General features: G+C 65.2%; 48 protein-coding genes and 1 pseudogene (1 of these 49 running past the window's edge). 30 read left to right on the forward strand and 19 right to left on the reverse strand.

The genetic code is table 11. The features are described from left to right. The first annotated feature begins 374 nt into the window (after nt 1-374). Nucleotides 375-1,970 carry an alpha/beta hydrolase family protein gene (locus tag CF70_RS30640; RefSeq protein WP_035874650.1) on the forward strand — a complete coding sequence of 532 codons (1,596 nt, stop codon included), beginning with the start codon at nt 375-377 and terminating at the stop codon, nt 1,968-1,970. 67 nt (nt 1,971-2,037) lie between these two features. Here the strand turns inward: CF70_RS30640 and CF70_RS30645 are convergent, their stop codons facing one another. Then, on the reverse strand, nt 2,038-3,363 hold the full coding sequence (locus tag CF70_RS30645) for an MFS transporter (protein ID WP_035874747.1): 1,326 nt from the start codon (nt 3,361-3,363) through the stop codon (nt 2,038-2,040). 140 nt (nt 3,364-3,503) lie between these two features. On the opposite strand from CF70_RS30645, the gene cyoA reads away from it, so the two are divergent. The 5 genes from cyoA (at nt 3,504) to CF70_RS30670 (ending at nt 8,507) form a co-directional block, all read left to right on the forward strand. Next, nucleotides 3,504-4,577 (forward strand): ubiquinol oxidase subunit II, encoded by a 1,074-nt coding sequence (gene cyoA, locus CF70_RS30650; RefSeq protein ID WP_051649262.1) that lies wholly within the window; start codon nt 3,504-3,506, stop codon nt 4,575-4,577. 52 nt (nt 4,578-4,629) lie between these two features. Next, a complete protein-coding gene (gene cyoB, locus CF70_RS30655; protein WP_035874750.1) occupies nt 4,630-6,633 on the forward strand; it encodes a cytochrome o ubiquinol oxidase subunit I in 2,004 nt (667 codons plus the stop codon). After that, nucleotides 6,626-7,282 carry a cytochrome o ubiquinol oxidase subunit III gene (cyoC, locus tag CF70_RS30660; RefSeq protein WP_035874657.1) on the forward strand — a complete coding sequence of 219 codons (657 nt, stop codon included), beginning with the start codon at nt 6,626-6,628 and terminating at the stop codon, nt 7,280-7,282. Before cyoB ends, cyoC begins: the two co-directional genes overlap by 8 nt. Beyond that, nucleotides 7,279-7,683, forward strand: coding sequence for a cytochrome o ubiquinol oxidase subunit IV (cyoD, locus tag CF70_RS30665; protein WP_035874660.1), 405 nt, complete (start codon nt 7,279-7,281; stop codon nt 7,681-7,683). Before cyoC ends, cyoD begins: the two co-directional genes overlap by 4 nt. A gap of 65 nt (nt 7,684-7,748) precedes the next feature. Further along, complete coding sequence (locus CF70_RS30670; RefSeq protein WP_349675128.1) at nt 7,749-8,507, forward strand: SURF1 family protein; 759 nt, start codon at nt 7,749-7,751, stop codon at nt 8,505-8,507. A gap of 27 nt (nt 8,508-8,534) precedes the next feature. On the opposite strand, the gene CF70_RS35485 is transcribed toward CF70_RS30670, so the two are convergent. Further along, nucleotides 8,535-10,010 carry a dipeptidase gene (locus CF70_RS35485; RefSeq protein WP_200876840.1) on the reverse strand — a complete coding sequence of 492 codons (1,476 nt, stop codon included), beginning with the start codon at nt 10,008-10,010 and terminating at the stop codon, nt 8,535-8,537. Nucleotides 10,011-10,241: 231 nt separating this feature from the next. Between CF70_RS35485 and CF70_RS30680 the strand changes: the two genes are divergently transcribed. From CF70_RS30680 to CF70_RS30730, 11 genes are all read left to right on the forward strand, one after another. Beyond that, nucleotides 10,242-11,543, forward strand: a complete 1,302-nt coding sequence (locus tag CF70_RS30680; RefSeq protein WP_035874666.1) for a UDP-N-acetylglucosamine 1-carboxyvinyltransferase — start codon at nt 10,242-10,244, stop codon at nt 11,541-11,543. Nucleotides 11,544-12,216: 673 nt separating this feature from the next. Beyond that, nucleotides 12,217-12,522 (forward strand): DUF485 domain-containing protein, encoded by a 306-nt coding sequence (locus CF70_RS30685; protein ID WP_035874670.1) that lies wholly within the window; start codon nt 12,217-12,219, stop codon nt 12,520-12,522. Then, complete coding sequence (locus CF70_RS30690) at nt 12,522-14,186, forward strand: cation acetate symporter (RefSeq protein ID WP_152561967.1); 1,665 nt, start codon at nt 12,522-12,524, stop codon at nt 14,184-14,186. The genes CF70_RS30685 and CF70_RS30690 overlap by 1 nt, the downstream gene beginning before the upstream one ends. Nucleotides 14,187-14,196: 10 nt before the next feature. Continuing rightward, on the forward strand, nt 14,197-14,457 hold the full coding sequence (locus CF70_RS30695) for a hypothetical protein (protein ID WP_081862442.1): 261 nt from the start codon (nt 14,197-14,199) through the stop codon (nt 14,455-14,457). 1 nt (nt 14,458) lies between these two features. Next, a complete protein-coding gene (locus tag CF70_RS30700; protein WP_035874672.1) occupies nt 14,459-17,215 on the forward strand; it encodes a sensor histidine kinase in 2,757 nt (918 codons plus the stop codon). Next, complete coding sequence (locus CF70_RS30705; protein ID WP_035874675.1) at nt 17,212-17,580, forward strand: response regulator transcription factor; 369 nt, start codon at nt 17,212-17,214, stop codon at nt 17,578-17,580. Before CF70_RS30700 ends, CF70_RS30705 begins: the two co-directional genes overlap by 4 nt. Nucleotides 17,581-17,594: 14 nt before the next feature. Next, nucleotides 17,595-19,748: a 3'-5' exonuclease gene (locus CF70_RS30710; protein WP_035874679.1), complete on the forward strand. Its 2,154-nt coding sequence runs from the start codon at nt 17,595-17,597 to the stop codon at nt 19,746-19,748. A 20-nt stretch (nt 19,749-19,768) separates the two neighbouring features. After that, nucleotides 19,769-20,887 (forward strand): DUF294 nucleotidyltransferase-like domain-containing protein, encoded by a 1,119-nt coding sequence (locus tag CF70_RS30715; RefSeq protein ID WP_051649265.1) that lies wholly within the window; start codon nt 19,769-19,771, stop codon nt 20,885-20,887. A 127-nt stretch (nt 20,888-21,014) separates the two neighbouring features. Next, nucleotides 21,015-21,965 carry a DnaJ C-terminal domain-containing protein gene (locus tag CF70_RS30720; protein ID WP_035874684.1) on the forward strand — a complete coding sequence of 317 codons (951 nt, stop codon included), beginning with the start codon at nt 21,015-21,017 and terminating at the stop codon, nt 21,963-21,965. A 4-nt stretch (nt 21,966-21,969) separates the two neighbouring features. Beyond that, nucleotides 21,970-22,287 carry a chaperone modulator CbpM gene (locus CF70_RS30725; protein WP_035874686.1) on the forward strand — a complete coding sequence of 106 codons (318 nt, stop codon included), beginning with the start codon at nt 21,970-21,972 and terminating at the stop codon, nt 22,285-22,287. 75 nt (nt 22,288-22,362) lie between these two features. Beyond that, on the forward strand, nt 22,363-24,045 hold the full coding sequence (locus CF70_RS30730) for a PHA/PHB synthase family protein (RefSeq protein ID WP_035874689.1): 1,683 nt from the start codon (nt 22,363-22,365) through the stop codon (nt 24,043-24,045). Nucleotides 24,046-24,061: 16 nt separating this feature from the next. Here the strand turns inward: CF70_RS30730 and CF70_RS37130 are convergent, their stop codons facing one another. The 5 genes from CF70_RS37130 to CF70_RS30755 form a co-directional block, all read right to left on the reverse strand. Further along, entirely contained in the window at nt 24,062-24,214 is a 153-nt protein-coding gene (locus tag CF70_RS37130) for a hypothetical protein (protein ID WP_035874692.1), read from the reverse strand. 279 nt (nt 24,215-24,493) lie between these two features. After that, nucleotides 24,494-25,924, reverse strand: coding sequence for a C25 family cysteine peptidase (locus CF70_RS30740; RefSeq protein ID WP_035874695.1), 1,431 nt, complete (start codon nt 25,922-25,924; stop codon nt 24,494-24,496). A gap of 44 nt (nt 25,925-25,968) precedes the next feature. Beyond that, nucleotides 25,969-27,291: a hypothetical protein gene (locus CF70_RS30745; RefSeq protein ID WP_035874698.1), complete on the reverse strand. Its 1,323-nt coding sequence runs from the start codon at nt 27,289-27,291 to the stop codon at nt 25,969-25,971. Between the two features lie 94 nt (nt 27,292-27,385). After that, the gene (locus tag CF70_RS30750; RefSeq protein ID WP_035874701.1) at nt 27,386-31,165 is read right to left on the reverse strand and encodes a WD40 repeat domain-containing protein; all 3,780 of its coding nucleotides are present in this window, start codon (nt 31,163-31,165) and stop codon (nt 27,386-27,388) included. A 1-nt stretch (nt 31,166) separates the two neighbouring features. Further along, nucleotides 31,167-33,221 (reverse strand): CHAT domain-containing protein, encoded by a 2,055-nt coding sequence (locus CF70_RS30755; RefSeq protein WP_035874705.1) that lies wholly within the window; start codon nt 33,219-33,221, stop codon nt 31,167-31,169. Nucleotides 33,222-33,726: 505 nt separating this feature from the next. Between CF70_RS30755 and CF70_RS30760 the strand changes: the two genes are divergently transcribed. Beyond that, the gene (locus CF70_RS30760; protein ID WP_035874707.1) at nt 33,727-33,915 is read left to right on the forward strand and encodes a hypothetical protein; all 189 of its coding nucleotides are present in this window, start codon (nt 33,727-33,729) and stop codon (nt 33,913-33,915) included. Nucleotides 33,916-34,277: 362 nt separating this feature from the next. Here the strand turns inward: CF70_RS30760 and CF70_RS30765 are convergent, their stop codons facing one another. Further along, nucleotides 34,278-35,156: a LysR family transcriptional regulator gene (locus tag CF70_RS30765; protein ID WP_081862437.1), complete on the reverse strand. Its 879-nt coding sequence runs from the start codon at nt 35,154-35,156 to the stop codon at nt 34,278-34,280. A 338-nt stretch (nt 35,157-35,494) separates the two neighbouring features. On the opposite strand from CF70_RS30765, the gene CF70_RS34120 reads away from it, so the two are divergent. Continuing rightward, nucleotides 35,495-37,258, forward strand: a complete 1,764-nt coding sequence (locus tag CF70_RS34120; protein WP_051649267.1) for a sensor domain-containing protein — start codon at nt 35,495-35,497, stop codon at nt 37,256-37,258. Between the two features lie 70 nt (nt 37,259-37,328). Continuing rightward, complete coding sequence (locus CF70_RS30775; RefSeq protein WP_035874712.1) at nt 37,329-38,903, forward strand: methyl-accepting chemotaxis protein; 1,575 nt, start codon at nt 37,329-37,331, stop codon at nt 38,901-38,903. Between the two features lie 45 nt (nt 38,904-38,948). Here CF70_RS30775 and CF70_RS30780 read toward each other — a convergent pair whose 3' ends face one another. Then, nucleotides 38,949-39,653 (reverse strand): Crp/Fnr family transcriptional regulator, encoded by a 705-nt coding sequence (locus tag CF70_RS30780; RefSeq protein WP_051649268.1) that lies wholly within the window; start codon nt 39,651-39,653, stop codon nt 38,949-38,951. Nucleotides 39,654-39,843: 190 nt separating this feature from the next. Between CF70_RS30780 and CF70_RS30785 the strand changes: the two genes are divergently transcribed. Beyond that, entirely contained in the window at nt 39,844-40,563 is a 720-nt protein-coding gene (locus CF70_RS30785; RefSeq protein WP_035874714.1) for a Coq4 family protein, read from the forward strand. A gap of 49 nt (nt 40,564-40,612) precedes the next feature. On the opposite strand, the pseudogene CF70_RS30790 reads toward CF70_RS30785, so the two are convergent. Further along, nucleotides 40,613-41,417, reverse strand: a pseudogene (locus CF70_RS30790) (PLP-dependent aminotransferase family protein); the annotation flags it as partial. On the opposite strand from CF70_RS30790, the gene CF70_RS36815 reads away from it, so the two are divergent. From CF70_RS36815 to CF70_RS30820, 7 genes are all read left to right on the forward strand, one after another. Beyond that, a complete protein-coding gene (locus tag CF70_RS36815; protein WP_160172312.1) occupies nt 41,368-41,523 on the forward strand; it encodes a hypothetical protein in 156 nt (51 codons plus the stop codon). The pseudogene CF70_RS30790 and the gene CF70_RS36815 sit on opposite strands and share 50 nt — an antisense overlap. A 192-nt stretch (nt 41,524-41,715) precedes the next feature. Next, a complete protein-coding gene (locus tag CF70_RS30795) occupies nt 41,716-42,195 on the forward strand; it encodes a VOC family protein (protein ID WP_035874716.1) in 480 nt (159 codons plus the stop codon). Between the two features lie 45 nt (nt 42,196-42,240). Continuing rightward, nucleotides 42,241-42,909: a flavin reductase family protein gene (locus tag CF70_RS30800; protein WP_035874718.1), complete on the forward strand. Its 669-nt coding sequence runs from the start codon at nt 42,241-42,243 to the stop codon at nt 42,907-42,909. Between the two features lie 41 nt (nt 42,910-42,950). Next, nucleotides 42,951-43,211, forward strand: coding sequence for a hypothetical protein (locus CF70_RS30805; RefSeq protein ID WP_035874720.1), 261 nt, complete (start codon nt 42,951-42,953; stop codon nt 43,209-43,211). A gap of 128 nt (nt 43,212-43,339) precedes the next feature. Next, the gene (locus tag CF70_RS30810; protein WP_035874721.1) at nt 43,340-43,876 is read left to right on the forward strand and encodes a MarR family winged helix-turn-helix transcriptional regulator; all 537 of its coding nucleotides are present in this window, start codon (nt 43,340-43,342) and stop codon (nt 43,874-43,876) included. A gap of 202 nt (nt 43,877-44,078) precedes the next feature. Beyond that, entirely contained in the window at nt 44,079-44,474 is a 396-nt protein-coding gene (locus CF70_RS30815) for a nuclear transport factor 2 family protein (protein WP_035874723.1), read from the forward strand. 176 nt (nt 44,475-44,650) lie between these two features. Further along, the gene (locus CF70_RS30820; RefSeq protein ID WP_035874725.1) at nt 44,651-45,082 is read left to right on the forward strand and encodes a hypothetical protein; all 432 of its coding nucleotides are present in this window, start codon (nt 44,651-44,653) and stop codon (nt 45,080-45,082) included. 148 nt (nt 45,083-45,230) lie between these two features. Here the strand turns inward: CF70_RS30820 and CF70_RS30825 are convergent, their stop codons facing one another. From CF70_RS30825 to CF70_RS36370, 7 genes are all read right to left on the reverse strand, one after another. Beyond that, entirely contained in the window at nt 45,231-45,482 is a 252-nt protein-coding gene (locus CF70_RS30825; protein WP_035874726.1) for a hypothetical protein, read from the reverse strand. Between the two features lie 95 nt (nt 45,483-45,577). Then, nucleotides 45,578-47,140: a DHA2 family efflux MFS transporter permease subunit gene (locus CF70_RS30830; RefSeq protein ID WP_035874727.1), complete on the reverse strand. Its 1,563-nt coding sequence runs from the start codon at nt 47,138-47,140 to the stop codon at nt 45,578-45,580. A 119-nt stretch (nt 47,141-47,259) separates the two neighbouring features. Beyond that, entirely contained in the window at nt 47,260-48,543 is a 1,284-nt protein-coding gene (locus CF70_RS30835) for an efflux RND transporter periplasmic adaptor subunit (RefSeq protein ID WP_035874728.1), read from the reverse strand. 57 nt (nt 48,544-48,600) lie between these two features. Further along, a complete protein-coding gene (locus CF70_RS30840; protein ID WP_035874729.1) occupies nt 48,601-50,073 on the reverse strand; it encodes an efflux transporter outer membrane subunit in 1,473 nt (490 codons plus the stop codon). Nucleotides 50,074-50,111: 38 nt separating this feature from the next. Continuing rightward, nucleotides 50,112-50,549, reverse strand: a complete 438-nt coding sequence (locus tag CF70_RS30845) for a MarR family winged helix-turn-helix transcriptional regulator (RefSeq protein WP_035874730.1) — start codon at nt 50,547-50,549, stop codon at nt 50,112-50,114. Between the two features lie 359 nt (nt 50,550-50,908). After that, complete coding sequence (locus CF70_RS30850) at nt 50,909-51,139, reverse strand: hypothetical protein (RefSeq protein WP_035874731.1); 231 nt, start codon at nt 51,137-51,139, stop codon at nt 50,909-50,911. 98 nt (nt 51,140-51,237) lie between these two features. Continuing rightward, a complete protein-coding gene (locus CF70_RS36370; protein WP_152561968.1) occupies nt 51,238-51,492 on the reverse strand; it encodes a hypothetical protein in 255 nt (84 codons plus the stop codon). A 316-nt stretch (nt 51,493-51,808) separates the two neighbouring features. Here CF70_RS36370 and CF70_RS30855 point away from each other — a divergent pair, with 316 nt between their 5' ends. Further along, nucleotides 51,809-53,338, forward strand: a complete 1,530-nt coding sequence (locus CF70_RS30855) for a CYTH and CHAD domain-containing protein (RefSeq protein WP_035874732.1) — start codon at nt 51,809-51,811, stop codon at nt 53,336-53,338. 254 nt (nt 53,339-53,592) lie between these two features. On the opposite strand, the gene CF70_RS30860 is transcribed toward CF70_RS30855, so the two are convergent. Beyond that, nucleotides 53,593-56,358 carry a UPF0182 family protein gene (locus CF70_RS30860; RefSeq protein WP_035874734.1) on the reverse strand — a complete coding sequence of 922 codons (2,766 nt, stop codon included), beginning with the start codon at nt 56,356-56,358 and terminating at the stop codon, nt 53,593-53,595. 361 nt (nt 56,359-56,719) lie between these two features. On the opposite strand from CF70_RS30860, the gene CF70_RS36820 reads away from it, so the two are divergent. Next, entirely contained in the window at nt 56,720-56,893 is a 174-nt protein-coding gene (locus CF70_RS36820) for a hypothetical protein (protein WP_160172313.1), read from the forward strand. A 45-nt stretch (nt 56,894-56,938) separates the two neighbouring features. Here CF70_RS36820 and CF70_RS30865 read toward each other — a convergent pair whose 3' ends face one another. Next, nucleotides 56,939-57,671: the 3' end of an AAA domain-containing protein gene (locus CF70_RS30865; protein WP_035874736.1), read on the reverse strand. The gene runs 4,787 nt beyond the window's last position; the window shows 733 of its 5,520 coding nt (coding positions 4,788-5,520); its start codon lies off the right edge, out of view; its stop codon occupies nt 56,939-56,941.

Raw genomic sequence — 57,671 nt, forward strand, 5'->3', positions numbered from 1 at the left:
TCGTATTCCTTTGGGTGCAAAAACCAACACCACCAAAATAAAGCCACCATCCCCCAAAAAACCACACAAAAAAATAAACCGGATAAAATCACTTGGTTTTTCCGAAAGATCTAGATGAGGAAGGCACGATTCACAGCGTCTCCGGGATCTGGAGCGGAATGAATTAAACATTATCTAATTCTGGCATTCACGAAAACAAAAATGCATCCGTGGAACAGGATGCCATCCTGTTCTCGCCGCTCGTCTTTTCCTGTCTCACAATGCGAAATTTTTAGCCATGACGCTGGCGGCACATTAACCCGTTTACCTACACTCCGCTAACCGGTCAAATCCGGCGGCGGACGTACACCAACAACAGCGGGGAGACACCCAAGATGCGTTTGACCATGCGGAAGGCGGGCTTCGCAGCCCTGATGTGTTGTGCCGTTAGCGCAGGTGTAGTCGCCCAGTCGGCGTCATGGTGCGGCGGGGGCAGTTGCAATGGCAATAACAGTGGACGCGGCCAACTCCTGGACCAGAAAACCACGCTCCGCCTGAGCGCGAGCGCGCTCACAGGTTTCCTGAACGCAAGCGACTCAGGCCGCCAGCTACTACAGATCGCCGGCACCCCAACCTGCGACCTCGAGATCGTCTACTTCCGTTACCGCACCATCGGCGGCGCGCGCGAAGCCACCAACGCCAGCGGCGCCCTGATGATCCCGGGAGGCAGCGCATGCAGCGGACCCCGCCCGACCCTGATGTACGCGCACGGCACCACAACCTATCGCAATTACAATCTCGCCGACCTGACGCAAGAAGATGCAGGAAACGGCGACGGCGCCCTGGAAGGCATCAGCGTTGCCGCCATGTACGCCGCCCAGGGCTATATCGTGGTGGCAAGCAACTACGCGGGATACGCGGGCTCCGATCTGTCCTATCACCCCTACCTGAATGCCGATCAGCAGTCGGCCGACATGATCGACTCGCTCCGGGCCGCGCGGGTTGCCCTGAGCAATGCCGACGCGAGAAAGGCGGCCCGCGAAAACGGCAAACTCTTTATAACGGGATATTCGCAGGGCGGCCACGTTGCCATGGCCACGCACCGCGCGCTGCAGGCGGCGGGCATCAATGTAACGGCGGCCTCGACCGGTTCGGGGCCTTATGCCCTGGCCGCCACGGGTGACGCGCTGATTGCGGGCGAGGTAAACCTTGGCGCCACCGTGTTCACGACGTTGGTGGCAACGAGTTACCAGAATGCCTACGGCAACCTCTACCGCAGGCCCGGCGACTTCTATGAGCCCGCCTACGTGCGTGGCATCGAGGATCTCCTGCCCAGCGTAACGCCGATCGATAGCCTGATCGGCAACGGAGAACTCCCCGCCACGGCGCTCTTCAGCCCTCGCACTCCTGCCCCGCAGTTCGCCTCGCTGACGCCACCGGCTTCGCCCCCGCTGGCGCCACCCGAACTGACGGCATTCTTTACCCTTGGATTCGGCAGGCCCCATCTGGTGCGTAACACCTACCGTCTCAGCCTGCTGGAAGACCAGCTGGTGAATCCGGATGGCGCGTTCCCGGCTACCACGGTGGCAATGGCGCCCGCGACCAGCCCTGCGACCCCGCTGCGCCAGGCATTCAAGCGAAACGATCTGCGTAACTGGGCACCGCGTGTCCCGGTCCAGCTCTGCGGTGGGCGCTTGGACCCGATGGTGTATTTCTTCAACGCGACCGTTCAGCAGGCGTACTGGCAGAATGCGAAGGTGCCGGCGCAGCTGACCTCTGTGCTGGATGTCGACGCACCGATCTCCGGGCCTGGCGATCCTTATGCCGCGATCAAGCAGGGCTTCGCGCTCGCGAAGGCAACGCTCGCCGCGCAGGCGGTCGCGGAAGGCGCCATGGATGGGGGTGCGTCAGCGGTGCTGCAGGCCTACCACGACGAACTGGTGGCGCCGTTCTGCATGGTTGCCGCGCGGGGCTTCTTCCAGAATTTCTGAGATTGGCGGGGCGGGGCGACCGCGGCAGGTATGTGCCGCTGATTGGCCCGCCCGGCCATCGGCCGAGTCAGTCGCGCGCTTCCATCTTCCGGTTAAACCAGAGCGCCAGCAGCGTACACACCGCTCCGGAAAGCAGATAGCCGCTGACAGCAACAAGCCCGAACTCCACCGACAACCCCAGCGCGACCAGCGGCGCAAATGCCGCCCCGAACAGCCACGCGAAATCGGAAGTCAGCGCCGCGCCGGTATAGCGGAACCTGGCGTCGAAGTTGGCCGTGACGGCGCCCGCGGCCTGCCCATAGGACAAGCCCAGCAAGCCGAAGCCGATCAGGATGAACAGGTCTTGCCGGGCCGGGCCGCCGCCCATCAGGTAGGGCGCGAACAGGCTGAATATGGCGATCAGGACCGCCATCAGCGCCAGGGTCGTGCGTCGGCCGATGCGGTCCGCGATCAGGCCGGATGCGATGGTGGCCGCCATGGCGATCCCCGCGCCCGCGATCTGGACGATGAGCACGGAGCTGATGTCCTGCGTCTCGTGCAGCGCGACCCACGACAGCGGGAACACGGTAACCAGATGGAACAGCGCATAGCTCGCCAGCGCGGCGAACGCACCGATGAAGAGGTTATAGCCCTGCGCGCGAAGCAATGCGACCGGGTTGATCGGCTCCAGTTCTCCCTCGTCCAGCAACTGGGTGTACTCACGGGTCACCACCAGCCTCAGGCGCGCGAACAGGGCAACCACGTTGATCGCGAACGCTACATAGAACGGATAGCGCCAGCCCCAGTCCAGGAACTCATCGAACTCCAGGGTAACGCGCAGGAAGAGGAACAAAGAACCGGCGATCAGGAAGCCGATTGGCGCGCCCAGCTGTCCCAGCATCGAATACCAGCCCCGGCGGTGTGGCGGGGCATTCAACGCCAGCAGCGAAGGCAACCCGTCCCACGAGCCGCCCAGTGCGATGCCTTGCAGGATGCGAAGCAGGGCCAGCAATACGATGGACGTACGCCCGAGCGTGTCGAAGCCAGGCAGGAACGCCATGCCCGCAGTAGCCGTGCCCAGCACGAACAGCGCCGCCGTCAGCTTGATGCTGCGTCCCCAGCGGTGCTGGATGGCCATGAACAGCGCCGTCCCGAAGGGCCGGGCGATGAACGCGAAGGAGAAGATGGTGAAGGAGAGCAGCAGTCCGTCAAGTTGTCTGACGAAGGGGAAGAAGACGGAGGGAAAGACCAGCACCGAGGCGATGCCGTACACGAAGAAGTCGAAATACTCGGAAGCGCGCCCGATGACGACGCCGGCGGCGATCTCTCCCGGAGCGACCTCCCGGTGCATGGCTTCGCGCTCTGTCAGGGCCGGGGATGGTGACGGGTCGTGCTGGTGCGTAACGCTTGACATCATCAGGCCCTCTCGTGGTTCGGGGTGGCGTTTTGTGTCACTCCTTTAAGAATGGCACTTCTTTGACTACAGTGCCATAGGAAATGTTGAGTTTCCGCGGCCAGACCACCGGCGTAGTTTCAACGATCACTTCCACGGCTATGCAATTTCGCATTCGGAGAGTGCCATCCCGCTACGCAAGGCGAGAGTGGCTGTTGCTTCCTGCCATCCTGTTGTTGACGGGCTGCAACGCGGTATTGCTAGCCCCGGCCGGCGACCTTGCGGTCAGGCAGCGTGATCTAATCATCATTTCAACCGGCTTGATGCTGCTGATCATCCTGCCGGTGATCGCGCTGACGCTGCTGTTCGCGTGGCGCTACCGCGCCGCCAACCGGGAGGCGGTCTATGAGCCGGACTGGGACCATTCCACTTTGCTGGAGCTGGTGATCTGGGCCGCGCCGCTGCTCATCATCATCGCCCTGGGCGCGCTGACCTGGGTCAGCACCCACAAGCTGGACCCTTACCAGCCGCTGAGCCGCATCGACGCACAGCGCGACGTGCCCATGGGGGTGGCGCCCATGACGGTCGAAGTGGTTGCGCTGGACTGGAAGTGGCTTTTCTTCTACCCCGAACTGGGCATCGCCACGGTCAACGAACTGGCGGCGCCGGTGGACCAGCCGATCCGTTTCAAGATCACGGCCTCCACGGTGATGAATTCCTTCTTCATCCCCTCGCTGGCGGGACAGGTCTATGCCATGCCCGGCATGGAGACCCAGCTCCACGCCGTCATCAACCGGCCCGGGGTCTACGAAGGCTTCTCCGCCAACTACAGCGGCGCGGGCTTCTCCGGCATGTACTTCAAGTTCCATGGCATGAGCACCGAGGAGTTCGAGCGCTGGGTCCGGCAGGCCAAGGCCGGAGGCGGCGTATTGACGCGCGACGCCTACCTGCAGCTGGAAAAGCCCAGCGAGCTGGAGCCGGTACGCCGATACGCCAGCGTGGCGCCAGGCTTGTACGATGCGATCCTGAACCGCTGCGTGGAAGCCAATCGCCTTTGCATCAAGGACATGATGGCCATGAGCGCGAGCCGCGGGCAGGGCAAGCCGCGGTCCTTCGATGTGGCAGCGCTTGAGGGCGGGGCCGGAACACGAACCGGCCCCATCTGCACCGCGGGCGACCCCGCCGGCATCGGCAATGGTCCCGCCGCAGCATCCGCGAGGGTGTCGCAGCGATGACCCGCCGCTCCCCGATTCCCGCAACAACGCCCCTGCGGCCCTGGTGACCACCATGCCCGAGCACCTTGACCTTGCGAAGCTGATATTTGGCCGCCTGACCTGGGAAGCGATTCCCTTTCACGAGCCCATCCTGCTGGCGACCTTCCTGGTGGTCGCGGCCGGCGGCCTGGCGCTGGTCGGCGCGCTGACGTACTTCCGGGTGTGGGGGTACCTGTGGCACGAGTGGTTCACGAGCATCGACCACAAGAAGATCGGCGTCATGTATGTCGTGCTTGGCATCGTCATGCTGCTGCGGGGCTTTGCCGACGCAATCATGATGCGCCTGCAGCAGTCGATCTCCTTTGGCGATTCGCTGGGCTACCTGCCGCCGCACCACTATGACCAGATCTTCACCGCCCACGGCGTGATCATGATCTTCTTCGTGGCCATGCCGCTGGTCACCGGGCTCATGAACTTTGTGGTGCCGCTGCAGATCGGCGCGCGCGACGTGGCCTTCCCCTTCCTCAATAACTTCAGTTTCTGGATGACCGTCGGCGGTGCCGTGCTGGTGATGATGTCGCTGTTCGTGGGCGAGTTCGCCCGCACGGGCTGGCTGGCCTATCCGCCGCTGTCCGGCATCCTGCAGAGTCCGGATGTGGGCGTGGATTACTACATATGGGGCTTGCAGGTCGCGGGGCTGGGGACGCTGCTCTCGGGCATCAACCTGCTCGTGACCATCGTGAAGATGCGCGCGCCGGGCATGACCATGATGAAGATGCCGGTCTTTACGTGGACGGCGCTGTGCACCAACGTGCTGATCATCGCCGCCTTTCCGGTGCTGACCGCCGTGCTGGCCCTGCTGGCGCTGGACCGCTACGCGGGCTTCAACTTTTTCACCAGCGATCTCGGCGGCAACGCCATGATGTACATCAACCTGATCTGGATCTGGGGCCACCCGGAGGTGTACATCCTGATCCTGCCCGCTTTCGGCATCTTCTCGGAAGTGGTGTCGACCTTCTGCGGCAAGCGCCTCTTCGGCTATGCGTCGATGGTGTACGCCACGGTGGTGATCACGGTGCTGTCCTATCTCGTCTGGCTGCACCACTTCTTCACCATGGGATCGGGCGCCAGCGTCAATTCCTTTTTCGGCATCACCACCATGATCATCTCGATCCCGACCGGGGCGAAGATGTTCAACTGGCTGTTCACCATGTACCACGGGCGCATCCGCTTCGAGGTGCCGATGCTCTGGACCATCGGCTTCATGGTGACCTTTGTCATAGGGGGCATGACCGGCGTGCTGCTGGCCGTGCCGCCCGCCGATTTCTCGCTGCACAACAGCCTCTTCCTGATCGCGCACTTCCATAACGTGATCATCGGCGGCGTGCTGTTCGGGATGATGGCCGGCATTACCTACTGGTTCCCCAAGGCCTTCGGCTACCGGCTCGATCCCTTCTGGGGCAAGTGCTCGTTCTGGTTCTGGCTGGTTGGCTTCTACGTTGCCTTCATGCCGCTCTATGTGCTCGGCCTGATGGGCATCACGCGCCGCATGAGCCATTTCGAGGATGCGTCCCTGCAGATCTGGTTCCAGCTCGCGGCCTTCGGCGCCCTGCTGATCGCGCTCGGCATCGGCAGCTTCCTGATCCAGCTGGTGGTCAGCTTCCGCCGGCGCGAGTCGCTGCGCGACACCACCGGAGACCCGTGGGACGGCCGCACGCTGGAGTGGTCCACCTCTTCGCCGCCGCCCGCCTATAACTTCGCCTTTACGCCGGTCATCCACGACAACGACGCATGGTGGCAGATGAAGTCCCTGCAATACCAGCGCCCGCAGCAGGGTTTCATACCGATCCACATGCCGAAGAACACCGCCGCCGGCATCATAATCGCGGGCCTTAGCACGTTGTTCGGCTTTGCCATGATCTGGCATATGTGGCTGATCGCGGTGGTCTCGTTCGTTGCCACCCTGGTAGTGGCAATCGGCCATACCTTCAACTACAAGCGCGACTACTACATCCCGGCCGACGTCGTCGTCCGCACCGAGGCAGAGCGCTCGCGCCTGCTTGCCAGCCATGGTTGAAACCTCTCTCCCCTACGGCAGCGGCGACACCGGCCTTCCGGAGCGGACGCGCGCGGAAGCGCTCCGTTTTCATGAACTGAGCGAGGTGCATCCGCAGAACGGCACGTTGCTCGGCTTCTGGCTGTACCTGATGAGCGACTGCCTCATCTTTGCCTGCCTGTTCGCCGTGTATGGCGTGCTGGGCCGCCGCTATGCCGGAGGTCCCACGGGCGCCGAGCTGTTCGAGCTGCCGCTGGTCGCCCTCAACACCACCATGCTGCTGCTGTCGTCGATCACCTACGGCTTCGCCGTGCTGGAGATGCAGAAGGACAAGGTGCGCACGACGCTGGTCTGGCTCGGCATTACCGGCCTGCTGGGCGCCACCTTCATCGGCATCGAACTCCATGAGTTCGCGCAGCTGGTGCACGAGGGAGCGGGGCCGCAGCGCAGCGCCTTCCTGTCCTCGTTCTTCACGCTGGTGGGCACGCACGGCACACACGTGACCGTGGGCATCATCTGGCTGATCACGCTGATGGCGCAGGTCGGGCAGCATGGGCTGATTCCGGAAAACAAGCGCCGGCTGATGTGCCTGTCCATGTTCTGGCACTTCCTGGACGTGGTCTGGATCGGCGTATTCACCTTCGTCTACCTGATGGGAGTGCTGCCATGAGCGCGCATGACAATGCCCTCGATGCCCATGGACATGACCACCATGGCCACGACGGCCACGACGGCCACGACGGCCACGCCCCCAGCACCTTCAGGGGCTACATGACGGGCTTCGTGCTCGCGGTGATCCTGACGGCCATTCCCTTCTGGCTGGTGATGGCAAAGGTGTTCGACAAGTCCAGCACCACGGCGCTGCTCGTGCTGGCCTGCGCCTCGGTGCAGATCGTCGTGCACATGATATATTTCCTGCATATGAATGCCAGGTCGGAGGGCGGTTGGACCATGCTGGCGCTGATTTTCACCATCGTGCTGGTGGTCATCGCGCTGACTGGCTCGCTATGGGTGATGTTCCACCTCGACCAGAACATGATGCCGATGCACGATATGAAGAACCTGCCTTGACTCTCCCGCAACAAGATTTAGCCCGCCAGACCCCCACTCGCAGACGAACCGCCGGTGCACTGATAGTGCTGGCCCTGATTGCCGCTATCGCGGTTGCCGGGCTGGCTGCGCTTGGCACCTGGCAAGTCCAGCGGCGCGCCTGGAAGCTCGACCTCATCGAACGCGTGAACCAGCGGGTGCATGCCCCCGCCACGGCGGCGCCGGGCCCCGGTCAGTGGCCGCGCCTGAACAAGACGGACGACGAATACCGGCGCGTGCAAGTGACCGGCACGTTCCTGCATGACCGCGAGACCCTGGTCCAGGCCGTGACGGAACTGGGTGGCGGCTTCTGGGTGCTGACGCCGCTGCGCGCGGCGGACGGCAGCGTGGTGCTGGTCAACCGGGGCTTTGTGCCGCCGGAGCAGCGCGATCGCGCCACACGCAGCGGGAGCGACCCGGCCGGAGAGACCACGGTGACCGGCCTGTTGCGCTTCAGCGAGCCCGGCAACGGATTCCTGCGCAACAACGACCCGGCGGCCGGCCTCTGGTACGGACGCGATGTGCCCGCCATCGCCGCTGCCCGCGGGCTCTCGAATGTGGCGCCGTATTTCATCGACGCGGATGCGGCTGCGCCGGCCGGCGAAGGCAGCAAGCGCGTCTGGCCGGAAGGCGGCCTGACGGTGGTCACCTTCAACAACAACCATCTCAGCTATGCCATTACCTGGTACGTACTGGCGCTGATGGCGGCTGGCGCCGCGTGCTACGTTGGCCGCGAGGAATACCGGCGGCTGCGCGGCGGCGCCGGGCAGGGCAAGGGCGAAGACGGGCAGCGCAGGCGGCAATAGCGCGCCGCCGTCCGGCATGCGCGGCGCCTAGCCGACCGAGGCTTCGAATACCCGCCGGTAGTTGCCGCCGAGAATCCCGTTCATTTCGTCTTGCGTGAAGCCCGCCGCCAGCAGCGCATCGGCCAGCGAAGGCAATTGCTCGTAACTCCTGAACACCGGCGGGGAAATAAAGCCGAGCATGTCCGTGCCCAGGCCGACGTGCTCGACGCCAACCACGTCGGCCATCCGCTTGATGCCCTCGGCCATCGTGCGCAGGTCGCGGAAGGTGCCCGAACTGGGCCAGACGCCGATGACGCCGCCGGTGCCGGCGATCACGCGGGCGTGGTCAGGCGTGATCAGCCGGCTGCGCGTGCCCGGACGCATCGCCAGCGCGGAGTGCGAGATCACCAGCGGCCTGGTGGACGTCGCCGCGGCGCGCTTTACCAGCGCATAGGTGCCGTGCGCGACGTCAACGACGATGCCTCGCGCATTGCAGCGCCGCACCACCTCGGCGCCAAAATCCGTCAGGCCGCCGTGCACCGGCGTCTCGGTCTGGATATCGCCGAGTTCGTTGACCCGGTAGTGCGTCAGCTGCAGGTGGCGCAACTGGTGCATCGCGTACGCTTCATCGACGCGCTCCAGTCTGCCCTCAAGAAAATCGGCGCCTTCGGCAGCGATGATCGCGCACGGCCCGGCGCGGCCCCGGGCGGCCAGGGATGCCGCGTCTATCACCACATGCATCTGCTCACGCTCGATCAGCCGATGCGCGCGCGCGAATTCGGCCACGCCGAGCGCGTAAAGCTCGCCCTCCTCCGGCGCTCGCCACGCTTCGAAGCGCGTGCGGTCCGCGGACACGCGCGTGACGGTGGTGTCGGTCACGATCGCCAGGCAGATCACGTTCATGCCGCCGGCGCGCATCGGCGCGGCGAGAGGCTGGAAGGGACGGTCCGCGCCGACGACGGGATCGCGCGAGACGGTCACGCGGCCGCCGTGGCTGTGCATGTCGATCGTCAGCGCGTTGGCGGGCGGCGTCCATCTGGTGGCGTCAGCCGCTTGTGGGGCGGATGCCGCGGACGACTCGCGCGCTTCGGTGTAGCCGGCGAAGCGTCCCGGCGCGCAGGCGGCAAGCCCGAGCGCCGCGCCGGACGCCAGGAACACGCGCCGGCTGATCGGCGCCGCCCCTGCTTGCGGCGCGGGCGCAAGCGCCGAGGCTTCCACCAACTGATAGCGCCAGCCCGCCGGATCGTCGCGCAGCCGCAGCAAACGCCCTCGCAGGCAAACAGCGCGCTCTTGCCGCGCGAGCGGCGCTGCGAGGTACACCTCGATGCAGGCCAGCGGATCGCGCGGCACGCACCCGCCGCAGCATGGCGCCTCGGCGGTGAGCAGGGCATAGCCGGCAGCCTTTTCCGCCGGATCCAGCGGCATCATCCAGCCTGTCACCTCGACCAGGGTGTCATGCAGCGCGTCGGCCGCGCCGGTACGGATTGTCGACCAGTCAATCTGCGCAATCTGCTCGATCTGCATTGCCGCTCCACGCGTTGGGCATTCGGACCTGAGCGTTGGCCGGTCAGGTACGGCTGGCTTGTGATCCACATCATATCGCGGCGGAATACGCGGGCGGCGGTGCCGGCGGGGCCACAAGCGCCTTTGCCTGCACCGGGCCCCGTCTCCGCGCCATTCCCATCATTCGCATAGCAAGTACAATGCTGGGCTTCGTCCCGGACTGTCCGGGTCCGCCCTGCTATACCTGATCCCATGTCCAATCTCATCGTGCACGGCGGCAAGCCGCTCCGTGGCCGCATTACCCCTTCGGCCAACAAGAATGCAGTGCTGCCCGTGCTCTGCGCCACACTGCTCACCGATGAGCCTTTGCGCCTGCATGGCGTGCCCGATATCACCGACGTGCGCAAGATCCTCGAGATTTTCCGCGCTTTGGGCAGCAAGGTGCATATGGACCAAGCGACCGGCACGCTGGAACTGCACCATTGCGAAACCGTCTTCGACGCCGCCCGTCATCGGCTGCCCGAGGAAATGCGCTCCTCCATCATGCTGGTGCCCCCGTTGCTGGCGCGCTTCGGCGTTGCCCGGCTGGAGGACAACGTCAAGGGCTGTACGCTTGGCGTGCGCGAGATCGATCCGCACGTCGAAGTCTTCCGCCGCTTCGGCGGCGAGGTGGAGCGCGTCGACGGCTCGCTGCTCGTGCGCAGTGCCGGCCTGCTGACACCGACCGATCACTGGCTGGATTACGCATCGGTCACCACCACGGAGAACTTCGTGCTGTGCGCGGCCGCCGCGGGCGGCACCTCCACGCTGACCAATGCGGCATCGGAGCCGCATGTGCAGGAGTTCTGCCGCTTCATGGCGATGATCGGCGCGCGCATCGAAGGCATTGGCACCTCGCGCCTGACGGTGCACGGCGGCAATACCCTGCATGGCGGGGAGTTCACCTTCGACGAGGATTTCCACGAGATCACGACCTTCCTGGCACTGGGCGCCATCACTGGCGGCGATGTTGTCGTGCGCAACAGCGCACCCGGCAATTTCCCGCTGATCGACCGGACCTTTGCCAAGTTTGGCGTGCAGATCACGCACGAGGACGGCTGGTCGCGGGCCACCTGCGCCGGCCCGCTGAAAGTGCAGACGCCTTTCACCAGCAACGTACTCACCAAGGTCGAGGCCGCGCCATGGCCGTACTTCCCGGTGGACCTGCTGCCGATCTTTATCGCGCTGGGCGTGCGCGCGCAGGGCAACGCCATGTTCTGGAACAAGGTGTACGACGGCGCGCTGGGCTGGACCGGCGAACTGTCGAAGTTCGGCGCCCATGTGTTCTCGTCCGACCCGCACCGGCTCATCACCTTCGGCGGCAATCCGCTGACGCCGGCAGTGGTGGAAAGCCCGTACATCATCCGGGTGGCGATCGCACTGTTCATGGTGGCCGCCAGCATCGACGGCCGGTCCGAGATCCGCAACGCCGCGCCGATCCGCCGGGCCCATCCCCGCTTCGTCGAGAACCTGCGCAGCCTTGGTGTGCAGGTGGAGTGGACGAGCGAAGATTAAGGGCGGGGCAGCGCGCGGAAGTTTCCTTCACGCCCGGCAGGGTATCCGCGTCCATGCGCTCCAAGGTTTCGCCATCGACCAGAAGGCCGCCGCTAACGCGGTGGGCTCTGGTTTCGGCGTGATCGGCGCGGACCGCATCGACCCGGCGATCCACCGGCCGACCTGGCTTCGGCGGATGGCGGGGTGGCCCAGGGGGGCCGAACTCGCGCATCGCAGAGGGCGGGCGCTCGCTCAATAGCGCGAGATTTATCCATGCCGCAGCAATCGGGCGGGACATTTCGTGACAATGTCTTCTTCCTTGCCTGCCGGCAGCGCCCGAGGCATTGGGCGCTGGCGTTCGGGCCGTATCCCGATCGGGCGGTAGCAGCGCCAGCGAATCGGGTCACCTCCAATACGCCTCCAATACGCCCAACGCGGGCGCGCATCAAGCTGTGAAAGGACCCGGCCGGGACCGTACCGAGTCTTATTCCAATTCCGATCATGATTTCACCGATTGCCCTTCGATTGTCCGCACATGTCGGACGGCATCGGCGAGATGGTGGTGAAGATCGGCTTTACGTCACTTGTCCATGGGCCTCATGCATATCGCCATTGATTGTTGCCGCTGTTCAGCATAAGACAGAAGACAGCGCGTCACATGCGCACCTCCTGCCCGAAGAACCGGAGATAAGACATGGAAGAAGATCTCGTTCAGCGGATACGGTCCAATCCCAACTATCAGCGGCTGGTTTCGACCCGTTCCACCTACGGATGGGTGCTCGCCGGGATGATGATGGTTGTGTATTACGGCTACATCCTCCTGGTTGCCTTCGGCAAGACCCTGCTCTCCATCAGGATTGGCGACGGCGTGATGACCTGGGGCATTCCGATCGGACTCTTTGTGATCGTATTTACCGTGGCGATCACCGGCATCTACGTCTGGCGCGCCAATCGCGAATTCGATGACCTGACCGCTCAGATTCGCAAGGAGGTGCTCTAATGTCGACCCGGAGCCGCATCCTGAGCACACTGACGCTGTTTGCCCTGTGCGGGGCGGTCTGGGGAGCCGGTGGCGACCTTGGCCAGATGCAGAAGCAGCCGACCAACTGGACGGCGATTGCGATGTTCGCTGTCTTTGTGGTGTTCACCCTGTTCATCACGAAATGGGCGGCCAGCAGAACGAAGTCCGCCGCGGATTTCTATACGGCCGGCGGCGGCATCACCGGTTTCCAGAATGGCCTGGCAATCGCGGGCGACTATATGTCCGCGGCTTCTTTCCTCGGGATATCGGCCGCCGTTTATGCGAACGGCTATGACGGCCTGATTTATTCGATCGGCTTTCTGGTCGGCTGGCCCGTCATCACCTTCCTGATGGCCGAGCGGCTGCGCAACCTCGGCCGCTTCACCTTCGCCGACGTGGCTGCCTATCGCTTCGAGCAGACACCGATCCGCGTATTCGCGGCCTCGGGCACGCTGGTGGTGGTGGCGTTCTACCTGATTGCCCAGATGGTCGGCGCCGGACAGCTGATCAAGCTGCTGTTTGGCCTGGAGTACTGGCTTGCCGTGGTGATCGTCGGCACGCTGATGATGGTCTATGTGCTGTTCGGGGGCATGACGGCGACCACATGGGTCCAGATCATCAAGGCCGGCTTGCTGCTCGCGGGCGCGACGTTCATGGCAGTCATGGTGCTGGCGCAGTTCCATTTCAATCCCGAAGCGCTGTTTGCCAAGGCGGTCGACGTCCATGCCAAGAAGGACGCCATCATGGGCCCCGGCACCTTCATCAAGGATCCGATTTCCGCCATTTCATTCGGCATGGCGCTGATGTTCGGCACGGCGGGGCTGCCGCACATCCTGATGCGATTCTTTACCGTGCCAAGCGCCAAGGAGGCACGCAAGTCCGTGTTCTGGGCGACGACGTGGATCGCCTACTTCTACGTGCTGACGTTCATCATCGGCTTTGGCGCCATCGTGCTGGTCAGCACCAACCCGGTCTACAAGGATGCGCTTGGCGGCTTGCTGGGCGGCAACAACATGGCGGCCATCCACCTTGCGAGCGCCGTCGGCGGCAACGTATTCCTCGGCTTTATCTCCGCCGTGGCCTTCGCCACGATTCTTGCCGTGGTCGCCGGATTGACGCTGTCCGGCGCCACCGCCGTGTCCCATGACCTTTACGCGACCGTGTTCAAGAAAGGCAAGGCGAGCAGCGATAGGGAATTGCGTGTTTCGCGCTATACGACAGTGGCGCTGGGCATCGTGGCGGTGATTCTCGGGATCGCGTTCGAGAAGCAGAACATCGCCTTCATGGTATCGCTGGCCTTTGCCGTTGCGGCATCGGCTACTTTTCCCGTGTTGTTCATGGCCGTCCTGTGGAAAGACTGCACGACACGCGGCGCTACCATCGGCGGTTTTCTCGGCCTGATTACCGCGGTCGGGCTGACCATCGTCTCCAAGTCGGTCTGGGTGGATGTATTCGGCTACAAGGATGCAATCTTTCCGTACACGTCGCCCGCCTTGTTTTCGATGACCGCCGGCTTTGTCGGCATCTGGCTGTTCTCGGTTCTGGACCGGAGCGATCGTGCCCGCGTCGACCGCGAAGGTTACGAGGCGCAGAGGGTCCGCTCGGAAACCGGCATTGGCGCGGCGGGCGCTTCCGGCCACTGAAGGATTTGCCATGCTGCGCCGCAACCTCGCCGGACACCGCCTGATCGCGCTGTTTGCCCTGGGCTGGCTGCTGTTCAACTATCCGCTGCTGGCCCTGTTCAACAACACGCTCACCTGGTTCGGCATCCCGCGGTTGTACGCCTATCTGTTCGCCGCATGGGCGGTGCTTATCGTTCTGCTGGCATTCACCGCGGAACAGGAAGCACCGCGACAAGGAAACCCACAGGGAAACCCGCAGCCCGCCCCGCCCGTACCCGCGCCGAGAGACTGACATGCTGCAGGGCTGGGTCGTTGCGCTGGCGTCGTTCGCGTACCTCGGCGTGCTGTTCGCCATTGCGTATTACGGCGACAAGCGCTCGGACGCGGGCGCCAGCGTCATCAACAACCCGTACCTGTATGCGTTGTCGCTGGCCGTGTACGCCACCTCGTGGACTTACTATGGCAGCGTCGGCCGCGCCGCCGCCAGCGGCATCGGCTTTTTGCCCATCTACCTCGGCCCCACGCTGATGGCGGCGCTCTGGTGGACCGTGCTGCGCAAGATCATCCGTATCAGCAAGAACAACCGCATCACGTCGATTGCCGATTTCCTGGCTTCGCGCTATGGCAAGAGCGCGCTGCTTGGCGGCCTTGTCACCCTGGTGTCGGTGGTGGGCGTCGTGCCATATATCGCGCTGCAACTGAAGGCCGTCTCGGCGAGCGTGGCGGTACTGGTGCATTCCGCCGACTTCGGCATCCGGCGCGGCGTGGCAGGGCCGGTGTGGTCGGACACCACGCTGTACCTTGCGCTGATGCTGGCCATGTTCACCATCCTGTTCGGCACCCGCCATATCGATGCGGCGGAGCGCCATGAGGGCATGGTCGCCGCGATCGCCTTTGAATCCCTGGTAAAGCTGGCGGCATTCCTCTCGGTGGGGATCTTCGTTACCTTTGGCCTGTACGATGGCTTCGGGGATCTGTTCGGGCGTGCCGGCGCGGTTCCCGCGCTGAAGGCGCTCCTGACCCTGGATGGCGGCGCGGCGGGTGGCGGCACCGTGACGTTCGGCAGGTGGGCCGCGCTGGTATTCCTGTCGATGCTGTCGATCCTGCTCCTGCCGCGCCAGTTCCAGATCGCCGTAGTCGAGAACGTCGACGAGAACCACCTCAGGAAAGCCATCTGGCTGCTGCCCTTGTACCTCCTGGCGATCAATCTCTTTGTGCTGCCGATCGCTTTCGCAGGGGTGCTTCGCTTTCCGGGCGGCCAGGTCGACCCGGATATGTTCGTGCTGGCGTTGCCGCTGCAGGAAAGCTCTCCGGCGCTGACGCTCCTTGTGTTCATCGGCGGGCTGTCGGCCGCGACCGGCATGGTCATCGTCGAAACCATCGCGCTCAGCACCATGGTCTGCAATGACCTGGTGATGCCCTTGCTGCTGCGTCTGAAGCCCCTGCGGTTCGGCCATCGCGCCGATATCAGCGCGATGCTGCTGGCGATCAGGCGCGCGGCCATCGTGCTGTTGATGATGCTGGGATATGCCTACTTCCGCCTCGCCGGCGAAGCGTACGCGCTGGTTTCGATCGGCCTGATCTCATTCGCGGCCGTGGCGCAGTTCGCGCCCGCGATGCTGGGCGCCATCTACTGGAAGAACGGCACGCGGCGCGGCGCGCTGGCCGGCCTGGGCGTGGGGTTCCTGATCTGGCTGTACACGCTCCTGCTGCCGTCGTTCGCGCAGTCCGGCTGGCTGCCGGCCAGCTTTGTCGAATACGGGCCGTTCGGCATCGGGTGGCTGAAGCCGCAGCAACTGTTTGGCCTGGCCGGGCTGGACCCGGTCTCGCATGCGCTGTTCTGGAGCATGCTGGCGAATGCCGGCAGCTATGCCGGCGTGTCGCTCACCAGTCCGCAAAGCGCGGCGGAACGGGTGCAGGCCATCCTGTTCGTGGATGCCTACGCCCACAGCGGCAGCGCGCTCGGTTCCCATGTGTGGCGCGGCAGTGCCTCGGCCGAAGCGGTACTCGCGTTGTTGCGGCGTTTCCTTGGCGGCGCCAGGGCCGACGAAGCGTACGCGCGATTCCACCGCGAGCGCGCCGGCGCCAGCCCGCTGGTGGCCGACGCCGCGCTGGTGCATTTCGCGGAAATCCAGCTGGCCGGTGCGATCGGTGCCGCATCGGCGCGCGCAATGATTGCCTCGGCGGTGAATGAAGAGCCGCTCGGCCTGGACGAAGTCATGGCAATACTGGATGAGACCTCGCAAGCGGTCGCCTACAGCCGGCAGCTGGAGCAGAAATCGCGCGAACTGGAAACGGTATCGGCCGGACTCAAGGCGGCCAACCTTCGGCTCACCGAACTCGACCGCATGAAGGACGACTTCATTTCGACCGTGACCCACGAGTTGCGCACGCCGCTCACGTCGATCCGCGCGTTCTCCGAGATTCTTCGCGACCATCCCGATCTTGCCGCTGCCAGGCGCAGCGAATACCTTGACATTGTGATCAGGGAAAGCGAGCGCCTCACACGTCTCATCAACAACGTGCTCGACCTTGCCAAGATCGAATCCGGCAGCACCGGATGGCGCACCGTGCCACTAGACTTGAAACAGGTGATAGAGGATGCGGTAAGCGCCACCCGGCAACTGTTCGCGGACCAGCGCATTCAGCTTGAGCTGCACCTGCCGGCGCAGGTTCCCGTGATACTGGCCGACCCCGACCGGCTGATGCAGGTGATGCTCAACCTGCTGTCGAACGCGGCAAAGTTCTGCGACCGGGCGGACGGCCGGGTCGCGGTGAGCCTGGAGGCGGCAGGCGGCAATTTGCGTGTTGCGGTGCGTGACAACGGTTGCGGCGTGCGCCCGCAGGATCGGGAGCTGATCTTCGACAAGTTCCGCCAGGGTGGCGACAGGCTGGCGGGCAAGCCACAGGGCACCGGGCTCGGATTGCCGATCAGCCGGGAAATCGTTCGCCATTTCGGCGGTGCGCTGTGGCTGGAGGCGACGCAGGACGACGGCGCGGTATTCGTATTCACGCTGCCGCTGCCGAATGCACCGGAGACAACGCCATGACCCACAAAGTCCTCATCGCAGACGACGAACCGAACATCGTGATCTCCCTGGAATTCCTGATGCAGCAAAGCGGCTACGAAGTGGGCATCGCTCGCGACGGGGAGGAAGCCCTGGCGCAGATGACCGCGTTCCAGCCCGATCTTGTCCTGCTCGACATCATGCTGCCGCTGCGCAGCGGCTTCGAGGTCTGCCAGAAGATCCGCGAGAACAAGGCCTGGGATCGGGTCAGGGTCGTCATGCTATCGGCGAAGGGTCGGGAGCTTGAGGTGAGCAAGGGCCTTGCGCTGGGCGCCGATGCGTACATCACCAAACCGTTTTCCACCAGGGAGCTGGTTGAAAAGGTGGGCGCATTGCTCGCGAGCTGACAGAGAGGCCTGGAATGATTCGGACTTGGATCGCCGGACACCGCTTCGGCGTGACATTGGCGCTGCTCTTCCTGGCGCAGCTGCTTCTCGCCGGCGCGATCCTCTTACCGCTTGCGATCGACCTGCCGGACGCGCAGCGCACGTGGTTGCGCGCGTTGCTGCTGCAGCGCGGCGCGCTATGGATTGCCCTCGCGCTGCTGCTGCTGCTCGGCCTGGGCATCGGGCTGAAAGCGCTGTTCGACGCTTACTTGACGCCGGTCGCGCGCCTGGCCGAAGACGCCGTGCTGCTTGCGGCCAACCCTGGCCATCGCATCGCGCCGCAGGGCGCGCGCGACGTGCGCGTCCTCGTCGACAAGCTTAACCTGCTGGCGGCTTCCCATCAGGCCGTGCACGACGACGTGCAGGCCAGGATCGCACTGGCGAACCGCGCGCTGGCCGAGGAGAAGAACCGGCTCGCCGCGCTCATGGCGGAGCTCGCGCTGAGCGTGCTGGTCTGCAATATCGAAGGGCGAATACTGCTTTACAACGACAGTGCCAGGCAGTTGCTGGAAGCGGGCGGAGCCGGCGCGCCGGTGGCCGGCGCCGCAGCAATCGGCCTGGGCCGCTCCGTGTTCGGCGTGATCGAGCGGGGGCTCATCCTGCACGCGCTGGAACAGCTCCAGCACCAGCTCCGGGAGGGGGGGGCCGGCGCGGCGCGGCCGGTATCGGGATTCGTCGCCACGCTCTCACAGGGCCAGATCGTGCGCGCGCACATGGCACCTGTGTTCGACAACGTGCACACCCTCAACGGCTTCGTGCTGACGCTGGAAGACATCACCCGCAACGTCGAGGCCGACAACCGCCGCGACGCATTGCTGCAGTCGCTCACGCAAGATGCGCGCGCCACGCTGGCGAATCTGCTTGCGGCGGTGGAAACCATCCAGGCGTTCCCGGACATGAACGCCGGGAAGCGAGCCCAGCTTACCGGCATCATCGACGACGAATCGCAGCGCCTGGTGGGCCAGATCGGCCGCGCCGTGGATCAGCGCGGCGCCGGGATGGACAGCCATCAGGAGCTGGAAGAGATGCGGGGCGCCGACCTGCTCGCGCTGCTGCTGCGGCGGATCGGCAGCCCGTCGCTCAGCGTAGCCGCCAGCGATGCGGTCGATGCCACGCTGTGGCTCAGGGTGGACAGCTATGCTTTGACCCAGGCGCTGGCCTATCTGGCGCAGCGGCTCGCCACCGAAGCAGGCGTTACCGAGTTGCGCTTCGGCCTGTGCCGTGCCGGGCGGCTGGCCTATCTCGACCTCACCTGGCATGGCGCCCCCCCCACCGCCGATAGGCTGCGGGCTTGGGAAAACGCGCCATTGCAAGCCGGCGCGGCGCTGTCGCTGAGCACGCTGATGGCGCGTCAGGGCGGCGAGACCGTGTGTTCGTCCGGTGCGTCGCCCGACGTGGCGCGCTATCGCCTGATGCTGCCGGTTTCCGAGCCCCGCTCGGCGCTGGACAGACTGCCGGCACGGCAAGGCCGCCCGGAGTTCTACGATTTCGACCTGTTCCACCAGCCGGGACAAAACGCCGGGATCGACCAGTGCCGGCTCTCGCAACTCAGCTACACGGTGTTCGATACCGAGACCACGGGGCTGGAGCCTGCCGCCGGCGATGAAATCATCTCCATCGGCGCCTTGCGCATCGTCAACGGCCGGCTGTTGCAGCGGGAGAGTTTCGAGCAGCTGATCCGGCCGCGGGGCGCGCTGAGCGCCGGGTCGATCGCGGTTCACGGCATCACGCACGCCATGCTCAACGGCCAGCCGCCGATCGAAACCGTGTTGCCGCAGTTTCACCGTTTCGCCGCGGATACCGTGCTCGTCGCGCACAATGCCGCGTTCGACATGAAGTTCCTGCAAATGCTGGAGGAAAGAACCGGCACCGTCTTCACGCAACCCGTCCTCGATACGCTGCTGCTATCGCAGGTGATCCACCCCCATCAGGCCGAGCACTCACTGGAAGCGATCGCCAGCCGGCTCGGTGTGGCTGTCATTGGCCGCCACACCGCCCTGGGCGATGCGATCGTCACCGGAGAGATCTTTCTCAGGATGATCCCGTTGCTCGCGGAAAAGAGCATCGTCACGCTGAAGGATGCCCGCGACGCCGCGCAACAGACCCTGTACGCGCGGGTCCGGTACTGAGGCCGAGGAACGCACAGCCCATGAACGAGCCGCCCACGATCCGTCCCGATGCCGCTTTCGATCCGGCCAATGTCCAGGCGGGCGCATTCATGCGAGACATGGAGGACGCCCGCCGCCGCATCGCCGCCGCGCAGGAAGGAAGCGGGCTGCAGCGGGCCGCCGCGGAGATCCGGGCGCTCTGGCATCGCGTGGCGGGCGAAGCGGAAGCGCAGACGCTGATGCGGTTGATCTCGGCGCTGAACGACACCTTGACGCGGCGCGTGATCGACCTGGCCTGCGTGGGGCAGCAGTTGCAGGACGTACGCTGGTGCTGGATCGCGCTCGGCAGCGAAGGCCGCGAGGAACAGACGCTGTCGAGCGATCAGGACAACGGGATCATCCTGGCGGGCAGCGGCGGCGCCCAGGCACTGCGCGAACGGATGCTGCCGCTGGCGCTACACATCAACGAAGCACTCGATGCCTGCGGGTTCCCGCTGTGCACCGGGCAAATCATGGCAAGCAATCCGCAGTGGTGCCTCGACTTGCACGAATGGCGGGAGCGCTTCGCGAGCTGGATCATCGAAGGCGATCAGCGGGCGCTGCTCAATGCCACCATCTTCTTCGACCTGCGCTCGCTTCATGGCGCCCATGACCTGGCGCAGGCGCTGACCGACTGGCTCGCGGACATGGCGCCGGACAACCCGCGCTTTCTGTACCAGATGACCGAGAATGCGCTGCGGCGCAAAGCGCCGCTCGGTCTGCTGCGCGACTTCGCGGTGGCGAAGAGCGGGGATTTCGCCGGCACGATCGATCTGAAACTGGACGCCGCCACGCTGTTCGTCGACGCGGCCCGCATTTACGGCCTGGCTTGCCGCGCCCGCGCCAGCAATACGGCCGATCGCCTCCGGCGCGCCGGCGAGACGCGGCGCCTGGAACCACATCATGTGCAGGCATGGATCGGCGCATTCAACCGCATCCAGATGTTGCGCATGAAGACACAGCAGCGCTGTTTCGAACGCGGCGAAGCCATGCACAACCATGTGGACCCGAACGAACTGGACGCGGGCGAGCGGCGCGTATTGCTCGACGCCTTGCGCCAGGCCCGCGCACTGCAAAGACACCTCGCGCTGGATTACCTGGGCTTTCGCCAGGGCGTCTGATCCCGGCGGCGCCGGCCAGCCGCGTGTATCTTGAGAGGCGCATGCCGCGGCCTTTGCCTATACTCAGGGACAAGTTGTTCGCAAGCGCCGTGCGCGTCCCGCACGCGAGCCGCCGGGAGGGGCACTCATGGAGTTCAAGGACTACTACGCGATGCTCGGCGTGGAGCGCACGGCCACGCAGGATGACATCAAGCGTGCCTACCGCAAGCTCGCGCGCAAGTATCACCCTGACGTCAGCAAGGAGCCGGATGCGGAAGCCCGGTTCAAGGACGTGGCCGAAGCGTACGAGGCGCTGAAGGACGCGGAAAAGCGTGCGGCCTACGACGACGTGGGTGCGCGGTACAAGCATGGCCGCGAGTTCACCCCGCCGCCGGGATGGGATAGCGGCTTCGAGTTCAGCGACGGCGACGGCGGTCGCGACCCGGAGATGGATCACAGCGATTTCTTCGAGTCGCTGTTCGGGACAAGGCGCGCCCAGGGCCACGGCGCGCGTCATGCCGGCCGCATGGCCGGGGCGGATCATCACGCCAAGGTGCGGATCGATCTGGAGGACGCCTATCGGGGCGGGCACCGCACCATTTCGCTGCGGACGCCGCAGGTGGACGCCAACGGCCATGTCCGCTTGCAGGAGCGGCAACTGGACGTGAATATTCCCAAGGGCATTCGCGGCGGACAGCATCTCCGGCTTGCCGGGCAAGGCGGACCGGGGATTGGAGACGCGCCTGCCGGCGACCTGTACCTCGAGATCGAGATCGCGCCCCACCCGCGCTTCCGCGTCGACGATCGCGACGTCTACCTGGACCTGCCGGTCGCTCCCTGGGAGGCTGCCTTGGGCGCTAGCGTCGACATACCCACGCCGGACGGCAGCGTGCTTCAGCTCAGCGTGCCGCCCGGCTCGTCGGCGGGCCGCAAGCTGCGGCTCAGGGGCAAGGGCCTGCCCAGCACGCCGCCCGGCGACCTGTACGCGGTGCTCTCCATTGTCTTGCCGCCTGCCGACACGGACCAGGCCAGGCGGGCGTACCGGGAGATGGCCAAGACCTTTAGCGGCTTTTCCCCGCGCCGTTCAACGGAGGCTTGATGCGATGAGCGATCAAAGTGGTTCGACGCTACAGGGCGTGCTTGTCGAGGAAGAGGTTCAGTTCACGCTGGTCGAACTGAGCGTGGCCTGTCACGCCGACATGGAGCAGGTGGTGGCTCTTGTCGAGGAAGGCGTGCTGACGCCGCGCGGCGAGGACGTGCAAGGCTGGCGTTTTGAAGGCACCGCCTTGTCGCGTGCCCGCGCGGCGCTGCGTCTGACGCGCGACCTGGAGTTGGGGCCAGCGGGCGTTGCGCTCGTGCTTGACCTGCTGGACGAGATCGAGGTGCTCAAGTCGAAACTGCGCCGCGCCAACCTGGCCTGAGTGGCATCCTTGTGCGGCCGCGCGCAGCTAATGCGGCCGGAGGCCGCCGCGCGGCCCGGCCCCCTGGAGACGACGATGGCATTGCCCAACAAGGTGCCGGACGAATTTGTTCAGGGTTTCATCAAATCGTGGCAAAGCCTGTGGCAGGCCACGGCGCAGACCGGCGGAGGGCCGTTCGCTGATCTGCAGTTGAACTACTTCCGGCAGCAGTTCGCGCTGTGGACGCGGATGATGGTCAACATCGCGGGCGAACCGGCGGAGCCGGTGGTGGCACCCGAGCGCGGCGACCGCCGCTTCGGCGCCATCGCATGGCGCGACAATCCCGCCTTTAGCCTGCTCAAGCAGAGCTACCTGCTCAACGCCAGGCTGGCCAGCGACATGGTGGAGGCCGCGGATCTGGACGAACCCGCCAGGCAACGGCTGCGCTTCTATACGCGCCAGTTCATCGACTCGATGAGCCCGGCCAACTATGCCGCCACCAACCCGGAGGTGATGCAGCTCGCATTCGAGACGCAAGGCGAGAGCCTGAAGGCCGGGCTCGGCAACCTGCTCGCGGATATGCGCAAGGGCGGGCTGTCGATCACCGATGAGACGGCGTTCGAGATCGGCAAGAACGTGGCCGTGTCCGAAGGCGCGGTGGTGTTCGAGAATGCGATGTTACAGCTGATCCAGTACGCGCCCCTGACCGGGCGGGTGGCAACGCGCCCGCTGCTGATCGTGCCGCCGTCCATCAACAAGTTCTACATCCTCGACCTGCAGCCCGAGAATTCGTTTGTGCGGTTCGCCGTCGGACAAGGCTACACAGTCTTCCTGGTGTCATGGCGCAACCCCGATGCCACTTGCGCCCACGTCACGTGGGACGACTATCTGAGCCAGGGCGTGATGAAAGCGATCGAGGTGGCGCTGGCCATCAGCGGTGCCGACAAGCTCAACGCGCTTGGCTGGTGCGTAGGTGGCACGATCCTCTCTTCCGCGCTGGCGGTGCTGCGTGCGCGCGGCGACACCTCCGTGGCCAGCCTGACCCTGCTGACCACCATGCTCGATTTCCGGGACCCCGGCGAGCTTGGCGTATTCATCGACGAGCCGGGCGTGGCGGCGCGCGAGCGGGCGATCGGCCAGCGCGGCATCTACCCCGGATCGGAACTCGGCTTCGTGTTCCAGACGCTGCGCGCCAACGACCTGATCTGGCCGAACGTCATCAACCACTACCTGAAGGGCAAGTCGCCCGAAGCATTCGACCTGCTTTACTGGAACGCCGACAGCACCAACCTGCCGGGGCCGATGTATACCTGGTACCTGCGGAACATGTACCTGGAGAACAACCTGTGCGTGCCGAAGCGGCTGACAATGTGCGGCACGCCCGTGGACCTCCGTGCTATCGATCTGCCCAGCTATGTGCTGGCGACGCAGGACGACCACATCGTGCCCTGGAAGTCCGCCTACCGGACGACGCAACTGGTCGGTGGCAAGACGCAGTTTGTGCTTGGTGCGAGCGGGCACATCGCGGGTGTCATCAATCCGGCGTCGAAGAACAAGCGCAGCTACTGGACCGGCGGCGCCCTGGGGGATGACGCCGGCCAATGGCTTGCCAGTGCCACGGCGACGCCGGGGAGCTGGTGGCCCCATTGGATCAAGTGGCTCGCGCCCAAGGCCGGGAAGGCCATCGACGCGCCCCGCCAGGCCGGCAGCAAGACGTACCCCGTGATCGAACCGGCACCCGGGCGCTACGTCAAGGAACGCGCAGTCCCGCTCAGGTGAGCACGCGCCGCGTGTCTTAGCGAAGCTGCTCGTCGATATAGCAGAACACGGCCGTGCCGCTGCCATATTCGGTATCGCGCGAGGTGAACGCGCCGGACAGGCAGATAAACACAGTCATGCACGCGAGGGCGGCAAGCAGGCCGAGCGTCAGGATGGATAGCTTTTGCATGGCTAAGCCCTTCGGCAATCGTTGGACGTCGATAGCATGTGCGTTCTCCTGACGAGGCCTCGGGCACCGGGGCCGGTGCTCACACGTCTATACGCATTTGTCATGCCCGCGTCCGGCAGGCGACACTGGCGCCGGATTGTGCTTCAGGGGATACGCGTGGCGGCGGCGTCGTTGGGCTGTGCCACACAGTCCTGGCGGCTTGTGTATGTCCGGGAGCGACAGTGCATGGCGCTCCCGGTGACCGGTCCGGCCAATGGGCGAGGCCCCAACCGGCGATGGTCAGGCGATGTCGCGCACTCTCAGCCGTACCGCCGGATCGCCCAGGACCACGTAGTTGCGCGCATCGTCCCGCGCCACCCAGCGCAGCGCGATCTCGGTATCGGAAACTGCGGCGCCCGCGCCGCGGTCGCGCAGCAACTCCGCCAGTTCCGTGCTGAGCGCGGCCCAGCGGATGTTGAAGCGATCCGTGGCTTGCCCGACGCGCTCGCCGCGCAGCAGGCTGCCGATCACGTCGCGGAATCCCTGGGTCTGCGGGTCCGCGCGCTCTGACTGGAAGCCGTAAGCCCAGGCCCTGTCGACATGCCCGAGCACCGCCAGCGCGCCGCCGTGGGGGTGCGCAAGCAGCCGCTGCGGCAGGCGGGCGGTGAAGGGGGCCGGCGCGAGCCGCGCGGGGGCGCCGGGGTCGCGACCGAAGTTGTCGAATTCGGGGCAGCCGGCGCCATAGCAGGCAAAGCAGAACTGGATGAGGCCGTGGCACTGCGCGTCGTCGGGCACATCTTGCGCGCCGAACCAGTGCTCGGGGCCGATCGCGCCGTAGCCAGGCCAGTCCTGGCAGACGATGGCGCCCTGGGCCCCGGCAAGGCGCGCATCGTCCGCGCGAAAGCCCATGCCGTGGGAGCCGGTGAAGAGCAGGGCGGGCGGGCCGTCCGGGCCTTTGCCGCGCAAGACTTCGGCCAGGGCGGATTTGGTGGCGGCTTCGCCCAGCAAGGCTTGCATGGCAAAGCCCTGGCGCTCGCCAAGGGCTTTGGCTTGCGCGGTGCCAAGGCTGAGCGGGGTGGCCAGTTGCCGCGTGAGCAGCTGGGTGGCGCGATCGAAATCGTGGCAGGTGGCGAACAGCGCGATCCGGCGGCGGGCCGTCACGCTGGCCATGGTTTCGTAGGCCGTCACGCTGTCCGCGTAGCTGCGAAAATCAGCCAGCTGCGGAAAATCCAGCCGCCCCACCGCCCAGTACAGGTCGAGCGTGTATTGGAAGGCAAACGATATCTTGTCGGGCGGCCCGACCAGCACGAGGTAGTAGGGCACGCCCAGGGCCGGATCCACCACGTTGAGCGAGACCTTGTGCCGCGCCAGCCAGGTGGCGGCGCTCTCGCCGGGCAGGCAGCCGTCCGCGCCCTGGAATATCGTGACCTGTCCGGCCTCCCGGTGCCGCCAGGCGATCAGCGGCGCGAGGGCGTCCAGGTAAGGCGCGGGATCGGCGTCGGAGGGAAACAGCAAGCCCCAGCCGGCCTCGTCCAGCTTGTCGCCGTCGACATCGCCCAGCACGGCGTAGGTCTCGGCCTGCCGGGCCTTCTCCGCGGCGCGTTCGGGCGCGCGGCGTTCCGCGTGCTCGTGCGCGGTGAACGCGGCGACAGCCTGCGCGTCGATCTCCGCGAGCGGGCGTCCGGTGTCGGCCTGGATGCCGAGCGGGATGGGCATGGATTCGTCGGTCATGGCAGTGCTCCCGGTCGCGCTCGTCATCTCGCTCAGGTTCGGATTCAGGCCCCGGCCAGCGCGGCCTGCCAGATCAGGTGGGCGACTTCGGGGCCGCCGATGTCGTTGTGCGCGCCCGAGACGCCGCTCTTGTGGCAGATGTACTCGCTGGCCTCGATGTTCAGCACCTTGCCGCCAGTCATGGTGTAGCGGCCGTCGTAAGGCTGCAGGGGCGCGTCCGTGGCGCCGTCGATGCCCTGGATGCCGAACGCGCCGATGGCGCCGAAGGCGGGATAGGCCTGCGCGGGTTCGAAGGCGACCTGGCCAGCCACGCCGGCGGCCCACGGATACAGCGAGCCGACTGCCGTGTCGTGCCGCGAGCGGGTTACCACCAGCGGCCCGCTGACCTTGCCGTCCGGCAGCACCTGGTGGCAGTAGCCCACCGTGCCGGGCCGCACGGGGATATCCGGCGCATAGGCCCATAGCGACATCGCGCCCTGTACCAGCACGCACGACGCCACCGGGCGCCGCAGCGCCGCCGTGCCGCCCGGCCCGCCCAGCGCGGCGGACATGACGACAGCGCCAAAGCTGTGGCCCATCAGGTGGATGCGCGCCGCCGGCAAGGCATCGCTGATGCGGTTGACCAGGGGATGCACGCCGTTTTCACCCACGGTCTGGGCGCGCTTCTTCATATTCCAGAAGGACAGCTGCCGCAGCGGTGCCAGCAAGCCGCCCAGCACGGAGCCGCCGAACGCGGCGCCCAGCTGTGTGGCTTCGGCGAAGGAGGCATCGGGATCGAACGGCAGGCGGTCGGCGCCGGCATCGCCTCCCACCCCCTCGCTGCCGAGCGCGAGCGCCTGGTCGAGTTGCAGGTAGGCCAGGCGCGCGGCTTCCGGCAGGCTGGCGGCATCCGCCTGGGTGCGCGCGGCCTCGAAGATGGCCGCCAGCGCGGCGCGCACTGGCGGCGTGTCGCCCAGACGCTGCGCATATACATCGACCATCGCTTGTGCGCCTGCCCCTGCGAACGGAGCAAAGCTGGCATCGCCGCCCAGTTCCTCGTCGCCCCACGGCAGGCTGGGCCAGTGCACGCCGATATGGGCAACGGCGAAATCCGGGTGTCGCACGCGCATCTCCTGCTCGTCGCCGACGCTGCGCGCGAAGGCGCCGATCCAGCGGTCGTACTGGTTGCGAGCCGCTGGCAGGTCGCCCTGCCAGCCGTGGCTCCAGAGAAAGACATCGGTGGGCGCGCTGTCCCGCCATTGCGCCAGCAGACGCTCGGACAAACGTCCGCCGACGCCGTCCGGGTCGTCATTGCGTTCGTTGCCGGCGGCGTCCAGTGCCAGCAGCGCATAGCTGGCGCTGGTACCCGCAATGGTCTGGATGGGCATGGCGTGCTCCTCTTCCGGTCAACTCAGTCGACAATGGCGTCGATAAAGGCGTCGATCAACCTGTTGATCAACGCATTCACCGCATTCACTGCATTCAACGTGCTTCACATGCGGTCGGCGATGGCGTATCGCCCTTGAAGAAATCGGCTTTCTGCCGGGCCGTAAAGCCACCGCCGGCAATGGCGCAGGCCTGCTTGCGCCATTGCTCCATATCGAGATCCCAGATCGCGGCAAGCCCGGTGCCCGCCGCATACAGCCAGCGGCCGTCGTCGCTGACGGAGAGGGCGGCCACGGGTTGCCGCGGGTCGCGATAGAGCGTTTGCGGGATCGGCAGTGGCCGGTCGGTTTCGCGGTCGAGCAGGAAGAGATTGCCATGGTCGTCCCCGGCGACGACAAACGGCGCGTCTGGCGCGGCCAGCGCGGTGATGACGCCCGCGGCGTCCTGCTTGAGGATGGTGGCCCGGGCGCGCACCGGCTGGCCCGGCGAGGCCGGGGACTTCGGCAATGCCAGGCGGTACACCTTGCCCAGATAGTTGCCGGCCACCAGCGTGTCGCCGCGCGCGCCGAAGGCAAGACTGGTGATCTGGCCGCGCGGCAGGTCTTCGAAACGCTGGACCATGACCGCCCTGGCGTCGGCGCAATCGGTCCCGGCGAGCTCGATCCGCCACAGGCCGATGCTGTCGTCCTCGGCCACGGCGAGTTCGCTGGCGCCGGGCCGGAAGGTAGCATAGGCCGCGCGCGCCAGCGGCTCGGGCAGCGGGATCCGGCAGGCGCCGGCTTCGGCGGTGGCTTCGGTGGCGGATGCAGCGGCCGCGGCAGGCGCGGCCGCGCCGGCGTCGGGCGGCAGGCGCCATAGTTCCAGGCGCCGGGCTTCGGCGGGTTCGCCCGAACGGATCGCCAGCAGGCGCGCATCGTCGCTGAGTGTCAGGCGCGCGCTGGTGCCCGCCATTACGCCAGGCAGGATCGCATTGCCGGTGCCATCGGCCGCAAGCATCCAGACCTGGCCGTTGTCATCCGCCACCACAAGGCGCCGAGCGCCACGTGCCCAGTCCAGCGCGCGCACCGGCGCGGCCGGCATGGAAACCGGCCGCCGGCTCGCTGGATTGCCGGCCTCCGCCTGCAATATGACCAGCCTGCCGCTTTCGGTCGCGGCGGCCACCGGCGGGGTGACGCCCGTCAGCGCCAGCAGTAGCGGCGGCGCGCCATCCTGCCCGCGCGAGAGGATCCGGGCCATCGGATGGCGCGGCGCGTCGAAGCGCATCTGCAGCAGCTCGCCCTGTTCGGTGGAGGCAAACAGGCGCTGGTCGCGGCCGGCCAGCGCCAGTCCGGTGATCTGGCTCGGCAGGTCCAGCAGCTCGTTGCGCGTGAACTGCATACGCTCGGGGTCGAGCCGCCAGCGGATCACGCGGCCATCCCAGCCGCCGGAGAGCAATTGCTTGTCGTCGGTGAAGACCAGCCGCGCCACGGCATCGTCGTGGCCCAGCAGCGCGCGCGGCCACAGCACGCCATCGGCGGTGCGCCACACGCTGATGCGGCCGCCGCGCGTGCCGGCCACGGCCAGGCTGCCGTCCGGACTGACGGCGATGCTGTGGTAGCCCGCGAACCAGTCGGTATTGTCCGCGGGCGCCGACAGTTCCTGTGCGGGGGTCTTCAACACAGCGGGGTCCGCCCCGGGGTCGGACGGCAGGCGCCACAGCCGGGCCTTGCCGTCGCGCGACGCGGTGGCGAGCTGCCGGCCTTGATCGAACAGCGCCACGTCGGTGATGCGCAGGGCGTGCGCGCGCCCGTTTGCCACCGGGCGCCGCCAGGTGTTGCCGCCCTTGGCGAGATCCCACACGGCGACGCGGCCGCCGTCGTAGCCCGCGGCCAGGCGCTGGCCGTCGCCGGACAGGGCCGAGACCGGTCCCCATCCGCTTGCAAGGCTGGCACCCGGCGGCTGCAGCACCGTGGCGCGCGCGGGCTGCGCGATATTCCACAACGCCACGCTGCCGTCCTGGCCGCCCGTGGCCAGCGTGCCGGCGCCGGTCAGCGCCAGCACTCGCACGCCGTCGGGATGCTGGTTGCGCAGCGCGGCCTCGTCCAGCCGCACCGTGCGGGCGCCGGGACCGAGCCCGGTGACGTCCACGATCCAGTGATTCGCCCCGAGCCTGGCGCTGACCCGATAGCCGGAGTCGGCCTGCACCTCCAGGTTTTGCTCATCCGCGCGCGCCAGGTAGGCCTCGATATGGCGGGCACGATTCATGGTGCTGACCAGCGAGCGCCGGAAATCGAAGCCCTCCGGCGGGGAGTGGCCATGCAGGCCGCGCGTGCCCTCCACGGCCGCCAGCAGCGCGGCGTCCGGCGCGGGCCGCGAGCCGAGCAGCGAGAACAGGGCGTTTTGCCGGGCGATGTCTTGCTTGGTGGCCCGCAGTTGCCAGGCCAGGACCGCAACGCCGATCAGGACCACGAACGTGATGAACGCCAGCGAATAGCCAAGGATATGCCAGCGCCGCGCGCGCTCCTGCTCCGCGCGATAGCGCTGGTAGGCCGCCAGGAAGCGGTTTTCCGCTTCGCTGTGCCGGTCCTCGGCTTCGAGCAAGGTGTCGTCGAGTTCCTCGGTGGAGCTGAGCTTGCCGAAGACGCCGGGATTCTCGCCGGACAGGGCCCAGGCGCGCGCCAGCTGTTTCCAGTGCGGCAGGTACTGGGTGCGCCATTGCGCGTTGCTGGCGCGCACCGGTTCGATCAGCCGGTCGTGCGCAAGCTCGAGCCACTGCGCGTCCTGGCGGCTTTGCGCGCGCACCAGGTGATATTGCTGCAAGAGATCGAGCTCGGCCGCCGTGGGTGCGCTGCGCGAGCCGGGATCCAGCGTTGCCTGGGCGCGCATGTTGGTGGCGGTGATCAGGCGGCTCTCGACCCAGTCGCGTACCACGCGCTGCCGTGGGCGCGTGGCGGCGGCCGTGTCGAACACCGTATTGCAGTACGAAGCCAGCGCCGCGCCGGTGTCCAGGCGCCGAACCTGCTCGAGCGTGATCGCGCCCCCGCCGGCCGCCGGCCCGTCCTGGCCGAAGCAGGCTTGCCACAGGCTCAGGCCGACCACCTGCAATTGCACCGGCTCGACAAAGCGCCCCTCGCGCAGGCTTACCTGGCCGGCCGCGTCGCGTGTGCGCACCTGGGCCAGATCCTTCACCAGCTGCCGCGCCGCGTCCTCGCGAAAATCCACGCCCGCCTCCAGCGCCGGTCCGCGCAGCGCCTCCAACGCCTGGTCGCGCGACAGCAGGTCGATCCGCATGGTGTTCATCAGGTGCGTCGGCACCAGGTCGCGATAGGCATCGAGCCACGAGAAGTATTCCTCGCGCATCGCCACGAGGGCCCATACCGGGCTGCCGCTGCGATCCAGCAGTTCGCCCAGCTGCGTGAAGAACACCTGCTTGGCGCCGGTGTCGGTGCTGTCGAGCGTGAAGATCTCCTCGAACTGGTCGAGCACGATCAGCAGCCGCCGGCTGCGGCCACCCGGATTGTGGTCTTCCAGGCGGGACAGGCAGGACAGCAGCGTATCGTCCGCGCGCGGCTTCAGTTCGGCGCGCGCAGCCCAGCAGTGCAGCACGCTGGTGACATAGCGGTTGCTGCCTGCATACGGCACGCTGACCCGCGCCGTGGGCAGCACGTCGAAGCGATCCGCCAGGCGCGGGCGCAGGCCGGCTTCGATCAGCGAGGTCTTGCCCGCGCCTGAGGGCGAATACAGCAGGACGACGCGGTCGGCGATCAGGCGGTCGCGCAGTTCCTCGATCTCGGCATCGCGGCCGAAGATGGGGTCCGTCTCGCCCAGCGGCATGGGGCCGATGTACGGGCCGTGAGCGCTGCGTGCCGTGTCCGGAGGTTCGGGATTGGCCGCCATCTCACCCCTCCAGGCGCCGCAGCAGTTCGGCGGTGAACATGCCGACGTCGCCCCAGTACAGCTTGAGCCGGGCCTTGTCCTGGAAGTAGCGCTCCAGGTAGCGGCGCGCGCTCACCGGGTCGACGATGCTGTTGGGATCGAGCTGCGCGGAAAGGTGCTGGTATTCCTGGCGCAGGTCCGCGCCCTCCAGGTTGAGGATGCTGCGGAACAGGATGCGGAATTCCCACGACTGCACGTCGAAGCCGACGAACAGCAGCGCGCTGTCGTTGAGCCGCGCCCGCACGGCCAGCGGGATGGCGTTGCGGTTCATCGACACGCTGGTGAGGTAATCGAAATACTGGTCCTCGGTCAGCACCAGCGAGCCGGGCTCGCGCAGGTCGCCGAACAGCTTGAGCACCATCGGCGCCTGCGCGGTGGGATTCGCGCGCTTGCGGCCTTCGGACAGCAGGTCGTCGCACGCTTCGGCCTGGCGGTTCCAGCGGCACAGCCGGATGCCGGGATCGGCGCCGCCCTCGCGCAGGGCATCGGCAAGCAGGTCGCTGGGATCCGTCGTCAGGTACACCGGCAACTTGAGCCGCGCCATCGCGCGGTAGGGGTTGGCGGGATCCTGCTGGCGCTGCGCGCGGCCCACGGTGCAAACCACCTCGCCAAGCTGCGCGATGATGTCTTCGTTGCGCAGCGCCGACAGTGCGGGTGGCAGGATGTCGCGGTATTGCTGGCTCAGGTGCTGGTATGCGAACTTGAAGAAAAGCCGCCGCGGGAACACCCCTTGCTGGGACACGGCCAGGTACTGCGCCACCTGCGGCAGCTCATCGCGTTCGTGCGCCGCCATCGGGAAGTGATAGGCCTCGGCCCACATCTGCGCCAGTTGCAGGCGCGAGCCGAAGACCGTCTCGCTCATGGCCGGTCCGAGGATCGGCGTGGTCTCGCCATGCTGGATGTTCTCGATGACGGCGTGCCAGGCATCGGCGCCATCGCCTTCGTCGGGTCCGAAGCCCGGCGGATAAAAGATGCGGCCGCTGTCGAGCCGCGTGAACACCGCCGGCATCCACCAGTCGGGCTGCTGGCTGACCGCCGCGCGCGCGATGCCCGCGGCGCGGTCCACCTCGCCGTGGTCGCGCAGTTCGGTAAAGAACACCGGCATGAAGGCGTCCATGGTGGCCACGCTCACATTGCCCTGCATGGCGAGGACTGCCGGCACGCCGGCCTGCGCCAGCAGCGGGCCGAGCGCCATCAGCGTGCTGCCGCCGCGCGCCGCGCCCGCGCCCGCGCTCTGGCAGGAACACAGCACCACCAGGCTGGGCGGGCGCTCCAGCGTGCCGATGCGGTCCACCAGCACGCTGCCGGCCACCAGGTCGCGCGTGCCGTCGGTGCGTTCGAGCCACAACATGGGCGTGTCGTCCACCAGCGCGCCGTGGCACACGATATAGAGCACGTCCACGCCGTCGCGCAAGGCGGCGAGGATTCGCTCCACGGTGGCGTGTCCCGGCTCGGCCAGCGTGGTCACCGGGACCGGGGCGAGCGCGGCAGCCGCGCGCGCGGCTTCCCCGGCGGCATCGATCGCCGCCATCTCCGGGCCGAGCCCGCTTGGGTTTGCCACCACCACCAGCGCTGTCACATCGCTCTTTGCGCGCAGCTTGGGCAGGCGCATCTCGCGCGCGAACAGGTAGCGCGAAAAAAAGCAGTGTTGCCCGATAAAGAGGGGATGCTCGCCGGCGGGGTCGAACAAGGTCTCCCATGGCAGCGCGTGCAGTTCGCGCGCATCGATGCTGATGCGCAGGCGCACGCGCAGGTCCAGGCGGCGCTCCTGCGCCGCGGTCTGCGCGGCGACAAAGGCATCGCGCACGGCCGGCGCCGCGAACAGGCTGGCCGCCAGCGCGCGCCCGCACACCCGCGGGTCCGCATCGCGCAGGGCCGGGTCATCCGGCGACAGCGCCAGTGGCACGCGCGGCGTAATGGCGTCCCCTTCAGGCACCCGATGACGTGCTTCCACCTCGTACCTGCCGCCGCCATCGTTGTCGATGACGATTTCCAGCTCGGAGTAGTTGCGTGGCATAGGCCGTCTCGCGGAGTCCGTGACGCGGGGCCGGAATGCGTTGCCGGCGACGGGTGTCCCGATGGAGGCGCGCCCGTCCAAGAACTACTGAATATGATATTTGCGAAAAATGCAATTTGCGTCGCTGCCGCACGGATCTGGAACGATACCTGCGGTGATGCAAGCTGCATCCGGCGCCGCCCGCCAGGGCGAAACACCGCCATGGCGCAACTGTTGGCCGGAACGCCACATGTCGCATTTCTGTTGCCGGCAAGCCAACATCGCATCTCGCCGCACGAGCCGGCGTCGGACACCGAATGGGCCGCTTCAGCCGCATTGCGCGGGTTTGTCCGGGAAGCGGAGAATCAGTGTGTCCCATGCGTGGCGCAGACAGCCCGCGCGCGCGAATGGCACGCTCCATGCTCACCTGACATCAAGCCTCGTAACAGGCCCGATACGGATCCCCCGATCCGACACGTCAACTTCCCGACCTGTTTTACCGACTATTGACTATTAGGAGACTGTGATGAACACGCTAGACATTAAAGACCTGCCGGTGTCCGAAGCGCTGGACGAGAAAGCGATGGCGGAACTGCGCGGCGGCATTGGAAGAACGCCCGTCCAGATCCTTGCATGGGAATTGTCGGGCAAGCCGGCCACTTGGCAAGGCATGATCCTCGGCGACGATGGCCGCCTGCATCCCGGACCGGTCTGAGCCATGACGTCGACCCCAGTGGGAGACGCCGAGCCGGGCGCGGGCCCCCCCCCCCCCCCCCCCCCCCCCCCCNCCCGCCTGCCCGATCGCGCTGTCCGCCGGGCAGCGCATGCTGGCGCTTGTGGACGCTTGCCGGTGCGAGGCGCGCCAGCTTGCCTGGTGGCCGCAGCCGCGTACGCGGATCGTCAGGCAATGGCGGCTCGCGCCAACAGGCAGGCCTTGAACGCGAGCCCGATGCGGCTGACGTGGCGCGGCGCTGTGCCACGTCAGCCGCATTCGAGCCGCACACACGACGGTGCTGCCGCCGGCAGCTTGAGCGGTTTTGCGAAATGCAATGCAAGGATGAGGGCGATGGATTCCTGCTATCCGGCCGCTGGAGCCACTGCTTTCCAGCGTTGGGCAGCCTGTTTCAGCACTTCACCAAATAGCCTCGCCTCGGGCGGGGCGACGATATTGCTGGTCGCCATGACAATGTCCAGCGGCTCGATATCCACCAATCCATCGTCGCGGTCAAGAATCCGCAGGTGCTCACGGGCGGCCTGCGAGGGTACTGCCGCTACCACCATGCCTGCGTTCACCCCTGCCAGGATGCCGGGTACGGATGTACTCTCATATACGCAGCTATAGTCGGCTTCGGCATTCTCCAACGCGGCCAGGATATGGGCGCGGACCGTGCTCCCAAGCTCGTACAGCCCAATGGGTATTGGATTCTGCTGCCAGATGTGAGGCCCGTCCGGGTGCGCAACCCAGCGTAGCTCCTGGGTGAACAAGGGGTCTCCATCCATGTGGGCCCCTCGCACGCCAATGGCAAGGTCCACCTGGCCGCTCTGCAGCTTTCCGCTCAGGTGCGTGGTCGACGCGCAAACCAGCTCAATGAGGACGGTCGGGTGGGTAGCATGAAAGTTCCGGATTGCAATGGGAAGCAGTTCGTTCGCATAGAACTCGGGAACCCCGACTCGCAAACGGTGCTTTGCGCTGCCGCGAATCGCCACCCAGGCTTCTTCCTCCAGCGCAACCACACGCATCGCGTACGCGTAAAGCGCTTCGCCGGAAGCGGTCAGCTTTAGCTGTCTATTCTCCCGACAGAACAACTTGGCCTCGGCCATTTGCTCCAGTTGGCGCATCTGCATGCTCACAGCAGCTTGCGTCTTGTGACAAGCCCGCGCTGCAAGCGTAAAACTCTGACGGTCTGCGGCTGCCAGAAAAACCCGAAGTTGCTCGATGCTAGGTCTGCGGCCCATAAGCGAAGTTTGTCCACCCCATCAATTTTTCTTGCTTTATTCGTCGGCGCAGTCTACGCCATACTGGTGGCGCGCCGGGATGACCTACGTCAAAAAAGGATCGTCTTTACGATAGCGGTGTAAATCGAAGTGTGTAGAGAACATGCAAATCGACCCAAGAGTCGGCTGCATAGGGCCAGAGGCTGCTGAATTAGTTGCGGGGTTATGCCACCCCTGGTCCGTTCATGACTCGCTCATACCCGGCGCATCCGTTAAAAAAAATAGGCCTCAATTGTCGGGGCTTTCGGGTGCAGGCGTCGTCCTCACGGCGACGCGGGCTTTACGGGGGGGGCAACAGGATGGTCGATTTGTATGGCGATGCGGTGGAGCGAATCGAGTCAACATGGGGTGTGGACAATTTGTCCTTGTACGCATTCGCGATGGAGCAAGTGGCCGATTCCATCGTCATTACGGACTCGATGGGAAAAATCACCTACGTCAACAAGGCGTTCGAAGCCCAGACGGGTTATGACCGTTCGATGGCGCTTGGCAACACGCCTGGCATAGTGAAGTCGGGGAAGATGGCGGAGGCATTCTACGAGAGACTATGGGCGATTCTAGGCGCGGGTGAGACATTCAAAGGGATTTTTGTAAACAGAAGAATAGATGGCGTGCTCTTCTCCGAGGAGAAGGTCATCACGCCGCTTCGCGATCTGAACGGCGCGATTACCCACTTCATCTCGGCGGGAAGGGACGTCACCTCGCGCCTGGAATCCGAGCGCAGACTGCGAGAGTTGGCGTGCTTCGACGATTTGACGAAGCTATACAACAGGGCTTCTTTCTTCGAGCAGCTTGACGTACTGATCTCAGCCAGCAGCGAACGCTGCAACGGGGTCACGCTCCTGCTGATCGACCTTGACCGCTTCAAAGGCATCAATGACGCGTTGGGGCATGACATCGGGGACCAGGTCCTGATCAAGGTGGCGGAGCGCCTGGTCGATGCCACCCGGCTCGGCGATATCGTGGCGAGGCTCGGGGGCGATGAATTCACGGTGGCTCTTGCCGGCCCGCTGACGGATACCGACAGGGAGTCGATTCTCCAGCGCATTTGCGCCACGGTCGAGGTTCCGATCGTGGTATCCGGAACGCCGCTCTATGTAGGCGCCAGCATTGGCGTAAGCCGGTTTCCCGACGACGGCGGCGATAGCAAGGCGCTCTTCAAGCAGGCCGACATTTCGCTGTATGAGGCCAAGCGTGAAGGACGCGGCAGGGCGAAGCACTACTCCCCTGCGCTAAGAAAGAATGCCGAGCGATATCACCAGATCTACCAGGCGATGCGGCATGCCTTTGGCGCCAGGGAACTGTGGGTTGCCTACCAGCCAGTCTTTGACCTGAAGACCAGGAAGGTAGTCGGGGTGGAAGCCCTCGTCAGGTGGAATTCCCAGACCCTGGGTACGATCATGCCCGCCGAGTTTCTCCCGGTGGTCTGCGACCTGGGGCTCGGCCACAAGCTCACGGATTTCGTTCTCGAGAAAGCATCCTCCGATATCGCTCGCGCCAACGCGGAACTTGGCGTGTCCCTGACCGTGGCGGTAAATGTCCCGGCCGAAGAACTGCATGCTCCCGGATTTGCGGCCAAGGTTGAAGCGGCGCTGCGCAGGAGCGCACTTGCGCCGACCTCGCTGAAGGTCGAGATTACAGAGAGTGCGCTCATCCCACAGGGGGAGTCTTCCACCTCCGCGCTGGAGGCGCTCGCGAACGCCGGCGTCGAGATCGTGATCGATGACTTCGGAACGGGGTACTCGAATCTCGGCTACCTAAGTACCCTTCCCGTAAGCTCACTGAAGATCGCGCGCTCATTCATTGAGAAAAGCGGACGAAGCGAGAATTCAAAAAAGATAATCCGGGCAATCATGATGCTCGCCTCGAATTTCGGCGTTGGCGTGATAGCAGAGGGTGTCGAAACTTCAAGTGAACTGGAGTTCCTGGAGGAAGAAGGCTGTCGTCTTATACAAGGATTCCTGATTGCTCGTCCTATGCCGATAGGAGATCTGATTAACTATATGAATTCGTATAGCAAGGAAGCAGACTGGACGAGAGGCGGAACTGAAAAACAGAAATAAGATGTGTCAAAAAACATGATCTTATTTATGCGTATTTTATATGCAACTGGATACTTGTCGGGGAAACGGAATGCGCGGGAATTTTCCAGTCAAAAATGAAGAGTACGTGCTGCCGGATGGTGAGGTCATCATTACGCGCACGGATAATTTCAGCCGCATTACCTATGCTAACGAAGCGTTTGTCAGGAGCAGCGGATTCTCCAGGGCTGAAATCATCGGCGAGCCGCAGAACATTGTCCGCCATCCGGACATGCCGGCAAAGGCGTTCGAAGATATGTGGGCAACGCTGCAGGATGACCGTCCGTGGACAGGGGTCGTCAAGAACCGGCGCAGGGACGGCGGGTTCTATTGGGTGGTCGCGAATGTCACACCCGTCTTCAAATCGGGGCAGAAGGTTGGCTATATGTCAGTGCGGACCAAACCTTCCAGGGAGCAAGTGGCAACCGCAACCGAGCTCTACCGGCGGATTCGGGAGGGGGAGGACAAGTATTTCCGGTTGCATCATGGTGAAGTCAGGCGCGTAGGACTTGCGGGCCTCTCGAGCCGGATTCTGGGACTGCCTGTCGGCATCCGCCTGTGGGCCGTCATGCTTGTGCTCGTAGGCATTCTGTTGGCACAAGCCATCGGCGTCAGCCTCCTGAAAGCGGAGGCTGGCATCTTCGTGGAAGGGATATGGATGCTCACCGCATCCGGCGTGGTGATTGGCCTCGGGGCGGCGTTCTATCTTTCGCGGCAGGTGCTGGAGCCACTCAAGAGGCTGAATGAGACGGCCTTTGCCGTTTCTTCGGGGCAGGTACAGGCCCGGTTCCCGGAGCGCGGCGACGTTCAGGCAAAGATGCTGGGACGCGTATTGAACCAGATGAACGCCAAGCTGGTAGGCGTCTTGCTGGACGCGAGGGTGGCCGTCGATACCATCCGAGTGGCGGCGGCAAACCAGGAGCGCGGCAATGCGGACCTCTCCCGGCGCAATGAAGAAACGGCGAGTTCAATCGAAGAAACGACGGGAAGCCTGTCCCAGATCACTGAAACGGCGCGGCAGAACGCACTGGGCGCGGAACACGTTAACGAGGCGGCACAGGCGGCTTCCAGCGCGGCGATGTCTGCGGCAAGCGATGTTCGCAAGCTGGCGAACCTCATGGGCGACCTGGACCGTCAGTCCAGGAAGATCGCTGAAATCACGTCGATGATTGACGGCATTGCGTTTCAAACAAACATTCTTGCACTGAACGCCGCTGTCGAAGCCGCCAGGGCTGGCGAAAGCGGCAGGAGTTTCTCTGTCGTGGCTACCGAGGTTCGAGGCTTGTCAACCAAGACGGCAAGCGCAGCCAAGGAGATCAAGCTGCTGATCGACGATTCAAATCAAGCCATATCCAAGGCCGGGGCAGTGGCCGTATGCGCAGGCGGGGCGATGGCGGGCGTCGAAGAAAAGGTGAGGGCGCTGATGGAGTCTGTGTCGGTCATCGCCAGCGCCAGCAGGGAGCAGAGCCAGGAGATCGGGCATATCGATCTGGCGGTGGGGCAAGTGGCGCAGCTGACGCAACGGAATGCGGGTCTCGTCGAGCAGGCCGCGGAGTCGGCATCCAGGTTGGGTCAGCAGGCGCAGCATCTGGAGGACTGCGTCAATGTATTCATGCTGACAGAATGAGCAGCCGCGCAGGGATCGGGCGCTGAGCGTTTCAGGCCCGGGACATTAGCCCGCATTCGCAAACGCCCGCAACTGCTCGATATCCAGGATCTCGATCGCGCCTCGCGTGCGGTGCAACACGCCTCGCAGTTCGAGATCCTTGAGGATCTGGTTCACCGTCTGCCGGGAGACGGAGAGCATCAGCCCGAGTTCCTCCTGCTGCACGTGGATGACCCGCTTGCTGCGGCCATGCCGCTCGCCGTAGCCCCCGGCTATGGCCAGGAGCCGTTGGGCCAGCCTGACCGGCGCCGGCAGCAATGCCGACGCTTCGATGGCGTTTAGCGTCAGCCGCAGCTTTTGCGTGAGCAGGAGCCCGAACGCTCTCCAGTGCGATGGGTTTTGCGCAAGAAAGTGAAGCAGATCCGACTGGGGCGTGTGCAGCAGCATCGCATCGCTTTGCACCCAGGCATCGTGGGTGCGCGGCAAGCCGTCGAACAGCGAAATTTCCCCGAACCATTGCGGCGCCTCGGCAAAGGCAAGCAGCGCCTCCTTGCCCTGCTCGGAGGTCCTTGTCATCCGGACCGCGCCATCCACCACGAAGTAGAGGCCGTCCGGCGCATCGCCGCGGCGGAACAGGGGTTCGCCGGCGGCCAGGGCCCTGACCCTTGAATGCTCGGCGATCCACCCTTGAAGCCCGGCAGTCAGGCCTGCAAACCAGGCACTGGATTTCAGGGCGGCCAGGCGGTCTTCGGTGGTAAATGGCTTTGACACAGCGATATTCTTGGCTTTATGTCAGGAAGACGACATTGTATTCGGCCATTCCCGGCAAAGATCTTCACTTGTCGTGACGACCCCTAGATGAAAACCCTCGTAAACGCGAGGGTGCAACCATGAAAACCGCAACGTCAGCGGCTGGCGGCGTCGCGGTCCCGGCAATGACGTCATCAACAGGAACGAGGCAATGGCCACCCAGACCGCCCCCGATCTCTACAAGCGTGATTTACCCGCCGCATTTCGCGCGATCCGCAAGCTGCTCGCGAACGGCGACGACACGACGCAGGTGTTCCTCATCATGCGCGCGCTCAACGGGCCCGCCGCGGCGAAGAATTTCGACCGGCTCATGAAGACGCCGCAGGGGCGCAAGCTGGCCTATCGGCGCGTCGAGCTGGCGGAGCGGTTCTCCGATCCGGCGTTTATCGCGAGCTTCGCGCCGGGCACGCTCGGCGCGGCGTACCGCGCGTTTCTCGAGGAAACGGGATACAGCGCCGCCGGCCTCGCCGAAGTCTCGAACATCAACCGGGAGCCGCTCATCGAGAGTCCCTACGCCTGGAGCGCCAGGCGAACCCGCGACGTCCACGACATCTGGCATGCACTGACCGGCTACAAGGCCGACGAGAACCTGGGCGAGGCGGCGCTGGTGGCGTTCAGCTACGCGCAGACCGGCGGCCTTGGCTGGGCGTTCATTGCGGCAGCCGCCGCGCTGAAGAGCCTGCGCAAGACCGGCACCACCGCCTATGCGCGTGCCGTGATCGAGGGGTATCGCAACGGCCGCAAGGCAAAGTGGCTGCTCGGCGAGGACTATGAGGCGCTCCTGCATGAGCCGCTCGACGCAGCGCGCGCACGGCTCGGCATCGCCGAGCCCGTTGCGTACCTGGATTGTCCCGAGAAGCAATGGGCCTGACCGGGCCGGTGGGACTGGCCAATGGCCGCGCCATGCCGGGCGGCCAGCCTCAGATGGTCCCGAACAGCGCGCGCGGCCGGTCCCGCAGCGTCTGTGCCACGATCCGCAATGCACTCACCAGCTGATCGCGCGAGGCGGCGCAGGCAAGGTTGATCCGCACGCCGTGCTCGCTGGTCGAGCGGTCCACGGCGAATGCCGAGGCCGGCATGGTGTTGGCGCCGCGCGCCAGCGCATTCGCCGCGAAGTCGTCCGAGCGCCACGGCGCCGGCACGCGCAGCCAGACGAACATGCAGGCCGGATCGCTCTTCAGATGCTCCCTGGGCAACAGTTCGCGCGCAAGTTCCTGCCGCACCGCCAGCTCCGCGCGCTGGGCATCGAGAATGCACTGCGCCGTGCCGTCCTCGATCCAGCGCGTGGCGATCAGCATCGATAGCGGCGCGGGCATCCACGCCGTGGTGCGCACCGCTTCGGCCGCCAGCGCGGCGCCGTTGGGCGGCGTCAGCACACAGCCCACCCGCAGTCTCGGCGCGAGGACCTTCGATGTCGACGTGACATGGAAGGTCAGCTCCGGACACAGGCTGGCAATCGTGGGCAGGCGCGTGCGCAACAGCGGGCCGTAGATCGTCCTCGATGATGGCGATGTGGTGCCGGCGCGCGATGTCGACCAGCGCCGCGCGCCGCGCCAGGCTCATCGTCACTACCGTCGGGTTCTGCAGGTCGGGCGCGGTGAAGATGGCCTTGACGCGCAGGCGCCGGCTCGCATCCTCAAGTTGCTCGGGCAACAGGCCTTCGTCGTCGCTGGGAATGCCGACGAGTTCAAACTGGAACACCCGTGCGAGCGCCTTCGGCCCGTATCAGCCCGTAGTAGGTGAGCTGATCAAGCCGCCCTATACGCTGTTCGAGGTCCGGCAGGGGCAGTGGAAGAGCGTCAGGACGCTGGGCGGCGAGGGCGGGAACTGACCGCGCCTGGTGCCGGACCGGCGGCAGGAAGAGAGTCCCGATAGCGTCAAGGTGGGATGGCACCGGCAAATTCGCTCATTTGATTTGCTTGACATATAGTACGTGTGCCGTATTATGTGAGGGAGGCGGCGTGCCATGAATATCCGGGCAGCACCGCTTCTTGCCAACTCAAATTCGCAAAAGGAGCCAGACATGGCTATCGAGATTCTCGAGCTTCATCATCACGCGGTCCGCATGCCTTTGGACAAGGTCGACGCCATGGGCGCCTTCTATGGCGGCGTGCTGGGCCTGGACACGGACACCGGGCGCTGGAATATTCCTGGCGTTCCAGGCTATTTTCTCGACATGGGCAATGATTGCCAGATCCACCTGCTGGGCAGCGACGGCGTGTCGCCCTACGCCCAGGGCCCCGGGCGCGATCCGGTCGGCAACCACGTGGCGCTGGCCGTGCGCGATATCGTCGCCACCGAGGCAGAACTGCTGCGCATGGGCGTGGACTTCTGGAAGCAGGAAAACGTTGCGGCGCCCGAGTTGAAGCAACTGTTCCTGCACGACCCGGCCGGCAACATGATCGAACTGCACCAGATCGGCCGGTGCCGCTGCAAGCGCAGCGACCGCGTATTCGCCGGGCAGAAAGCGGCAGCCGGCGCCACGCCGACGGTGCGATCCTGAACCCCGCCGGCCTCTCCACCCTGCATCGCCAATCGCTGAAGCCCCATGTACATAGATCTGCAAGCGCTCGACGGCGCCGCGCGGCATAAGGTCCTGTCGACCGTCGTCGTGCCCCGGCCCATCGCCTGGATTTCCTCGATGGACGAGCATGGCGCGGTCAATGTTGCGCCGTTCTCCTTCTTCAACCTGTTGTCGGCGGACCCGCCTCTGTTCTGCGTGGGGATCGGCGCGCGCGATGCCATGCCGAAGGACACGGCCCGCAATATCCGCACGCGCGGCGAGTTCACCGTGAACATGGTGTCGGCCGCGCTGGCCCGGCGCATGAACGTCACGGCCATCGAGTTTCCCGCCGGCGTGAACGAAGCGCAGGAGGCGGGCCTGGTGCTGGCGCCGGGCGTCGAAGTGGCGACCCCGCGCATCGCGCAGAGTCCGGCATCCTTCGAGTGCCGCGTGCGGCAATTGCTCGATGTCGAAGGGCTGCGCACCCTGGTGGTGGCCGATATCGTGGCGATGCACGTGATGGACGAAGCCGTGCTCGACCCCGGCCAGCTCTACCTGGACACGCCCCGCATGGACCTGGTGGGCCGGCTGCACAACCCCGGCTGGTATTGCCGTACCGGCCCGGCCTTCCAGATGCCCCAACTGAGCCTGCAGCAGTGGGATGGGCTCAAGCAGGGCGGGCAGGCCGAGCCCTATCTTGTCGGCGGGGCCTAGCGCCCGGCCGTATTTTCCGTATTGAGAGTCTGGAGTCAATCATGAAGTGGCATTTTAATGTCTGTGTTTTCGCCTGCGCGACGCTTGGCGCGCCGGGCCCGTTCCTCAACACGATCAGCGCCGCGCATGCGGTGGACTTGACCGGCATGAGCGCTTGCGTTGCTGCGCAGGGCACGTCCCATCGGGCGATCGATCGCCGCGACCCGTTCACCGGTGGGGCAAGGGCGCCAGCCGGTGCCCGCAATGCCTGCGCAGACGGGCATGTGGGGGACCAGCGCGACCCGTTCGTGCAGGGCGCGTAGGTCATCGGGGTGAACCGGGGGGATCGCTGTCTGGGCTGCATGCGAAGTCTGATACGATCGGCAAACCATACGCCAGCCGTACCAGCAGCCGCAGCCCGCTGCGCGATGCGCGGCCACCATCGTACCCAATGACCACGAAGACCGAACCTACGCCCCCCTCCGAGGCCGACCAGGCCATCGCCCCGCACCTGAAGCTGCTTGCCGCCACGGCGGAGCGCGGAACCAGTCGAAAGAAAGCAGGCGCAGGCCTGATGCTGCTCTGGCTAAGCGATGACGTCATGGGCGTGGTCAACGCCGGCATGCGCGAGCATGGCATCACCGAGAACAAGCTGCACGTGCTGATCCTGTTCTCGCTGGCCGAACGCGGCCTGCTCGATATCGGCCCGCTGACGCCCTCGGCGATTGCCGACTACGTAGGCGTGACCCGTTCGTCGGCAACCGGCCTGCTGGACTGGCTGGAGACGCGCGAGTTGCTGGCGCGCGAGCACCGCAAGGATGACAGGCGCAGCCTGGAACTGGTGCTGACGGAGAACGGGCGGACGCTTCTCGATCAGGCGTTGCCTTCCTTCTGGCGGGCCTGCGCGCACCTTACGCGCGAACTGAGCGATGAGGACTGCCAGGCGCTGCAGACGATATTGGGGAAGGTCTGGCGGGGGATCAAGTAGGCCGGGGGTAGGAGATTACTGTCGTGGTGCGGCCATTCTGGATGCCAATCCCGGCGGCCGCCCAGGCTTGCCACCAAGAGCCGCCAGCCGATAAAAGGCGCCATCGCCGTTGTTTTTGTATGCAAAAGTAGAATACAATCTGGCGCAGTGAAGAGCGCGGCGCGGGCATCGGCCCAAGCTGATCATGGGTTCGGAGGACAATATGACATTTTGTGAAGCAGGCCTGGCGTCACCACATGTACCGGCTCTCGAGCCGATCGAGAACTACCTGAAAGCCCATATCACCGGCAAGGCCGAATATATGCGCCTGGCTTTCCATCCGGACGCGAGGATTGTCTCGTTTCGCGACGGCGTGCTGCACTCCCTGAGCGTCGATGAATTCTCCGCTCGCTTTCCGGGCCAACCCGCACCTGATGAAGCTCAGCGCAAACGCTTCATTACGCATTTCGACGTCGTCGGCAATGCCGGCAGCGCCAAGGTTGTACTGCAATATCCGGAAGTGACATTCACGGACTACATGACGCTGCTGGAGATCGACGGCGTGTGGAAGATTTCCAACAAGACGTTCAGCGCAGCGCCGCAAGAAAAAACCAGATGAGCGGAGGCGGGTCCGGCTTGTGACCTTCCGCAGGCAGAACCCGGATGCTAGCTTGTCCACCGACGCGTGCATCTGAGCCTTGTCACCGGAGCACCGGCTGCACCGCACCGGCGCGACGCGGGAAGTCGCCGATAAACGGTATATACTGTTTATCCTGTTCTTCTTTCAAATCTGCCGTGAACTCACCGATCATCAAGCCGCCCACGAAAAAAGTATTTCATTTTCCAAAGAGCGCGAACGTGGCCGCTAGAGCCGCGCCCGCAACCAAGGGCAAAGCGCCGCGAGGCTCGGATAGCAAGAAGTCAGTGACGAGGGCCGACAAGAGCAAGGCGCCAAAGGTGGAAGCTCGCGCCGGCTCGGCCGCGCCGAAAAAGGCGCCGGGTGCCAGGAAGGAAAAGGTGCTGCGTGACAGCTTCACGATGCCAAAGTCCGACTACGCAAGAATCGATGAACTCAAGCAGCGATGCCTCGATGCGGGTGTGCACATCAAGAAGAGCGAGCTTCTGCGAGCAGGCTTGCTGCTTCTTGCCGCGACGTCGCCAAAGCAATTGCTGGCTGCGGTCTCGAAAGTCGAAGCCGTCAAGACCGGGCGTCCACCGAAGGCCTAAGCGCTTGTAGCGTGCCCGCGTGGCTCGCCGCGGTTGGCCGGCCTCGCATGTGTCCTGGCGTCAAGGGCTGGACGTTCAATATGTCTCTGCCTACCCAACCCATTCTGGTGCGGCGTTTCCGCTCGTATCGCTCATCGCCCGGCCGTGCTCAGTTCTCATTGACGGCCGCGACGAGCGCGGAGGAGCGCAGGACGCCGCCCACATGTCCCAGTCCCATTCCGATGGCGTACAACGAGCACGCCAGTGTCAGCAGCAGCAGGGCGCCGACCATCGATACGGTCATCGCTTGCGTTGCCGTCACCGACAGGAAGGACGCGCTGCGCCAGCTAGCGGCGGCAAGGCGGTGCGACGCACGGCCGATCCGCTTGCCGGCGGCAATGAGGAAAGTGCGTTGCATCATCGATGGCTCTGGCTTATCAGTGGATGGTCCATGCTGGGAGGCAATCCGTCCTTGCGACGCGCGCAGTCAGATTGACCTCATGCGAAACGGACGCTTCAGTGCGCGGCCGCGGCAGCCTCCGATACCTGGCCCTTGACCGGCTTGGTGAGCCAGATCAGCGGCACGATCATGATGAAGATCACACCCGAGATCCAGAAGATGTCGTTCAGGCCCAGCATGATGGCTTGCGTGTTCAGGCTACGCTCGAAGTACGCGACGGCCTGGCCCGGCGTGAAGCCCAGTGTCGACTGGATCGACTGGAGGGCGGCACCGTACAGCGGGTTGTTCGGACCGGCTTGCTCGGCCAGTTGGGCGTGGTGCAGCACGGCGCGGTTGTTCCAGCCGGTCGTGGCCAGCGACGTACCTGCCGCCCCGCAGAAGACGCGGGCGAAGTTGGACAGGCCGGCGGCGGCGGGAATCTTCTCTGGCGGCTGGCCCGAGAGGATGATCGCGGTCAGCGGCACGAAGAAGAGCGCGGTCGGAATGCCTTGCAGCAGGGTGGGCAGCACCAGGGTGAAGGTATCCACGCCGGTGGTGTAGTGGGAACGCATGAAAAAGACAGCCGCGAAGCCGACGAAGGAGAGCGTGGCAAGCACGCGCAATTCCGCCTTGGGCATCAGCTTGCCCAGCACAGGCGTGAGCAGCACGGCGAAGATCCCCAGCGGCGCGGTCGCCAGGCCGGCGTTGACGGCCGGGTAGGCCAGGTACTGTTGCATCCATTGCGGCAACACGACCAGGTTGGCAAAGAAGACCGCGAAGGCAACCGAGATGGCGACGGTGCCGGCCAGGAAGTTGCGGCCCTTGAACAGGCGCAGGTCGATGATCGGATTCTCTTCGGTCAACTCCCAGATCACGAAGAAGAGGAAGCTGAGCAGAGCCACCACGGCCAGGACGATGATGACCGGGGAGCTGAACCAGTCCAGGTCCTTGCCTTTGTCGAGCATGATCTGCAACGAGGCGACCCAGGCAATCAGCGAGGCCAGGCCCACCAGGTCGATCGGCAGCTTGCGGGCCGGCGTCTCGCGGTCGCGGTAGATGGCCCACGTAACGGCCGCGGCAAACAGGCCGACCGGCACGTTGATGTAGAAGATCCAGGACCACGAGTAGCTGTCGGTCATCCAGCCGCCCAGCGCGGGGCCGGCGATCGGGCCCACGGTGGCGGTCATGGCCCACAGCGCCAGCGCCATGGCGCTCTTCTCCTTGGGATACGAGCCCAGCAGGATGGATTGCGACAACGGGATCAGCGGTCCCGCCACCGCGCCTTGCAGGATCCGCGCGGCGAGCAGCACGGTCAGGTTGGGGGCAATGCCACACAGCCAGGACGACAGCACGAACAGGAGGATCGCGGTGACGAACAGGCGGATCTGACCCACGCGCTGGGTCAGCCAACCCGTCAACGGAATCGCGACGGCGTTGGCCGCGGCGAACAATGTGATCACCCAGGTGCCTTCGTCGATCGACACACCGAGGTTGCCGGAGATGGTCGGGATCGCGACGTTGGCGATCGACGAGTCCAGCACGTTCATGAAGGTGGCCAGGGCCACGGCGAAGCTTCCCAGCACGAGCTTGCCGCCGGTGAGCGGGGCGGGTGCGGTCTGGGTCTGGGCTGGGGATTGCATGGGGGCGTTCCGAAAGAGATTCGCTCTGGGGTGGCCGCCGCACAATCTGCGGCGGCGGTCCGGCTAGTAATCTGATATGTCAGATAAAAGGACGAGAGAGGACTGGTGCATTGCGGCGCTCAGGCCCCGGCCGCTTGCATGAGCGGCTGAGGCTTCGCGCCTTGCGCCGTACGCTGCGCCGGCAGCTTCGCCATGTCCGTACCGGACTTGCCGTTGCTGTTCTGTGCAATGATCCGCGTGATCTCGCGATCGGCCTCTTCGCCATAGCGCTGGAACACATCGGTGCGATAGGTCGTGCGATACGGCGTTTCGCCGCCGGTGGCGAGCTGCGAGCCGGTTGCCGTGTGCGTTGCTACGTCGACCTGCATCGACAAGCCGATCTGCAGCGGGTGCGCGCGCAGTTCCGCCGGATCGAGCAGGATACGCACGGGCAGGCGCTGCACGACCTTGATCCAGTTGCCGGTGGCGTTCTGCGCGGGCAGCGCGGAGAAGGCGCTGCCGGTGCCGGCCGAGAAGCCCACCACCTTGCCGTGGTAGGACACGCTGCCGCCGTACAGGTCGGCATGCAGTTCGACCGGCTGGCCCATGCGGATGTGCTTGAGCTGGACTTCCTTGAAATTGGCGTCCACCCAAACGCCGTCGAGCGGCACGATCGCCATTAGCGGCGTGCCGGGGGCAACGCGTTGGCCTACCTGCACCGAACGCCGCGCCACGTATCCCGTGACCGGGGCGGGAAGTGTGTTGCGGGCATTGGCCAGATACGCGTCACGCACCTTGGCCGCGGAGGCGAGCACGCTGGGGTGGTCGGCAACGGACGCCTGGTCCGTCAACGCATGGTTCGAGGCCAGTTGCTGACGAGCGCTATCGAGCGCGGCTTCGGCAGCCTTGACCGCATCGCGGGCGTGCGCCACGTCTTCGGCGGCTACGGCGCCGGCTTCGCCAACCTCGGTACGGCGGCGCAGGTCGTCCCTGGCGCGGGCGAGGTCCGCCTGGCGTTGCCGCACCGTGGCGTCGAGCACGTTGTTGTTGACATAAAGGGCGCTGACCTGGCGTACGGTCTGGCCCAGCGCGGCCTCGGCGCTGGCGAGCGCAACCCTGGCATCGGCGGCGTCGAGGGATACCACCGGCTCGCCGGCCTTCACGATCTGCGTATCGTCGGCATTGACCGCGATCACCGTGCCGATGACTTGCGGCGTGAGCTGGACCAGGTTGCCGTTGACATAGGCGTCATCGGTTTCCTCGTGAAAGCGCGCCACGCTGTAGTAGTAGGCGCCGTAGCCGGCCACGGCGAGCGCGCTGGCCAGGCCGAGCAAGGCAAGCAGCCGCTTGCGGGTGTTTTGCGTGGAGGACTTGGCGGGTCGGGCTTCGGCGGTAGCCTGGTCGGTCTTGGTCGTTTCGTTCATGGTGTCACCTGTTCGAGTTCGCGTTCGAGCTCGTGTTCGTTTTGGTTGAGCGCGGAGTTAGCGGGACTGTGCCGCCTGTCTGGACGAGTCAGAGGCATCCGTGTAGCCGCCACCCAGCGCCGCGGCGAGGGCAATCTGCCGGTCGCGGCGATTCATGCGCAGGTTGGCTACCGCCTGGCTGCTGGAGAGTGCGTTGGTCTGCGCGTTCAGAACGGTGAGCTGGTTGGTCAGGCCTGCCTTGTACTGCGCCAGAGCCAGGGTCAGCGCGCGCTGCGCGGCGGTGTCGCTGCGGATCGCGCTGTCGATCTGCGTGTCGATGGCGCGAATATCGGAGAGCTGGGTCGCAACATCGGTCAGGGCGTTCACCAGGGTCTCGTTGTAGTTCGCGACGGCAAAGTCGAATTCGGCGTAGCGGCCCTTGAGCTGCGCGCGCAGCGCGCCGCCATCGAAGATCGGCAGGTGAATCGCGGGACCGGCCGAGGCCGTGCGGCTGGCGGCGCGCAGGAAGCGGCCCCAGCCAAAGGCGTCGAGGCCGATCGCGGCGGACAGGTTGATGTCCGGATAGAACTCCGCCTTGGCCACCTTGATGTCGTGCAGGGTGGCATCGACGCGCCAGCGAGCGGCGACGATGTCGGGGCGGCGCGAGACCAGATCGGCCGGCAGGTTGTCGGGCAGGCGGACTTCGTCGCCGGTGGCCAGGGCAGGGCGGCTGATCGCCAGGCCACGGTCCGGACCCTGGCCGAGCAGCGCGCCCAGTTGGTAGCGCGTGCGCTGGATATTGCCGTCGAGCGAGGAGAGCGCGACTTCGCTGGCGGCCAGGTTGGCTTCGGCGGTGCGCTTCTCGACCTCGGTCTCCAGTCCCATGGCCACGCGCCCGCTGGTCACGCGCAGCACGCCACGGCGCTGCTTCACTTCATCCTGCGCAATGTCGTGCAGCGCGTAGAGGCGGGCCAGTTCGTTGTAGGCCCGGGCAATCGCGCTGCTTAGCGTCAGCTTCACCTGTTCCGCCTCGGCCTCGCTGGCATGCACCGCGGATACGGCGGACTTCAGGGCTTCGCGGTTCTTGCCCCACAGATCGAGTTCATAAGAGGCGTTGATGACCGCCTTGTTCTCCGACTGCCAGGACCCGGCGAACGGGGGCGGCACGAGCGTGCTTTCCGAGAAACGTTGGCGCGTCCAGGAATAGCCGGCACCCACCTGCGGCAGCGTATTGGCGTTGGCTCCCTCGCTGAGCGCCGTGGCGGCGGCCACGCGAGCCCGGGCCTTTTCCAGCGACGGGCTGTCTTGCAGCGCTTCGCCGATCAGCGCCTTGAGCTGGGCATCGCCGAACTGGTCGGTCCAGTCCGCCGAAGGCCAGCGGCCTTGCTCGGCGGGGATGCTCTGCGTGGTGGCGTAGGCAGTGGCTTCGGCGATGTGCTTGTCGCTGTGGATGCCGGCATAGTTGGCGCAGCCGGCCAGGACCGCCGCCATCAACACCGAGAGCGTGGGGCCCGCGAAGCGGCGTGTCGAAGAGGTAATCTGATTGTACATTATCTGACCTATCAGTTAAATGAGCAAAAAAAAAGCGATCAAATATTCGCAAATTTGGCGAGGAGCCGGCGGAATTCAGTGAATTCCTCCGGGCTGAACATCTTCAATCGGGCGTTGAGCACCTTCGGCGCCACTTCCGGAATGCGCTCTGCCACGGCCATGCCTTTTTCCGTCAGCGTGAGGTTGACCATCCTGCGATCGTCGACGCTACGGCTGCGCGCCAGCAGGCCCTTGCTTTCCAGTTTGTCCAGCATGCGGGTCATCAGGCCGCTGTCGATGCAGAGCAGCCTGCTCATCTCGAACGGCGTGTGGGCCTCGCCACGCGTCAGGAGGAGCAGAATCCCCATATGCTGGGCAGTGATGTCCAGGTCTCTCAGGGCCGCATCCATTTCGATCAGGAGGCCGTCGCGGGCACGGTTGAGAAAGTACCCGACGCTCTGCATGAGCTGATAGTTCTCCTTCGAGTAATGATCCACGGTGAGACCTCATCGATGTTGTTGACGAAACAGTAGTTGATAAGTCAGATATATGCAAGATAGATTTTTGGCCCGCAGCGCTGCGCGACGGTTGAGCTCGTCCAAGCCGCTGATTTGTATGGTGCCTTAGATGGCGTGGCTCGGCACAGCCAGCATCAGGTCTGGGGGCGCGACCACAATGCATTCGCCGGCGCGAGTGCGTCAAGCGACGGCAGCGCATGACGCATCAGCGCCGAAGAGCACTCCCGGGCATATCGGCGGGAGCGCCGCGTTGACCGGAATCCGGGTCGTAGCAGGTACGGCCCGGGTTGCATTTGCGTCATGGGGTCGATGCGGCCTGCCGTCGCCGGAATATCTGCCTATCCGCGCTTTTCCGAATCCTCGAACCTGGCGAATACGCGAGCCTGGACAGCGTCCATGACTGCGAGGACGTGCTCATCGGCAGGCGCGCTTGCTGTCACGCCAGTCGCCTTTTTCGGCTTTGAGCCGACCGGATAGAAGACAAACACCGTATCGAACCGGCCTGCCGATTCCTTCTTCAGGCGTCGGTTGAGCGCCTTCAGGTACTGCTTCTTGATGGTCTTGGACATAGGTTCCGGGGCTCTCAGTGCTGCTCAGTGCTGCTGTAAATGGGGCTCGAATTTCAACTGGCGTAGCGACCACTTCCACGGCGTTCGTCCCAAGGCAGCTAGCCGGGATGCGCCCGCGAAGACGGGGGCAGCCGACCGCTGCCGATCAGTTCAATGAGATCGGCGACCCGCGTCTCGGCCATGGCAAAGGCCTCGGCTTCTTCCATGGAAGGCCGTCCCGCGCGAAACACCGTCTGCAGTGTCCCGGCAAGTGTGTGATGGCGGACAAGAACGAATCCCTGGTGCTTTCCATTCGTAAGTGGCTCGGTGTAGGCCTTAAATTCGTAATAGCCGGCGCGCCTGTTACTTTCCATGCACCTCTCGCTTTTATCGTATGCACGGAGTCCGCCAGCGCGCAGTGGCGAACTTCGGCTCAGCTTTCTTGCGGCCCCACCCGCCGGTGTTGGCTGGATGTGCATAGGCGGGTGAGCGGAAATCTTCCCGACGCAATGCGCGACCCTCCAGCCATTAACGAGAGGGTCTAACCTTAGGATATCAATTCGCAGGCTGGCGTTCCTCAGGGAATTTCCCGGAGACCGCTTGCGCGGCATGGGTGGCGGCCCGCCCGCCGGAGAATCCCGTAGCACCTTTCAAACGCACGTTCGTGGTTCAGGCGGGGAGAGACATGCCATGGCGAGGGAACTGAAGTTCGAGCTTGCGCAGGAACAGTCTCAGGTCCTGCGCGACCTTCCCCTGCTCCCGACATTGCAGGTGCAACCGCCGCGCGAGGAAGCGTTGCGTAGCGACTACTTCGACACGCCGGATCTGCTGCTCTGGCGGCAGGCCGCATCGCTCCGGGTTCGTCAGGCGGCCGGTCACTATGTGCAGACCTTGAAGTCAGCGGGCGCACGCCGTGCGGGCCTGTTCGAGCGAGAAGAGTACGAAACGCCGGTTGCCGGCAACGCGCCCGATATCGCTGCATTGCTGGCGATCGTGCCGGAGACATCGACACTCTCACCGGTGCTGAAGACGCACCAGTTGCAGGAGCAGCTGGCACCGGCGTTCTGTACGGACGTTTGCCGCACCGTGTGGCTGCTAGGGCTTCCCGAGGGAGATGAAGTCGAGCTCGCGATCGATACCTGTACCGTGGTTGCCGGCGAATCAAGCCAGTCATTTTCCGAACTGGAGCTGGAACTCAAGCGTGGCAAGGCGGACCACCTCTATGCTCTGGCGCTGAATCTGGCCGACACGGTGCCGGTGCGCCTTAGCCTGGCGAGCAAAGGCGATCGCGGCTACGGCCTGCTTGTCTGCGAGATGCCGAAAGCCCTGCGTGCGACGCCGCTCGTGCTGGAGCGGCAGGGCTCCGTGGGAGATGCTTTCCGGGAGATCGCGCGGAACTGCCTTGCGCAAGTCCACGCCAACGAAGCTGTAGTCGCGAGCGCGCGGTCGCCGGAGGGCGTACATCAGATGCGCGTCGGGCTACGCCGTTTTCGCTCTGCGCTCGATATGTTCTGCGGCGTGGTCACGCTGCCCGCCGGGCTGCAGGACGAAATCAAATGGATTGCAGGCGAGTTGGGCAAGTCCAGGGACTGGGAGGTGCTTGCCCATTCGACGCTGCCTCAGGTTTCGGCGGGGGAGGACGACCTCCCTGGCCTTCGGCGTGTCAGCGAGGCCGCCGCCGAGATTGCGAGTGCTCGACGGCATGATGCCGCCGAAGCGGTTCGTTCCGCGCGCTATGCGCGGCTGGTTCTCGCGCTGGGACACTGGATGGCGGTTGCGTCCTGGCAGGGTGATGCGGAACCGTCAAAGCAAATGCTGCTGGCCATGCCGGCAAGCGAGCTGGCTCGCGATGTGCTGCGCGCGCGCCATCGCAAGCTTGTCCGTCGCGGGCGTGGGCTGCACAAGCTCGACGCGCCACGGCGGCATCGCGCTCGTATTGCCGCGAAGAAGCTGCGCTATGCAGCCGAATTTTTCGCGTCGCTGTTCCAGCGGAAATCGCTGGACAATTATCGCGGCGTGCTCGCCAGGCTGCAGGATGACCTTGGCTGGGGCAATGACATGGCCGTGGCTGGCCACCTCCTCGCTTGTCTTCAGCAGGCCGACGAAAGTGTCTCAGGCGGCGCAATCTATGCCAGAGGATTCCTGTCGGCACGCCTCGTCGCTGATCGGGAGAATCAGCGACGGCTCTGGAAGCGGTTCCGCCGCACGGAACGGCCATAGTAAGGGGCGCATCTTCCCCTTGGCCTTCAGGGCGATCCGAACCGCTTTGCCAGCGATGGCATCCGGGGGGTCTCCCGAGGCAGCCTTGCGTATCACTTCGGCAAAGCGGGCGGCGTCGCGCAGCGTGCTGTTCATGCCGCCGCTGGCCATTTCAATGCCCAGCTGGTCTACCTGGATATAGGCCTCATCCTCGGATGCCACCAGTCATCAGTCACCAGTTGCCAGTTACCAGTTACCAGTGGAATAGCCAGCCGTCATTTTTGATCATTGGAACGCCCGGCGCCGAGCGCTTCGAGCAGTGGCCGGAGGGCATCGAGTTCCACGCCAAAGCCGGTCCAGTCGCCCGCTTTCAACCGCTCCATGGCGCGGTCATAGTGGGCGAGCGCCTCGCGGGCGCGGCTGTCCGACGTGCCCTGGCGCTGCGCCGCCGCGGGGGCGGCTTCCTTGAAGAGCGCCGCCAGCGCGGCGCCCAAGGTCTCCTCCATGACCACATGGTCGCCGTAGGCGGCGATCACCCGCTTCAGCTCGGGCAATTGCCCGGACTCCGCGCGCAGGTAGAGCGGGGAGACGTAGAGTATCGCGTTCTCGATGGGCACGACCTGGAGATGGCCGCGGATGACGCGCGAACCCATCTGGTTCCACAGGGAAATCTGCTGGGAGATCTCGGTGTTCTGCTGGATGCGCGCTTCGATCTGGAACGGCCCGTAGATCAGCTTGTCCTTGGGAAACGCGTAGACGACGAGCTTGCCGTAGTCGGGGGGATCGCAACGTGCCGCCAGCCACGCAATCATGTTCTCGCGCCGGCTGGGCACCATCGGCAGCATCAGAACGAACTCGGCGCGGGGCTCCGCCGGGAGCCGCACAATCATGTAGTAAGGCGTCATCGGCACGCCGGGGCCAGCCCCGGCCCCGGTCCCGGCGTCAATGTCGGCCAGCTTGCGGGGGAACTGCCAGAGATCCTCCCGGTTGTAGAAGACTTCCGGCGCTTCCATGTGGTAAGCGCGGTAGATCTGCGCCTGGATCAGGAACAGGTCCTCGGGATAGCGGATATGTTGCTGCAGGTCCTGCGGCATCGTGCCCAGTGCCTTGAACAGGCCCGGGAAAATGCGCTGGTACGTCCGCACGATGGGATCGGCGGGATCGCTGACATAGAAGTCGACAGTCCCGTTGTACGCGTCGATCACTATCTTGACTGCATTGCGTATGTAGTTGTCGCCGTCTTCGCTGGCCGGCTGGGAGTACGGGAACCAGCGGCTGGTGGTATAGGCATCCTGAATCCAGTAAAGCCGCCCGCCGCTTGCGACGATGTAGGGGTCATGGTCGAGGCTGAGGAACGGGGCGATCGTGCGTACCCGGTCCTGGATGTTGCGATGGAGCAGGATCCGGCTTGCGGGTGTGATGTAGCCTGTCACCAGGATGTTGGGATCGTCGAACTGCCAGGCGAAGAGGGCCTGCAGCGCCAGGCTGCCGATGCCGATGCCGTCGCGCCCGCTGTAGTTCGTATAGACGTTCTCGTCGCCCTTGGGGTAGTCGAACTCTGGCGCGTTGCCGTTGACGATAACGTAGCCCTTGCCGCCTTCGCCGAAGTACAGGCGCGGCTCGCGGATGGCGGGGCCGCCGTTGGAGACGGGCGGAATATCCTTCAGGTAAAGGGAGGGCAAGCCCTCCGCGGATTTCTCCGTGACCGGCGACATCACGACGCCGTTGCCGTGGGTGAACAGCAGATGCAGGTTGACCCAGGTCTGGGCATTTGCCGGCAGCAACGACGGCTCCAGTTCCCGCGCCGAAAGCATGACCTGCTGATAGCCGGCGGCAAACCGGTAGCGGTCGATGTCCGTCGCCAGGAATTTGTAATAGGTCCTGATCTCCTGCAACTGCGCATAGGTATCCCGCAACGGCTGCAAGTCCCACAGGCGGATGTTGTCGATGGTCGGACGATTGGCCTGGAGCGTGGCGAGATTCAGGTTCTGTTGGGCCGGAAACGGCTTTACCGCAATCTGCGCCAGGCCATAGGCCTCCCGCGTCAGCGCAATATTGTGCTGGATATAAGGTGTTTCCAGCTGTAGCTCGTTCGGCTTGACATAGAAGCGCTGGAACAGCGCCGGGTAGGCCACGGCGAAGACGAATGCGCCGCCGAACACGATCAGCGCCGACACCGCGGGAACCCGATAGCTCCGCCAGCGAATATTGGCCAATGAGGCGAGCGCGGCAGCGGTGGCCAGGCCGATCAGCGGCCACAGGACCGGCAGCCCGACATGGACATCGGTATAGCCGGCGCCCACCACGACGCCGTTGTCGCCGTAGAGCAGCAGGAAGCGGTCGAGCCAGTAAGACCACGCCTGCAGCAGGAAGAACAGTCCCAGCAGCACAGAGCCGTGGGTGGCGGCCGCTGGCGAAATCCCGCGCGGCGACTGCAGGAAGGCGATGTCGCCGCGCAGTCCGTACACCACGGCGGCGACGGCCGCGCTGCAGCCAAGCAGCAATAGCAACCAGTTCCTGAGCGCGATATAGGCGGGCAGCGAGAAGAGGTAGAAGCCGATGTCCTTGCCAAAGATCGGATCGCCTTTGCCAAAGGGCACCTGATTGACATAGCGCAGCGCGATGTCCCAGTCCGAGGCTTCGCTGACAGCGAGGAACAGGCCCACGAGGACGGCGGCCCCGGCGATGGCGGTGCGCCAGTGGACGTGTGGCGCGACGTCGCCGACCAGTTCGCTCAGGACCTCCGGCATCCCGGGCTGGGATGCCGTCTCCAGCTTCCAGGCGCCAGGGCTCGCGTAGCGGTGCGCCAGCCATCCCGACGCCCATACCGCGCCCGCCGAAGCCACGAAGACGGCGGCGAAAAGAAGCACCTGGGTAAAGAGGATCGTCCAGAAGACGTCCGCGTAGCCGACGGAGGAAAACCACAGCCAGTCAACCAGCATGCCGGTGACGCGGCTGACGACGATCAGCGCGGCGACGACCGCCACGATCCTGACGGCAATGCCTCTCAGCCGCGTGCCGGATCCGCCTGGCGATCGCATCGATCGTGCTCCTTTGCCGGAACGTCATCCATGGCCTGCTGTGACGGGGCCTAGGTATGCTGCCGGTCTGCCCGAAACCTGGCCGAACGGGTTGGCGGGGCGACCGCGATAGCCGGCTCCCAACAAAGCAAAGGTCCGCGCCGAATCGCCCCGGATAATCAATTGTAGGTGGGGAATCACCGCGCAGCACGCTTGCCGGGGCGCGTCCGATACCGCCCGCGCCCAAGTACATGAAGCGGCACCGCGGTGGAGACGGGATTTACGAAAGCTTTATGGCAGGGCAACACCTCTTTACGCCATTTACATGGGCCAGTTCCTAACCTTGTAAGGCCCGGCAATTCGGTGGCGCCGCGGAGCCGGAATGCTCGCGGGCCCAGAGCGCGCATTGCCTGTGCTTCCCCTGACCAGCCCGGTAAGCAATATGACGCCGCATTTCACCAAAGCACCGCGCACAAGCGAACCCCGTCACGGCGGCAGCTATTACCTGAAGCTTGCCGGATGCCTGCTCGTGCTTGGCCTGTTGTACACCTTGTGAACGAGGGGGCGGGGCGGCTGCTGCCGCCCCGGGCAGCCGTCCCGCCTACTCCTCTACGTAGCCTTTGCGCAGCTTCTCCGCCACCAGCTTGTCCATCTCGCGACGGGCCCGCTCGGCAGTGTCGAACTGCTTGAGGTTGACTTGCCCGCCGCTGCCGATGCGGCCGTAGCTGACGCTCAGCTCGGTGCCGCTCAGGCTGGCGCGCCAGAACTTGCGCGAACTGCCCTGTTCGAAGCGAAGCGCCCGCACCAGTTCCGCTTGCCTGGCGCCGCTTGCGCAAGTACCGGTGCTGGCGTCGTTGGCCGAACCTGAATCCGAAGCCGGCGCCAGCGGTTGCGCTGGTGGTGCCACCACCGGCGCCAGCGGCTCGACTTCCGCATCCAGGGCGCGGTCCTCGCCATCGGCCAGCATGGCTTCGATGCGGGCCAGTACCGCGCCCGCATCGTGCAGCCAGTCCTTGCCGGGAATGTCGAGCACCCGCCAGCCGAAGCTGCGCAGAATGCCGGGACGGAACACGTAGCGCTCGGCGGTGTCCGCCACGGCTTCGGCCGGCGCATCGAGCAGGATCGCCAGCGCATAGCCCTGCGCGGACGGATCGGCGATGGCCAGGTCGCAGCGGAACTGGGAACGGCCGACATTGACGTGCACCTGGTGGCCGCGCGCGCGCAGCGCCTCGGCCATCGCGTCGCGGATGCTGTCGGACGCGGCCTGGCGCGTGAAGGCATCGCGCGCGCCCAGGTTCAGCGCGCCGAGCACCGCCTGCGCGCGTTCGAACTGG

The organism is Cupriavidus sp. SK-3 (assembly GCF_000611145.1).
Classification (GTDB): Bacteria; Pseudomonadota; Gammaproteobacteria; order Burkholderiales; family Burkholderiaceae; genus Cupriavidus.

Coding starts and splice junctions, on each gene's coding strand:
- CF70_RS30640 (WP_035874650.1), top strand. CDS start 375: ATGCGTTTGACCATGCGGAAGGCGGGCTTCGCAGCCCTGATGTGTTGT.
- CF70_RS30645 (WP_035874747.1), bottom strand. CDS start 3,363: ATGTCAAGCGTTACGCACCAGCACGACCCGTCACCATCCCCGGCCCTG.
- cyoA (WP_051649262.1), top strand. CDS start 3,504: ATGCAATTTCGCATTCGGAGAGTGCCATCCCGCTACGCAAGGCGAGAG.
- cyoB (WP_035874750.1), top strand. CDS start 4,630: ATGCCCGAGCACCTTGACCTTGCGAAGCTGATATTTGGCCGCCTGACC.
- cyoC (WP_035874657.1), top strand. CDS start 6,626: ATGGTTGAAACCTCTCTCCCCTACGGCAGCGGCGACACCGGCCTTCCG.
- cyoD (WP_035874660.1), top strand. CDS start 7,279: ATGAGCGCGCATGACAATGCCCTCGATGCCCATGGACATGACCACCAT.
- CF70_RS35485 (WP_200876840.1), bottom strand. CDS start 10,010: ATGCAGATCGAGCAGATTGCGCAGATTGACTGGTCGACAATCCGTACC.
- CF70_RS30680 (WP_035874666.1), top strand. CDS start 10,242: ATGTCCAATCTCATCGTGCACGGCGGCAAGCCGCTCCGTGGCCGCATT.
- CF70_RS30685 (WP_035874670.1), top strand. CDS start 12,217: ATGGAAGAAGATCTCGTTCAGCGGATACGGTCCAATCCCAACTATCAG.
- CF70_RS30690 (WP_152561967.1), top strand. CDS start 12,522: ATGTCGACCCGGAGCCGCATCCTGAGCACACTGACGCTGTTTGCCCTG.
- CF70_RS30695 (WP_081862442.1), top strand. CDS start 14,197: ATGCTGCGCCGCAACCTCGCCGGACACCGCCTGATCGCGCTGTTTGCC.
- CF70_RS30700 (WP_035874672.1), top strand. CDS start 14,459: ATGCTGCAGGGCTGGGTCGTTGCGCTGGCGTCGTTCGCGTACCTCGGC.
- CF70_RS30705 (WP_035874675.1), top strand. CDS start 17,212: ATGACCCACAAAGTCCTCATCGCAGACGACGAACCGAACATCGTGATC.
- CF70_RS30710 (WP_035874679.1), top strand. CDS start 17,595: ATGATTCGGACTTGGATCGCCGGACACCGCTTCGGCGTGACATTGGCG.
- CF70_RS30715 (WP_051649265.1), top strand. CDS start 19,769: ATGAACGAGCCGCCCACGATCCGTCCCGATGCCGCTTTCGATCCGGCC.
- CF70_RS30720 (WP_035874684.1), top strand. CDS start 21,015: ATGGAGTTCAAGGACTACTACGCGATGCTCGGCGTGGAGCGCACGGCC.
- CF70_RS30725 (WP_035874686.1), top strand. CDS start 21,970: ATGAGCGATCAAAGTGGTTCGACGCTACAGGGCGTGCTTGTCGAGGAA.
- CF70_RS30730 (WP_035874689.1), top strand. CDS start 22,363: ATGGCATTGCCCAACAAGGTGCCGGACGAATTTGTTCAGGGTTTCATC.
- CF70_RS37130 (WP_035874692.1), bottom strand. CDS start 24,214: ATGCAAAAGCTATCCATCCTGACGCTCGGCCTGCTTGCCGCCCTCGCG.
- CF70_RS30740 (WP_035874695.1), bottom strand. CDS start 25,924: ATGACCGACGAATCCATGCCCATCCCGCTCGGCATCCAGGCCGACACC.
- CF70_RS30745 (WP_035874698.1), bottom strand. CDS start 27,291: ATGCCCATCCAGACCATTGCGGGTACCAGCGCCAGCTATGCGCTGCTG.
- CF70_RS30750 (WP_035874701.1), bottom strand. CDS start 31,165: ATGGCGGCCAATCCCGAACCTCCGGACACGGCACGCAGCGCTCACGGC.
- CF70_RS30755 (WP_035874705.1), bottom strand. CDS start 33,221: ATGCCACGCAACTACTCCGAGCTGGAAATCGTCATCGACAACGATGGC.
- CF70_RS30760 (WP_035874707.1), top strand. CDS start 33,727: ATGAACACGCTAGACATTAAAGACCTGCCGGTGTCCGAAGCGCTGGAC.
- CF70_RS30765 (WP_081862437.1), bottom strand. CDS start 35,156: ATGGGCCGCAGACCTAGCATCGAGCAACTTCGGGTTTTTCTGGCAGCC.
- CF70_RS34120 (WP_051649267.1), top strand. CDS start 35,495: ATGGTCGATTTGTATGGCGATGCGGTGGAGCGAATCGAGTCAACATGG.
- CF70_RS30775 (WP_035874712.1), top strand. CDS start 37,329: ATGCGCGGGAATTTTCCAGTCAAAAATGAAGAGTACGTGCTGCCGGAT.
- CF70_RS30785 (WP_035874714.1), top strand. CDS start 39,844: ATGGCCACCCAGACCGCCCCCGATCTCTACAAGCGTGATTTACCCGCC.
- CF70_RS36815 (WP_160172312.1), top strand. CDS start 41,368: ATGCCGACGAGTTCAAACTGGAACACCCGTGCGAGCGCCTTCGGCCCG.
- CF70_RS30795 (WP_035874716.1), top strand. CDS start 41,716: ATGGCTATCGAGATTCTCGAGCTTCATCATCACGCGGTCCGCATGCCT.
- CF70_RS30800 (WP_035874718.1), top strand. CDS start 42,241: ATGTACATAGATCTGCAAGCGCTCGACGGCGCCGCGCGGCATAAGGTC.
- CF70_RS30805 (WP_035874720.1), top strand. CDS start 42,951: ATGAAGTGGCATTTTAATGTCTGTGTTTTCGCCTGCGCGACGCTTGGC.
- CF70_RS30810 (WP_035874721.1), top strand. CDS start 43,340: ATGACCACGAAGACCGAACCTACGCCCCCCTCCGAGGCCGACCAGGCC.
- CF70_RS30815 (WP_035874723.1), top strand. CDS start 44,079: ATGACATTTTGTGAAGCAGGCCTGGCGTCACCACATGTACCGGCTCTC.
- CF70_RS30825 (WP_035874726.1), bottom strand. CDS start 45,482: ATGATGCAACGCACTTTCCTCATTGCCGCCGGCAAGCGGATCGGCCGT.
- CF70_RS30830 (WP_035874727.1), bottom strand. CDS start 47,140: ATGCAATCCCCAGCCCAGACCCAGACCGCACCCGCCCCGCTCACCGGC.
- CF70_RS30835 (WP_035874728.1), bottom strand. CDS start 48,543: ATGAACGAAACGACCAAGACCGACCAGGCTACCGCCGAAGCCCGACCC.
- CF70_RS30840 (WP_035874729.1), bottom strand. CDS start 50,073: ATGTACAATCAGATTACCTCTTCGACACGCCGCTTCGCGGGCCCCACG.
- CF70_RS30850 (WP_035874731.1), bottom strand. CDS start 51,139: ATGTCCAAGACCATCAAGAAGCAGTACCTGAAGGCGCTCAACCGACGC.
- CF70_RS36370 (WP_152561968.1), bottom strand. CDS start 51,492: ATGGAAAGTAACAGGCGCGCCGGCTATTACGAATTTAAGGCCTACACC.
- CF70_RS30855 (WP_035874732.1), top strand. CDS start 51,809: ATGGCGAGGGAACTGAAGTTCGAGCTTGCGCAGGAACAGTCTCAGGTC.
- CF70_RS30860 (WP_035874734.1), bottom strand. CDS start 56,358: ATGCGATCGCCAGGCGGATCCGGCACGCGGCTGAGAGGCATTGCCGTC.
- CF70_RS36820 (WP_160172313.1), top strand. CDS start 56,720: ATGCTCGCGGGCCCAGAGCGCGCATTGCCTGTGCTTCCCCTGACCAGC.